This is a genomic window from Janthinobacterium pasteuri (genome assembly GCF_051380775.1).
Taxonomy (GTDB): domain Bacteria; phylum Pseudomonadota; class Gammaproteobacteria; order Burkholderiales; family Burkholderiaceae_D; genus Janthinobacterium.
The window spans coordinates 55,745-110,767 of sequence record NZ_JBNYXS010000005.1 but is presented as its reverse complement, the minus strand read 5'-3'; the positions used below and the strand labels follow the sequence as shown (position 1 = coordinate 110,767).

The 55,023-nt window shown below is 64.6% G+C and carries 58 protein-coding genes and 1 pseudogene (2 of these 59 only partly in view); 37 read left to right on the top strand and 22 right to left on the bottom strand.

All coding sequences use genetic code 11. The features are described from left to right. From ACQ4WN_RS07605 to ACQ4WN_RS07590, 4 genes are all read right to left on the bottom strand, one after another. Positions 1-6: the beginning of a hypothetical protein gene (locus ACQ4WN_RS07605; protein WP_436550979.1), read on the bottom strand. The gene continues 231 nt to the left of window position 1, outside the view; only the first 6 of its 237 coding nucleotides appear in the window; the start codon lies at positions 4-6; the stop codon falls past the left edge of the window. Between the two features lie 2 nt (positions 7-8). Then, on the bottom strand, positions 9-890 hold the full coding sequence (locus ACQ4WN_RS07600) for a LysR substrate-binding domain-containing protein (RefSeq protein ID WP_436550978.1): 882 nt from the start codon (positions 888-890) through the stop codon (positions 9-11). Between the two features lie 91 nt (positions 891-981). Beyond that, positions 982-1,599 carry a PAQR family membrane homeostasis protein TrhA gene (gene trhA, locus ACQ4WN_RS07595; protein WP_436550977.1) on the bottom strand — a complete coding sequence of 206 codons (618 nt, stop codon included), beginning with the start codon at positions 1,597-1,599 and terminating at the stop codon, positions 982-984. Positions 1,600-1,684: 85 nt separating this feature from the next. After that, positions 1,685-3,181, bottom strand: coding sequence for an NYN domain-containing protein (locus ACQ4WN_RS07590; RefSeq protein WP_436550976.1), 1,497 nt, complete (start codon positions 3,179-3,181; stop codon positions 1,685-1,687). 445 nt (positions 3,182-3,626) lie between these two features. Between ACQ4WN_RS07590 and ACQ4WN_RS07585 the strand changes: the two genes are divergently transcribed. Continuing rightward, on the top strand, positions 3,627-3,998 hold the full coding sequence (locus ACQ4WN_RS07585; RefSeq protein WP_436550975.1) for a flagellar basal body protein: 372 nt from the start codon (positions 3,627-3,629) through the stop codon (positions 3,996-3,998). A gap of 13 nt (positions 3,999-4,011) precedes the next feature. On the opposite strand, the gene ACQ4WN_RS07580 is transcribed toward ACQ4WN_RS07585, so the two are convergent. Continuing rightward, positions 4,012-4,608: a TetR/AcrR family transcriptional regulator gene (locus ACQ4WN_RS07580; RefSeq protein ID WP_436550974.1), complete on the bottom strand. Its 597-nt coding sequence runs from the start codon at positions 4,606-4,608 to the stop codon at positions 4,012-4,014. A gap of 140 nt (positions 4,609-4,748) precedes the next feature. Between ACQ4WN_RS07580 and ACQ4WN_RS07575 the strand changes: the two genes are divergently transcribed. The 11 genes from ACQ4WN_RS07575 (at position 4,749) to ACQ4WN_RS07525 (ending at position 15,996) form a co-directional block, all read left to right on the top strand. Beyond that, positions 4,749-5,810: a sugar phosphate isomerase/epimerase family protein gene (locus ACQ4WN_RS07575; protein ID WP_436550973.1), complete on the top strand. Its 1,062-nt coding sequence runs from the start codon at positions 4,749-4,751 to the stop codon at positions 5,808-5,810. 13 nt (positions 5,811-5,823) lie between these two features. Further along, entirely contained in the window at positions 5,824-6,678 is an 855-nt protein-coding gene (locus ACQ4WN_RS07570) for an alpha/beta fold hydrolase (protein ID WP_436550972.1), read from the top strand. Beyond that, entirely contained in the window at positions 6,675-7,604 is a 930-nt protein-coding gene (lipP1, locus tag ACQ4WN_RS07565) for a LipP1 family hormone-sensitive lipase (protein ID WP_436550971.1), read from the top strand. The genes ACQ4WN_RS07570 and lipP1 overlap by 4 nt, the downstream gene beginning before the upstream one ends. A 234-nt stretch (positions 7,605-7,838) precedes the next feature. Continuing rightward, the gene (locus ACQ4WN_RS07560) at positions 7,839-8,663 is read left to right on the top strand and encodes an IclR family transcriptional regulator (protein ID WP_436550970.1); all 825 of its coding nucleotides are present in this window, start codon (positions 7,839-7,841) and stop codon (positions 8,661-8,663) included. A 51-nt stretch (positions 8,664-8,714) separates the two neighbouring features. Further along, positions 8,715-9,869, top strand: a complete 1,155-nt coding sequence (locus ACQ4WN_RS07555; protein WP_426073093.1) for an acyl-CoA dehydrogenase family protein — start codon at positions 8,715-8,717, stop codon at positions 9,867-9,869. An 11-nt stretch (positions 9,870-9,880) separates the two neighbouring features. Further along, positions 9,881-11,419 carry a class I adenylate-forming enzyme family protein gene (locus tag ACQ4WN_RS07550; RefSeq protein WP_436550969.1) on the top strand — a complete coding sequence of 513 codons (1,539 nt, stop codon included), beginning with the start codon at positions 9,881-9,883 and terminating at the stop codon, positions 11,417-11,419. Positions 11,420-11,479: 60 nt separating this feature from the next. Beyond that, positions 11,480-12,646 carry an ABC transporter substrate-binding protein gene (locus ACQ4WN_RS07545; RefSeq protein ID WP_436550968.1) on the top strand — a complete coding sequence of 389 codons (1,167 nt, stop codon included), beginning with the start codon at positions 11,480-11,482 and terminating at the stop codon, positions 12,644-12,646. A gap of 97 nt (positions 12,647-12,743) precedes the next feature. Continuing rightward, the gene (locus ACQ4WN_RS07540; protein ID WP_436550967.1) at positions 12,744-13,616 is read left to right on the top strand and encodes a branched-chain amino acid ABC transporter permease; all 873 of its coding nucleotides are present in this window, start codon (positions 12,744-12,746) and stop codon (positions 13,614-13,616) included. Beyond that, positions 13,613-14,596, top strand: a complete 984-nt coding sequence (locus tag ACQ4WN_RS07535; protein ID WP_436550966.1) for a branched-chain amino acid ABC transporter permease — start codon at positions 13,613-13,615, stop codon at positions 14,594-14,596. Before ACQ4WN_RS07540 ends, ACQ4WN_RS07535 begins: the two co-directional genes overlap by 4 nt. Continuing rightward, positions 14,589-15,302, top strand: coding sequence for an ABC transporter ATP-binding protein (locus ACQ4WN_RS07530; protein WP_436550965.1), 714 nt, complete (start codon positions 14,589-14,591; stop codon positions 15,300-15,302). Before ACQ4WN_RS07535 ends, ACQ4WN_RS07530 begins: the two co-directional genes overlap by 8 nt. Next, positions 15,295-15,996: an ABC transporter ATP-binding protein gene (locus ACQ4WN_RS07525; protein ID WP_436550964.1), complete on the top strand. Its 702-nt coding sequence runs from the start codon at positions 15,295-15,297 to the stop codon at positions 15,994-15,996. Before ACQ4WN_RS07530 ends, ACQ4WN_RS07525 begins: the two co-directional genes overlap by 8 nt. Before the next feature lie 26 nt (positions 15,997-16,022). Here ACQ4WN_RS07525 and ACQ4WN_RS07520 read toward each other — a convergent pair whose 3' ends face one another. Continuing rightward, positions 16,023-17,030 (bottom strand): HDOD domain-containing protein, encoded by a 1,008-nt coding sequence (locus tag ACQ4WN_RS07520; protein ID WP_436550963.1) that lies wholly within the window; start codon positions 17,028-17,030, stop codon positions 16,023-16,025. Between the two features lie 160 nt (positions 17,031-17,190). On the opposite strand from ACQ4WN_RS07520, the gene ACQ4WN_RS07515 reads away from it, so the two are divergent. Beyond that, positions 17,191-17,775, top strand: coding sequence for a DinB family protein (locus tag ACQ4WN_RS07515; RefSeq protein WP_436550962.1), 585 nt, complete (start codon positions 17,191-17,193; stop codon positions 17,773-17,775). 1 nt (position 17,776) lies between these two features. Here ACQ4WN_RS07515 and ACQ4WN_RS07510 read toward each other — a convergent pair whose 3' ends face one another. Together ACQ4WN_RS07510 and ACQ4WN_RS07505 are read right to left on the bottom strand one after the other, a co-directional pair. Continuing rightward, positions 17,777-17,938, bottom strand: a complete 162-nt coding sequence (locus ACQ4WN_RS07510; RefSeq protein ID WP_436550961.1) for a VOC family protein — start codon at positions 17,936-17,938, stop codon at positions 17,777-17,779. Further along, the gene (locus tag ACQ4WN_RS07505; RefSeq protein ID WP_436550960.1) at positions 17,939-18,064 is read right to left on the bottom strand and encodes a hypothetical protein; all 126 of its coding nucleotides are present in this window, start codon (positions 18,062-18,064) and stop codon (positions 17,939-17,941) included. Positions 18,065-18,145: 81 nt separating this feature from the next. Here ACQ4WN_RS07505 and ACQ4WN_RS07500 point away from each other — a divergent pair, with 81 nt between their 5' ends. The 5 genes and pseudogenes from ACQ4WN_RS07500 to fghA all read left to right on the top strand — a co-directional run bounded on the left by ACQ4WN_RS07500 (position 18,146) and on the right by fghA (position 23,067). Continuing rightward, entirely contained in the window at positions 18,146-18,685 is a 540-nt protein-coding gene (locus ACQ4WN_RS07500) for a GNAT family N-acetyltransferase (protein WP_436550959.1), read from the top strand. A 64-nt stretch (positions 18,686-18,749) separates the two neighbouring features. Then, positions 18,750-20,396 (top strand): annotated as a pseudogene (locus ACQ4WN_RS07495) (oleate hydratase). 159 nt (positions 20,397-20,555) lie between these two features. Continuing rightward, positions 20,556-21,227 (top strand): signal peptidase I, encoded by a 672-nt coding sequence (gene lepB / locus ACQ4WN_RS07490; RefSeq protein ID WP_436550958.1) that lies wholly within the window; start codon positions 20,556-20,558, stop codon positions 21,225-21,227. A gap of 50 nt (positions 21,228-21,277) precedes the next feature. After that, positions 21,278-22,141, top strand: a complete 864-nt coding sequence (locus ACQ4WN_RS07485; RefSeq protein ID WP_436550957.1) for an NAD-dependent protein deacetylase — start codon at positions 21,278-21,280, stop codon at positions 22,139-22,141. 56 nt (positions 22,142-22,197) lie between these two features. Further along, positions 22,198-23,067 (top strand): S-formylglutathione hydrolase, encoded by an 870-nt coding sequence (fghA, locus tag ACQ4WN_RS07480; protein ID WP_436550956.1) that lies wholly within the window; start codon positions 22,198-22,200, stop codon positions 23,065-23,067. 7 nt (positions 23,068-23,074) lie between these two features. Here the strand turns inward: fghA and ACQ4WN_RS07475 are convergent, their stop codons facing one another. The 4 genes from ACQ4WN_RS07475 to ACQ4WN_RS07460 all read right to left on the bottom strand — a co-directional run bounded on the left by ACQ4WN_RS07475 (position 23,075) and on the right by ACQ4WN_RS07460 (position 28,019). Continuing rightward, a complete protein-coding gene (locus ACQ4WN_RS07475) occupies positions 23,075-23,740 on the bottom strand; it encodes a dienelactone hydrolase family protein (RefSeq protein ID WP_436550955.1) in 666 nt (221 codons plus the stop codon). Positions 23,741-23,912: 172 nt separating this feature from the next. After that, positions 23,913-26,231, bottom strand: a complete 2,319-nt coding sequence (locus ACQ4WN_RS07470; RefSeq protein WP_436550954.1) for a xanthine dehydrogenase family protein molybdopterin-binding subunit — start codon at positions 26,229-26,231, stop codon at positions 23,913-23,915. Next, positions 26,224-26,691, bottom strand: coding sequence for a (2Fe-2S)-binding protein (locus ACQ4WN_RS07465; RefSeq protein ID WP_436550953.1), 468 nt, complete (start codon positions 26,689-26,691; stop codon positions 26,224-26,226). The genes ACQ4WN_RS07470 and ACQ4WN_RS07465 overlap by 8 nt, the downstream gene beginning before the upstream one ends. 29 nt (positions 26,692-26,720) lie before the next feature. After that, positions 26,721-28,019 carry a cytochrome c gene (locus ACQ4WN_RS07460; RefSeq protein ID WP_436550952.1) on the bottom strand — a complete coding sequence of 433 codons (1,299 nt, stop codon included), beginning with the start codon at positions 28,017-28,019 and terminating at the stop codon, positions 26,721-26,723. A 188-nt stretch (positions 28,020-28,207) separates the two neighbouring features. Between ACQ4WN_RS07460 and ACQ4WN_RS07455 the strand changes: the two genes are divergently transcribed. From ACQ4WN_RS07455 to ACQ4WN_RS07425, 7 genes are all read left to right on the top strand, one after another. Further along, positions 28,208-29,860: a Na+/H+ antiporter gene (locus ACQ4WN_RS07455; protein WP_436550951.1), complete on the top strand. Its 1,653-nt coding sequence runs from the start codon at positions 28,208-28,210 to the stop codon at positions 29,858-29,860. 196 nt (positions 29,861-30,056) lie between these two features. Further along, entirely contained in the window at positions 30,057-30,635 is a 579-nt protein-coding gene (gene yfiR, locus ACQ4WN_RS07450) for a regulatory sequestration protein YfiR (RefSeq protein ID WP_436550950.1), read from the top strand. Then, on the top strand, positions 30,632-31,903 hold the full coding sequence (dgcN, locus tag ACQ4WN_RS07445) for a diguanylate cyclase DgcN/YfiN (RefSeq protein WP_436550949.1): 1,272 nt from the start codon (positions 30,632-30,634) through the stop codon (positions 31,901-31,903). The genes yfiR and dgcN overlap by 4 nt, the downstream gene beginning before the upstream one ends. A 16-nt stretch (positions 31,904-31,919) precedes the next feature. After that, positions 31,920-32,423 (top strand): outer membrane lipoprotein YfiB, encoded by a 504-nt coding sequence (gene yfiB / locus ACQ4WN_RS07440; protein ID WP_436550948.1) that lies wholly within the window; start codon positions 31,920-31,922, stop codon positions 32,421-32,423. Then, entirely contained in the window at positions 32,420-32,926 is a 507-nt protein-coding gene (locus tag ACQ4WN_RS07435; RefSeq protein ID WP_436550947.1) for a gluconokinase, read from the top strand. The genes yfiB and ACQ4WN_RS07435 overlap by 4 nt, the downstream gene beginning before the upstream one ends. Before the next feature lie 71 nt (positions 32,927-32,997). Further along, positions 32,998-33,315 carry a DUF3144 domain-containing protein gene (locus ACQ4WN_RS07430; protein WP_353657795.1) on the top strand — a complete coding sequence of 106 codons (318 nt, stop codon included), beginning with the start codon at positions 32,998-33,000 and terminating at the stop codon, positions 33,313-33,315. Beyond that, on the top strand, positions 33,315-34,256 hold the full coding sequence (locus ACQ4WN_RS07425; protein ID WP_436550946.1) for an acyl-CoA desaturase: 942 nt from the start codon (positions 33,315-33,317) through the stop codon (positions 34,254-34,256). Before ACQ4WN_RS07430 ends, ACQ4WN_RS07425 begins: the two co-directional genes overlap by 1 nt. Here the strand turns inward: ACQ4WN_RS07425 and ACQ4WN_RS07420 are convergent. The 4 genes from ACQ4WN_RS07420 to ACQ4WN_RS07405 form a co-directional block, all read right to left on the bottom strand. Next, positions 34,229-34,771 carry a gamma carbonic anhydrase family protein gene (locus tag ACQ4WN_RS07420; protein WP_436550945.1) on the bottom strand — a complete coding sequence of 181 codons (543 nt, stop codon included), beginning with the start codon at positions 34,769-34,771 and terminating at the stop codon, positions 34,229-34,231. The genes ACQ4WN_RS07425 and ACQ4WN_RS07420 overlap by 28 nt on opposite strands. A gap of 195 nt (positions 34,772-34,966) precedes the next feature. After that, positions 34,967-36,175 (bottom strand): benzoate/H(+) symporter BenE family transporter, encoded by a 1,209-nt coding sequence (locus tag ACQ4WN_RS07415; protein WP_436550944.1) that lies wholly within the window; start codon positions 36,173-36,175, stop codon positions 34,967-34,969. A 97-nt stretch (positions 36,176-36,272) separates the two neighbouring features. Beyond that, on the bottom strand, positions 36,273-37,748 hold the full coding sequence (gene pdxR / locus ACQ4WN_RS07410) for a MocR-like pyridoxine biosynthesis transcription factor PdxR (RefSeq protein WP_436550943.1): 1,476 nt from the start codon (positions 37,746-37,748) through the stop codon (positions 36,273-36,275). Beyond that, positions 37,745-38,713, bottom strand: a complete 969-nt coding sequence (locus ACQ4WN_RS07405) for a hypothetical protein (protein WP_436550942.1) — start codon at positions 38,711-38,713, stop codon at positions 37,745-37,747. Before ACQ4WN_RS07405 ends, pdxR begins: the two co-directional genes overlap by 4 nt. Positions 38,714-38,862: 149 nt before the next feature. Here ACQ4WN_RS07405 and ACQ4WN_RS07400 point away from each other — a divergent pair, with 149 nt between their 5' ends. Together ACQ4WN_RS07400 and ACQ4WN_RS07395 are read left to right on the top strand one after the other, a co-directional pair. Further along, positions 38,863-39,318 carry an META domain-containing protein gene (locus tag ACQ4WN_RS07400; RefSeq protein WP_436550941.1) on the top strand — a complete coding sequence of 152 codons (456 nt, stop codon included), beginning with the start codon at positions 38,863-38,865 and terminating at the stop codon, positions 39,316-39,318. 55 nt (positions 39,319-39,373) lie between these two features. After that, a complete protein-coding gene (locus ACQ4WN_RS07395) occupies positions 39,374-40,111 on the top strand; it encodes an HAD-IA family hydrolase (RefSeq protein ID WP_436550940.1) in 738 nt (245 codons plus the stop codon). Here the strand turns inward: ACQ4WN_RS07395 and ACQ4WN_RS07390 are convergent. Genes ACQ4WN_RS07390 through ssuE form a run of 5 tightly spaced genes read right to left on the bottom strand, consistent with a single transcriptional unit; the run spans position 40,059 to position 44,542 of the window. Next, entirely contained in the window at positions 40,059-40,898 is an 840-nt protein-coding gene (locus ACQ4WN_RS07390) for an ATP-binding cassette domain-containing protein (protein WP_436550939.1), read from the bottom strand. The genes ACQ4WN_RS07395 and ACQ4WN_RS07390 overlap by 53 nt on opposite strands. A 25-nt stretch (positions 40,899-40,923) precedes the next feature. Beyond that, entirely contained in the window at positions 40,924-41,724 is an 801-nt protein-coding gene (ssuC, locus tag ACQ4WN_RS07385; RefSeq protein ID WP_436550938.1) for an aliphatic sulfonate ABC transporter permease SsuC, read from the bottom strand. 1 nt (position 41,725) lies between these two features. Next, complete coding sequence (ssuD, locus tag ACQ4WN_RS07380; protein WP_436550937.1) at positions 41,726-42,886, bottom strand: FMNH2-dependent alkanesulfonate monooxygenase; 1,161 nt, start codon at positions 42,884-42,886, stop codon at positions 41,726-41,728. Between the two features lie 12 nt (positions 42,887-42,898). Further along, positions 42,899-43,897 carry a sulfonate ABC transporter substrate-binding protein gene (locus tag ACQ4WN_RS07375; RefSeq protein WP_436550936.1) on the bottom strand — a complete coding sequence of 333 codons (999 nt, stop codon included), beginning with the start codon at positions 43,895-43,897 and terminating at the stop codon, positions 42,899-42,901. A 24-nt stretch (positions 43,898-43,921) separates the two neighbouring features. Beyond that, positions 43,922-44,542 carry an NADPH-dependent FMN reductase gene (gene ssuE / locus ACQ4WN_RS07370; RefSeq protein ID WP_436550935.1) on the bottom strand — a complete coding sequence of 207 codons (621 nt, stop codon included), beginning with the start codon at positions 44,540-44,542 and terminating at the stop codon, positions 43,922-43,924. 254 nt (positions 44,543-44,796) lie between these two features. Between ssuE and ACQ4WN_RS07365 the strand changes: the two genes are divergently transcribed. From ACQ4WN_RS07365 to ACQ4WN_RS07325, 9 genes are all read left to right on the top strand, one after another. Continuing rightward, complete coding sequence (locus ACQ4WN_RS07365; protein WP_436550934.1) at positions 44,797-46,011, top strand: acyl-CoA dehydrogenase family protein; 1,215 nt, start codon at positions 44,797-44,799, stop codon at positions 46,009-46,011. 21 nt (positions 46,012-46,032) lie between these two features. After that, complete coding sequence (locus tag ACQ4WN_RS07360) at positions 46,033-46,860, top strand: MetQ/NlpA family ABC transporter substrate-binding protein (RefSeq protein WP_436550933.1); 828 nt, start codon at positions 46,033-46,035, stop codon at positions 46,858-46,860. Positions 46,861-46,863: 3 nt separating this feature from the next. Next, the gene (locus tag ACQ4WN_RS07355; protein WP_436550932.1) at positions 46,864-48,261 is read left to right on the top strand and encodes an LLM class flavin-dependent oxidoreductase; all 1,398 of its coding nucleotides are present in this window, start codon (positions 46,864-46,866) and stop codon (positions 48,259-48,261) included. 27 nt (positions 48,262-48,288) lie between these two features. Next, entirely contained in the window at positions 48,289-49,278 is a 990-nt protein-coding gene (locus ACQ4WN_RS07350) for an aliphatic sulfonate ABC transporter substrate-binding protein (RefSeq protein ID WP_436550931.1), read from the top strand. A gap of 6 nt (positions 49,279-49,284) precedes the next feature. Next, the gene (locus ACQ4WN_RS07345; protein WP_436550930.1) at positions 49,285-50,115 is read left to right on the top strand and encodes an ABC transporter permease; all 831 of its coding nucleotides are present in this window, start codon (positions 49,285-49,287) and stop codon (positions 50,113-50,115) included. 15 nt (positions 50,116-50,130) lie between these two features. Then, positions 50,131-50,865, top strand: coding sequence for an ABC transporter ATP-binding protein (locus ACQ4WN_RS07340; RefSeq protein ID WP_436550929.1), 735 nt, complete (start codon positions 50,131-50,133; stop codon positions 50,863-50,865). 76 nt (positions 50,866-50,941) lie between these two features. Beyond that, a complete protein-coding gene (locus tag ACQ4WN_RS07335) occupies positions 50,942-51,541 on the top strand; it encodes a hypothetical protein (RefSeq protein ID WP_436550928.1) in 600 nt (199 codons plus the stop codon). A gap of 65 nt (positions 51,542-51,606) precedes the next feature. Beyond that, a complete protein-coding gene (gene bla / locus ACQ4WN_RS07330) occupies positions 51,607-52,515 on the top strand; it encodes a subclass B3 metallo-beta-lactamase (protein WP_436550927.1) in 909 nt (302 codons plus the stop codon). Positions 52,516-52,588: 73 nt separating this feature from the next. After that, complete coding sequence (locus tag ACQ4WN_RS07325; RefSeq protein WP_436550926.1) at positions 52,589-53,068, top strand: META domain-containing protein; 480 nt, start codon at positions 52,589-52,591, stop codon at positions 53,066-53,068. A 123-nt stretch (positions 53,069-53,191) separates the two neighbouring features. On the opposite strand, the gene epsC is transcribed toward ACQ4WN_RS07325, so the two are convergent. Continuing rightward, positions 53,192-54,130: a serine O-acetyltransferase EpsC gene (epsC, locus tag ACQ4WN_RS07320; protein ID WP_436550925.1), complete on the bottom strand. Its 939-nt coding sequence runs from the start codon at positions 54,128-54,130 to the stop codon at positions 53,192-53,194. Positions 54,131-54,319: 189 nt separating this feature from the next. On the opposite strand from epsC, the gene ACQ4WN_RS07315 reads away from it, so the two are divergent. Further along, positions 54,320-55,023, top strand: the 5' portion of a protein-coding gene (locus ACQ4WN_RS07315; RefSeq protein WP_436550924.1) for a multidrug effflux MFS transporter. Its footprint extends 472 nt past the window's final position; the window shows 704 of its 1,176 coding nt (coding positions 1-704); its start codon is at positions 54,320-54,322; the stop codon falls past the right edge of the window.

The window sequence follows — 55,023 nt, the reverse complement described above, 5'->3', positions numbered from 1 at the left end:
CTCCATGGCTACAGCTTCTGCTGCAGGAATTCGAGGAAACAGCTGATGCGCTGCGCCAGCTGCGTATTGCGGTAATACACGGCGTGGATCTGCTGGCGGTAGCCAGTATAGAACGGCTGCAACACCTTGACCAGGCGGCCGGCCGCGATGTCGTCCTTCGTCATGAAGTCGGACAGGCAGACGATGCCCTGGTCTTGCAGCGCCAGCTGGCGCAGCGTTTCGCCGCTGGAAGCGGCCAGCGCGGGCACGATCTGCAGGCTGTTGCCTGCTTCGTGGCGCAGCGGCCAGTGATTGCCCAGTTCATATTGCGCAAAGCCCAGCAGCGCATGGCCGGACAGCGCTTCCGGCGTGGCCGGGGTGCCGTGGCGCGCCAGGTAGGCGGGCGTGGCCAGCACGTGCAGGGGACTGGCACTGAGCGGGCGCGCATGCAGGGTCGAGTCGACCAGGGCGCCGATGCGGATGGCGATATCGGTGCGGTGTTCGAGCAGGTCGGCGATCTGGTCGTTGCTGGTCAGCTCCAGGCGGATGTCCGGGTACATGGCGCGAAACTCGGCCACGTGGGGCACCACGCAATGCAGCATGAAGGGCGAGGCAGCATCCACGGACAAACGCCCGGCCGGCTTCTGACGGCGGATGCGGATCGATTCCTCCACGTCTTCCATCGAGGCGAGGATGGCGCGCGACTTGTCCAGGAACAGCTGCCCTTCTTCCGTCAGCTCCATGCGCCGCGTGGTGCGCGTCAGCAACGACGTGGCCAGCTTGTCTTCCAGGCGCGACAGGGCGCGGCTGACGCCCGAGGTGGTTTGTCCCAGGTGCACGGCAGCCGCGCTCAGGGTGCCGCTGTCGATGACGGTGACGAAGATTTTCAGATCGTCCGAATTGATATCCATTGTTGCCTTATTATTGCCGCATTGTTGCGCGATTTTCACATATCGCAGCATTATAATGGAATCATGGCAACAGTGATGGCAGCAGACTACGTCAGGCAACGTAGAACAAAATGGCGATAAAATGACAGCTACTGCCGGCCAGCACGAACAGGTGCCAGATGCCGTGGCCGTGGCGCAGCTTGTGGTCGGTGGCATAAAAGACGATGCCGCCCGTATAGCACAAGCCGCCCGCCACCAGCCACAGGAAGCCGTTCCACTCGAGCGCCGCCAGCAGCGGTTTGATGCCGATGACGACCAGCCAGCCCATGGCCACGTAAATTACCAGCGACAGGATGCGCGCGCCTTTCGCGTACACATATTCCTGCACGATGCCAAGCAAGGCCAGGCCCCAGACGACGCCGAACAGCGACCAGCCCCACGGCCCGCGCAGGGTCACCAGCATGAAGGGCGTGTAGGTTCCCGCGATGAGCAGGTAGATGGCGCAATGGTCGAGCCGCTGCAGCACGGCCTTGGCCTTGCCGCGCACGCTGTGATACAGGGTGGATGTGAGGTACAGGGTCAGCAGCATGGTCGCATACACGCTGCAGCTGACGATTTTCCAGGGGTCGCCCGTGCGGGCCGCCGCGACGATCAGGATGACGCCACCGATGGCCGCCAGTGCGGCGCCCACCGTATGGGAAATGCTGTTGAACCGTTCTCCGTGGTACATGGCTAAGCCCTGCGCATGGAGACGCAGCAAAACTCCGGGGTCAGACCTTCAAGGTCTGACCCCGGTTCCTGCTTTGGGGTTTCAATCAAGCTGCTTCCGCCTTCTTGCGCGCAGGACGGCGTGCCGGCGTCTTGCGCGGCGCCTTGGCCGGCTTGTCTTCCGCCACGACAGCCACTTCCACCGGTGCCGCTTCAACGACAGGCGCCGCTTCCAGCACGGCGTCAAGCGCCTTCTTGGCCGGCTTTTTCGATGCTGCCGCCTTGCGGGCCGGCGTGCGCGGCTTGGCCTTCGGTTTCGCTTCGGCGACGGTTTCCACGACCACCTCGGCGACTGGCTCGATTACTTGCTTGATTACTTGCTCGACTACCGGCTCGGGCGTTGCTGCCACCTCGACGGCCTCGGCGCGCGCTTCACGGGCGCCATCGCCATTCTTGCGGCCACCACGGCCATTGCGGCGCGAACCGCGCTTGGCGTTGCCCTCTTCGGCCACCTCGTGCACGACCTCCTGCTGCGGCGCCGGCGCATACGGCTCGATGACGGCGACGGCAGATTCGGCCTCGGCCACCGGCACGAAGGCCTGTGGCGCTTCGCCGCGGCGTTGTTCGTTCTGCTTGCGGCCGCCACGGCCATTGCGGCGCGAATCGCGGCGGCTGCCGCCTTCGCGGCTGTTGCCCTCTTCCGCCGTCGCGCCGGTCTCGCCACTGGCGATTGTCTCGCTGGCTGCATCCGCGTTCACGGCAGCCGGCACGACCACCAGGCCGCTGCTGCGATAAACATAGGCGCCCGATTTTTCATCGCGGCCAAATTCCAGCAAGCCGCGCGTCTGCGCCTCTTCCAGCAGGTTGCCGAAGGTGCGGAAACCGTAATACGATTCGCTAAAGTCCGGCTTGCGGCGCTTGATCGCTTCTTTCAGCATCGAGGCCCAGATCTTGCCGCTGTCGCCGCGCTCGGAAACCAGCGCGTCGAAGGTTTCGACGGCCATTTCGATCGCTTCCGTCTTGCGCGACTCGTATTTTTCCTTGCGGCGCAGTTCTTCATCGGGCGAGCGCTTGGCGGCCGCAGCCGGGCTTTCGCGCGCGTCGCGCTTGGCGGCCGTGCGGCGGCTCTCGCGCACCAGGTCGTCGTAGAAAATGAATTCGTCGCAGTTCGCCACCAGCAGATCGGAGGTCGACTGCTTGACGCCCACGCCGATCACCTGCTTGGCGTTTTCGCGCAGCTTCGACACCAGCGGCGAAAAATCGGAATCGCCGCTGATGATGACGAAGGTATTCACGTGGGCCTTGGTGTAGCACAGGTCCAGCGCATCGACCACCAGGCGGATATCGGCCGAATTCTTGCCGGACTGACGCACGTGGGGAATTTCGATCAGCTCGAAGTTCGCCTCATGCATGGTGCCCTTGAAACTTTTATAACGGTCCCAATCGCAATATGCCTTCTTGACAACAATACTGCCCTTGAGCAGCAAGCGTTCGAGGATGGGCTTGATGTCGAATTTTTCGTAATTTGCATCTCGCACGCCGAGCGCGACGTTCTCGAAGTCGCAAAACACGGCCATGCTGAGGTTTTCTGGGGATGACGCCATAAGGGTGAATTCTCGCTGATGATAAGGGCGGACGGGAAGCGCAACGCCTCCCTTTTCGCCTAGTATATTCGCCCATCCCCCGTTTCGGCGACAACTATCGTGCGCGGTGCGCCTAATGCGCCCCCCGGCGGTACTCGCGCTGGCGCTGGCGCCTGGCCAAACAACGCTTTCATCGACCGAATACAGCTGGCACGGCATGCTGCTGCGCCGCTGGCCGACACAAGTTGAGCAGCACACCGCCGGAGCATAAAACGATGTAGGCAGGAAATGGCGGACTCTGCGGAAGACTACCGTGCCGCTCCAGGCAGTGAAATGCCACAGCAGAATATGAACATCACGTCATACACCTCTTTTTCCGGCAAACACCGCCGGGAAAAATTGTTGCCTTGCACCAACCATTTTCCCGCTGGCAGGAGTAAACTAGACGCATTCTGAAGGAGCTGCCATGTCCATATCCGCCCTCACCACCGGCACCTCGGGGCTGACCGCCAACCAGCGCGCGCTGGATGTGGCCGCCAACAATATCGCCAATGCGAATACGCCGGGCTTCCAGCCGCAATCGGCCAACTTCCAGGAAGCCAGTCCGGCCGGCACGGGCGTCACCCTCTCCGTCGAAGGGCGCAAGCTGGCCGCCAGTGAAAGCGTCAGCGGCGCCAATGCGAATGCGGCCAAGGCGGCTGAAAGCCGGCCGAACGGCGTTGGCCTGGCGTCCGAACTGACGGACAACCTGGTCTACAAGGTCGGCTTCAACCTGTCGGCGAATGTCGTCAAGGCAGCCGACCAGGCCCTGGGTAGCCTGATCGACGTCAAAACCTGAGCCCTGTGACTATCTACATCAGAGCCAGCGCCAGCGGCGCCATGGCAGGCGCAATCAGCGCCAGCAGCCGTTCGGCCGGAATGCCGTCGCGCGCCTGCACCGACAAGCCATGCAGCAGCGCCGCATAATAATCGCCCAGCGCCTGCACATCCGCTTCCTTTTTTAATTCTCCCGCCAGCTGCGCCGCGCGCAAGCGCTCGATGACGGCTTGCGTGCGCGCGCGGCGGTGCTGCGCCAGCCAGTCGGCGATGCCGGCGTTTTCCGCACTCGTATTCGTGGCTGCCGTCACTACCATGCAGCCTTGTGGCTGGCCGCTGCGCGTGTACAGCAGCACGGCTTCTTCCAGCATGCGCGCCACCGCGTCGCGCACATTCAGGCTGGCGGCCAGCGCATGCACGGCAAACGCGCCCTCGCCCGACTCGTATAGCTCCACGGCTTCGCGGAACAGCTGCTCTTTCGACCCAAACGCCGCATAGATGCGCGCCGAGGCGATGCCCAGCGCCGCCACCAGGTCGGCCATCGACACACCCTCGTAGCCGCGCGTCCAGAATGCGTCGCGCGCTTTTGCCAGCGCCAGCGCGCGGTCAAATTCCCTCGGTCTTCCTGCCATTTTGATCCTCTGCTTGCAAACTGGCGGCCAGTATAACGCCTGGCACGCAACCTGCCTTTGCGATCTATTTTGCAGTTGCAGCTTGACCGCGCAAAAAATTTCACCTATTCTTTGTCGATCGACAAACAATAGGAGCCGATATGAAAACCATCCAAGGACCCAGCCTGCACCTGGCACAATTCGCCGCCGATACGGCGCCCTTCAACACCCTTCCCGCCATCGCCGAGTGGGCGGCCGGCATGGGCTTCAAGGCCTTGCAGATTCCCGCCTGGGATGCGCGCCTGTTCGACCTGGCGCAAGCCGCGCACAGCCAGCAATACTGCGACGAACTGGTCGCCATGCTGGCCGGCCATGGCCTGGTCATGAGCGAACTGACAACGCACATCTTCGGCCAGCTGGTCGCCGTGCATCCGGCCTACGACGCTCTATGCGACAGCTTCGCGCCGGAACACCTGCATGGCCAGCCGGCAGCACGCACGGCATGGGCCATCGAGCAGGTCAAGCTGGCGGCCATGGCCTCGAAGCGCCTCGGCCTGACGGAAATGGGCACGTTTTCCGGCTCGTTCGCCTGGCCATATCTGTTCCCGTTCCCGCAGCGCCCGCCCGGCCTGATCGAAACGGCCTTCGACGAACTGGCGCGCCGCTGGCTGCCCATCCTCGACGTGTGCGAGGAACAGGGCGTCAACCTGTGCTACGAAATCCACCCCAGCGAAGACCTGCATGACGGCATCAGCTTCGAGATGTTTTATGAACGCGTGGGCCGCCATCCGCGCTGCAAGATGCTGTTCGACCCCAGCCACTTCGTGCTGCAGCAGCTGAACTATCTGGAATTCATCGATATCTACAAGGACCACATCCGCATGTTCCATGTGAAGGATGCGGAGTTCAATCCGACGGGACGGCAAGGCATCTACGGCGGCTACCAGTCGTGGGAAAACCGCGCCGGACGTTTCCGTTCGCTGGGCGATGGCCAGGTCGATTTCAAGGCGATCTTCTCGAAGATGGCACAGAACGACTACGCGGGCTGGGCCACGCTGGAATGGGAATGCTGCCTGAAGGACCAGGAAGTGGGTGCGCGCGAAGGCGTGGCTTTCGTCAATGCGCACATCATTCCCGTGACGGGCAAGATCTTCGACGACTTTGCCGGCGCCCCCGTCAGCGCGCAACAGATCAATACCCTGCTCGGCATCGAGCACAACTAATCAAGGAAACCCTATGAACGACTTCATTCACGACTACGTCCGCATCGATGGCCAGCGCCTGCATTGCGTGATTGCGGGCACCGGCAAACCCGTGCTCCTGATCCCCGGCTGGCCGCAGACCTGGTATGCGTGGCGCCACGTGATGGCAGCCTTGGCAGCCAATGGCTACCAGGCGATCGCCATCGACCCGCCAGGCAGCGGCCACTCCAGCCGCCCGGCCGATGGCTACGATACGGGCAGCGTAGCGACCACGCTGCACCGGGCCATGCTGGCCCTGGGTCACGCGCAGTACGATGTGGTGGGCCACGACATCGGCATGTGGGTCGGCTATGCGCTGGCCAGCGATTTCCCGCAGGCCGTGACGAAACTGGCGCTGACGGAAGCTGTCATTCCCGGCCTGGCACCGGCGCCGCCCATCTTCGTGGCGCCGTCCGACAACATCTTCCTGTGGCACTTCATGTTCAACCAGGTGCTCGATTTGCCGGAAATGCTCACGGCGGGCAAGGAGCGCGAATACATCCGCTTCATTTTCGACCGCTGGTCGTACCGCCGCGACAAGGTGGCCGTCGACGTGTATGCCGACGCCTACGCCACGCCGGGCGCCCTGCGCGCGGGCTTCGCCTACTACCGCGCCATTCCCGAAACCATCCGGCAAAACCTGGCGCGGGCAAAACACAGCCTGCCGATGCCCGTGCTGGCCATCGGCGCCGACCACGCGACGAATGACGCGCCCCTGCTGACCATGCAGGGCAAGGCGGATCATTTACAAGGCGCCATCGTCGCCGAATGCGGGCACTTCATCATGGAAGAACAGCCGGAAGCGTTCATCGCCCACCTGCTGCCCTTCCTGGCGGGAGAGCCGGCATGAGCCTGGACCCGCAAGTAGCGGCCTTCCTGGCACAGGCAAACGATGCGCCGCAGCCTGCCTCGCTGGCCGACCTGCGCGCCGCCACGGAAACGGGGCTGCGCCAGTTGCACGGGCCATTGGAAGACGTCGCCTCGATCAGGGAATACGTGCTGCCGGGCGCACATGCGCTGACCGTGCGCGCCTACGTGCCGGCTGGCGCGGAGACGGGCAAGCCTCTGCCCGCCATCGTCTTCGCGCATGGCGGCGGCTGGTGCCTGTGTTCGCTGGACCTGTACGACAATCCGTGCCGCGCGCTGGCCAACGCCACCGGCTGCGTGATTTTTTCCGTCGACTACCGGCTGGCGCCCGAGCACAAGTTCCCCGTGCCGCTGGACGATTTTTATCGGGCGCTGTGCTGGGTCGCCCAGCATGCGGCGGCGCTGGGCATCGACGTGAAGCGCCTGGCCGTGGGCGGCGACAGCGCGGGCGGCAACCTGGCCGCGGCGGCGGCACTGATGGCGCGCGACCAGGCCGGCCCCGCGCTGGCGCACCAGCTGCTGCTGTACCCGGCGCTCGATTTTGCCTTCGACACGCCGTCCTACCAGCGCTATGCGGAGGGCCATTCGCTGACGCGCGAAGCCATGCGTTTTTGCTGGTCGGCGTACCTGAACGCGCCGGCCGACGGCACGCATCCCTACGCAGCGCCCCTGCGGGCCGCATCGCTGAAGGACTTGCCGCCGGCGACCGTGCTGGTGTGCGAGTTCGATCCGCTGCATGACGAGGGGATGACGTATGCACAGCGCCTGCGCGACGACGGCGTGGCAGCAGCATGCGTACGGCTCGACGGCATGATCCATGCGTCCATGCACATGCTGGGCTTGACGCCAGCTGCGCGGCGATTGTTTGACGTGGCGGGCCAAGCCATGCGAACAGCGCTAGGAAAGTAAGCAATCCGCCGCCGGGGATACGTCCACGGCGGCCATCATCCAACAGCGCAATATACAGACGTCTATGTCAATGCTCGGACCACAAGAGTCCAAGCCCATGCGCAGGTCAATTTTGCCGACTATTTTCATGCAGCGCAGCATTTCGCTGTGCGAACGAATGTTTCACAAAACGGTTGACATGCTCGATTCGGCTAGGCAAACTGATTTTCAGGGAGCCAGAAAATGAAAGCAAATATGACAAATATTCAGGCCGCAGCAGATCCGGAACTCATCGTCTTCAGCGATGACGAGGAAGGCAAGGATCGTCAGTTCGTCAACGCTCTGGCGCGCGGACTGGAAGTGCTGCGCTGCTTCCGCCCCGGCGAAGTCTACCTGTCGAACGCGGACATGGCCAAGCGCACGGGCATCCCGAAACCCACGATTTCGCGCCTCACCTACACCCTCACCAAACTGGGCTACCTGAATTACTCGGACAATTTGGGCCAGTATCAGCTGGGCGCCGGCGTACTGGCCCTTGGCTACCGCATGCTGTCGAACCTCGACGTGCGCAAGATGGCGCGCCCGCTGATGGAAGAACTGGCCGAACATGCGCAGGCCTCCGTATCGCTGGGTACGCGCGACCGTCTCAGCATGGTGTACGTGGAAACCTGCCGCAGCAGCGCCAACGTCACCCTGCGCCTCGATGTCGGCTCGCGCATTCCCTTGATGACGACGGCCATGGGCAAGGCCCTGCTGTGCATCCTGCCGCAGGCCGAACGCGACTACCTGATGGACCATGCGCGCGTGCACGAGACGGAGCGCTGGCCGCGCATCAAGGCCGGCATCGAACAAGGCTTCAAGGATTACCAGGACCGGGGCTTTTGCATCTCGGCCGGCGAGTGGCAGAACGACGTGCATGCGGTGGGCGTGCCCATGCTGGGTGCCGATGGCGAGCAGGTGATGGCCTTCAATTGCGGCGGCCCCGCCTTCCTGCTATCGCGTGAAAAACTCGAAGGTGACCTGGGACCACGCCTGGTCGCCCTGGTCAAGACAGTGGAAAAAAACCTGGGCCGCGGTTAGACTGCGCGCCCCCTCTCAACGACAGCTCAAATCAAAGCGCCGAGGACCCCGATGATACGCGACGAAGAAACCCTGAACATCCTGCTCGACAGCATCGCCCGTTTCGTGCGCGAAGTGCTGGTGCCGAACGAGGCGCTGGTGGCCGAAACGGATACGATACCGCCCGCCATCGTGGCGCAGATGCGCGAACTGGGCCTGTTCGGCCTGTCCATCCCGGAAGCCTACGGCGGCCTGGAACTGAGCATGGAAGAGGAAGTCAGGGTCGCGTTTGAAATTGCCCGCACTTCGCCCGCCTTCCGCTCGCTGATCGGCACGAACAACGGCATCGGCTCGCAAGGCATTGTCATCGACGGCACGGAAGCGCAGAAACAGCACTATTTGCCGAAACTGGCGGCCGGCGAGATCATCGGTTCGTTCGCCCTGACGGAAGCCGGTTCCGGGTCCGATGCGGCATCGCTGCGCACGAGCGCCGTGCGCGACGGCGACTTCTATATCCTCAACGGCAGCAAGCGCTATATCACCAACGCGCCCGAAGCGAGCATTTTTACCGTCATGGCCCGCACGGACCCCGTCAAGCGGGGCGCCTCGGCCATCTCCGCCTTCATCGTGGAAAGGGACACGCCGGGCCTCTCGCTGGGCAAAATCGACAAGAAGATGGGCCAGCAAGGCGCGCATACCTGCGACGTGATCTTTGAAAACTGCCGCGTGCCAGCCGCGAACATCATCGGCGGCAAGGAAGGCGTGGGTTTCAAGACAGCCATGAAGGTGCTCGACAAGGGCCGTTTGCACATCGCCGCCGTCTGCGTGGGCGCGGCCGAGCGGATGCTGGCCGACGCGCTGGCGTATGCGATGGAGCGCCAGCAATTTGGCCAACCGATCGCCGAATTTCAGCTGATCCAGGCCATGCTGGCCGACAGCAAGGCCGAGATTTACGCAGCCCGCAGCATGGTGCTCGACGCCGCGCGTCGGCGCGATAACAAGGAAGACATCTCGACGGAGGCGTCGTGCTGCAAGCTGTTCGCCTCCGAAATGTGCGGCCGCGTGGCCGACCGCTCCGTGCAGATCCACGGCGGCGCCGGCTACATCAGCGAATACGCGGCCGAGCGCTTCTACCGCGACGTGCGCCTGTTCCGCATCTACGAAGGCACGACGCAGATCCAGCAGATCGTCATCGCCCGCAACATGATCAAGGCAGCACAAAAGTGAAGGAGGCCGCGATGGACATTCCCGCCCTGCTAGCCCACTTGCCGGCGCGCCTGTCGGCCATCCCCATCTATTGGGCGACGCGCGCGCCCGACGCGCCGGCGCTGAATGAAGGTGGCCGCAGCTGGACCTACGCCCAGCTGCAGCACAGCGTGGAGAGCGCCGCGCAACTGCTGCGCCAGCTGGATGTGCGCGCCGGCGACCGCCTGATGGTGGTGGGCGAGAACGGCGCGCTGCAGGTGGCGCTGATCTTCGCGGCCGCCAGCATCGACGCCTGGATCGTCAACGTCAATGCGCGCCTGTCGGCGCGCGAGATCGACACCATCGCGGCGCACTGTTCCGCGCGGCGGGTGCTGTTCCTGGCCACCGCCTCGCCGGAAGCGGCGGCGCATGCGGCACGTCTGGGCGCGGCCAGCGCCACGGTCGACGGCATGGGCGAGCTGCTGGCGGGCAGCTTGAACGAAGCCAGCGTCGCGGAAGCCTGCGTGCCCGGCAACGAACAGGTGGCCGCGCTGATCTACACGACGGGCACCACGGGACAATCGAAGGGCGTGATGCTGACGCACCGCAATCTGCTGTTCATTGCCGCCGTCTCCAGCACCTTGCGGGGCTTGACGCGCAGCGACCGCGCCTACGGCGTGCTGCCCATTTCGCACGTGTATGGTCTGGCCTCGGTTGCCCTGGGCACCCTGTATGCGGGTGCCGCGCTGTACCTGGTGCCGCGCTTTTCCGTCGATGGCCTGCTGACCGCGCTGAAGGACGACGAACTGACCATCGTACAGGGCGTGCCCGCCATGTACGCCAAGCTGCTGCAAACCCTGGGCGGCGCCGATACGCCGCTGCCCACGCGGCTGCGCTTTGCGTATGCGGGCGGCTCGCCGCTGGCGCCGTCGCTCAAGCGCGACGTGGAAAAGCTGCTGGGCACCGCGCTGCACAACGGCTACGGCATGACGGAGAGCGCGCCCACCATCAGCCAGACGCGGCTCGATGCGCCGCGCCATGACAGTTCCGTCGGCACGCCGATCCCCGGCGTCGAAGTGCGCGTGGTAAACGTCGCCGGCGCGGACGTGGTGCCGGGCGAGGCGGGCGAACTGTGGATACGCGGGCCAAACGTCATGGCCGGCTACTACCGCGAGCCGGACATGACGGCAGCCACCATGCGCGACGGTGGCTGGCTCAACACGGGCGACATGGCGCGCCGGGAACCGGACGGCGCGCTGTTCATCGTGGGCCGCACCAAGGAGCTGATCATCCGCTCCGGCTTCAACGTGTATCCGCTGGAAGTGGAAACGGCGCTGAACGCCCATGCTTCCGTGGTGCAGTCGGCCGTGGTGGGACGCACGCTGGACGATGGCAACGAGGACGTCATCGCCTATGTGGAACTGGACCCGCGCCAGCCTGTCAGCGTGGCACAATTACAGGCCTGGCTGGCGCAAACGCTGTCGCCATACAAATGCCCGTCCGCCATCATCGTCATGGAAGCGCTGCCGGCGGCCGCCACGGGCAAGATTTTAAAGGGGCAGCTGCGGCAAATGGCGCAGAATGCCCGATAAGTTAACCATAATGTATCAGACACCACAATAAAACCACGCCACATCACCGGAGGAGACACGATGAAACGCACATACACACGCATCGCCATGGCAGCGCTGGTTGCCAGCGCCTGGATGGCGCAGGCCAGCGCCGACGAATTCCTGGTCGGCGCGGAAATTCCCCTGACGGGCAACCTGGCCAGGGTCGGCGCCGGCATGCAGGAAGGAATCATGGTGGCAGCCGAGGTATTCAACAAGACCAACGGCAAGCACACCATCAAGATCGTCACCGTCGACGACGAATCGGCGCCGGCCAAAGCCATCGCCGCCGTGGAAAAACTGGCCAGCCAGGGTGTGGTGGCCATCACGGGCGGCTATGGCTCGAACAATATCTCGCCTGCCTCGGACACGGCGAACAAACTGGGCCTGGTCTACATCACTTCGGGCGGCGTGGACGACAGCCTGGTGGCCAGCGGACGCAAGAATTTTTTCCGCATCAATAACACGGCCGGCTACGAAAAAGCCATGCTGGGACTGCTGCAGGATGTGGGCGCCAAGTCCGTCTCCATCGTGTACTCGACCAAGGACGCTACCACGGGCCTGGCGAAAGACGTGGAAAAGGCCCTGAGCGCCAGGGGCGTCAAGGTGACGACGCATTCGTTCGACCCGGCCATTACCGACTTCAAGCCCATCATTAACAAGATCAAGCTGCAGGACAAATCCGAAGTCGTGGCCATGGTCGGCTACGAAAATGATTACGTGGGCATCATCCGCGCCGCCCGCGTGCTCAAACCAAAAATCAAGGCCATGGTGGGCGTGTGGTCGCTGGCCACGCCGAAAATGGCGGCCGACTTCCCCGACCTGATGCCGAATGTCTTCGGCACGGCCCTGCTGCCCTTCCCCACCGAATTCAAGACAGCCGACGGCAAGGCCTTCAGCGACGCCTACAAGCAGCTGTACAAGAAAGAGCCGGACTACCTGGGCCAGTTCGGCTACGTGCAATCGATGCTGCTGTTCGAAGCGATTGCGCGCGCGGCCGACAAGGGCACGCTCAAGAAAGGCGGCGTGGCCGAGGAAATGCGCAAGACGGACCGGGAAACCCTGATCGGCCGGGTGCAGTTCGCCGCCAATGGCGACAACCAGAACTTCGTACACCGCATGGCGCAGCACCAGGACAAGAAAGTGGTGATCGTCTGGCCGAAGGAACACGCGACGGGCAAGCTGGCCTATCCAGCCCTGCCCTGGTAACAGCAACCTCCCCTGCGCACACGCGCGCGCCCGCCAGGGCGCGCACCGATGAACGGCAGTTCTGGCCCACGCCAGGGCTGTCTGACGGGATGACGACATGACAGAATTAATCTTGCAAGCCCTGTATTCCGGCTTGCTGCAGGGCGGCTCCTACGCCCTGATTGCACTGGGACTGGCGCTGGTCTTCGGCACCATGAAAGTGATCAACCTGGCGCACGGCGAACTGGTGCTGCTGGCCGCCTATATCGCCTACAGTGTGGAGTCAGGCCTGGGACTCGGTCCCATGTTCGCCATTCCCATCGCACTGGTGATCGTCAGCCTCACATCTGTGGGCGTGTACCTGATCGTCAGCCGCATCAAGAAGGACCGCGAAATCAATTCGCTGATCCTCACCTACGGCATCGGCGTCATTCTCACCAATGTCATCCTGCTGGTGTGGAAGGCGGACATCCGCTCGACCTCGTCGAGCTGGCTGCAGGAAGGTTTTGAAATAGGCCCCTTCTTCAGCATGCGCAGCGAAGTGATTTTCTTCGGCGTCAGCCTGGTGCTGATGGCGGTCCTGTGGCGCTGGCTGGCCACCAGCTGGTATGGCCGCGCCGTGCGCGCCGTCTCCAGCAACCGCGATGCGGCCAAGCTGATGGGCATCGACCCGGGCCGCACGGAACTGGTCTCCTTTTTAGTCGCCGGCATCCTGGCCGCCTTCGCCGGTGTCGCCCTGTTCAGCTATGGCGTGATCCAGCCTGCCTACGGTGGTGCGTTGACGGTGAAAGCCTTCATCATCACGGTCCTCGCCGGCATCGGCTCGATCCCCGGCGTGCTGCTCGCCGCCGTGCTGCTGGGCGTGGCCGAAGCGCTGACCGTCACCCTGGCCAGCTCCGCGCTGCAGGAATTGTCCGGCATGGTGCTGTTCCTGCTGGTGCTGTTCATCATGCCGAACGGCCTGTTCGGCGCACAACGGAGGCGCGGATGAAGCGCTCAACACTGATTTCAACGGCCGGTTTGCTGCTGGCCGCGTATATCGCCGTGCCGATGGCCCTCGGCGGTAACCAGTATGTGATGAGCATGGTGGTGGCGGCCCTGATCATCGGCGGCGTGGCCATGTCCTGGGCCCTGCTCGGTAATTTGGGCGGCATGGTCAGCTTCGGCCATGCCGCGTTCTTTGGCGTGGGCGCGTATGTCTCCGCGCTGGCCACAGTGAAACTGGGCTTGCCCGTGTTTGCCGCCATGCTGCTCGGTGGCGCGGGGGCGGCCATCGCCGCCATCATCATGCTGCCCGTGCTGCGGCTGCGCGGGCCGTATTTTGCGCTGGCCATCCTCGCCTACGCCCACATCTTCCGCATCCTGGCCACGGAATGGAGTGCGCTCACGGGCGGCGCCGGCGGCGTGAACAATATCCCCACCTTGCCCAACGTCTTCGGCTTTGATTTGGCCAGCAAGACGGGCGCCTACCTGGTGGTGCTGACCCTGGTGGTGGCGTGCGCCTTCGCCTACAGCCGCATCCGCGCCAGCCACTACGGCATCGCCCTGCGCGCCATGCACGACAGCGAAGACGCCACGCGCGTGGTCGGCGTCAACAGCACCTTGCTGAAAGGCGCGATGCTGCTGGTGTCGGCCTTCATGGCAGGCCTGTTCGGCGCCTTCAACGCCCACTACATCAACTTCCTGGAGCCGGATTACGCTTTCAACAGCCTGTGGGTCACCTTGCCCATCGTGGCGGCCATCTTCGGTGGCTACCGCACGATACTCGGTCCCGTGCTGGGCGCCGTGGTGGTCTACCTGGTCGACCAGCTGATCTTCAAGTCGCTGATCCCCACAGGCCACCAGCTGGTGCTGGGCGTGCTGCTGGTGGCGATGATTGTCTTCAGTCCCAACGGCTTGCTGCCGCTGCTGCAAAAATGGCTGAAAAAAGCGCTGGTCAAGGAAAAAGCGAAGGAGAACGCACATGCTTGAACTCGAGAATGTCTCGGTGCGCTTCGGCGGCCTGACGGCCGTCGATTCCGTCACCCTGAACGTGGACAGCCACGACGTGATCGGCCTGGTGGGCGCAAACGGCGCCGGCAAGACCACGCTGTTCAATGCGATTTCCGGCCTGGTGCGCCCCACCAGTGGCGGCATCCGCTTCGAGGGGCGCGACATCATGGCCACGCCCATGTACCAGCGCGCCCGCCTGGGATTGGGGCGTACCTTCCAGATTCCGCAACCCATGCATGAATTAACGGTGCGCGAAAACCTCATCGTGGCGCAGCGCTTCGGCACCGGCAAGGTGGACATGCGCAAGATCGATGAAATCCTCGATTTTACGAGCCTTCTTGACAAGGCCGGGCGCGATGCAGCCAGCGAACTGGCGCTGACGGAACTCAAAGCGCTGGAAGTGGCCAAGGCGCTGGCCACCAATCCGAAGCTGCTGCTGCTCGATGAAGTGCTGGCCGGTCTGGAAACGAACGGCAAGCGCCGCTTCATGGGCATGCTGAAGGATTTGCATGCCGCCTTTGGCGTGGGCATCGTCATGATCGAGCACGATATCGAAACCATCAGCAATCTGTGCCAGCGCGTGGCCGTGCTCAATTTTGGCCAGCTGATCGCCGACGGCACGCCGGACGCCGTTTTCCGCGATCCGGCCGTCATCGAAAGCTACACTGGAGTAGCCCATGCTTGAGATAAGTAAACTGCGCGCGGGCTATGGCGCCATCAATGTGCTGTGGGATGTGTCGCTGTCCATCCAGAAAGGCAAGCTGACCACCATCATCGGCCCGAACGGAGCTGGCAAGACCACCCTGCTGCGCGCCATAATGGGCTTGCTGCCCGTGGGTGCGGGCAGCATCGCGCTCGATGGCGTGGGCATCAATGGCACGCCGACCTGGAAGATGAGCGACGCCAGGGTCACCATGATCCCCGAAGGCCGCATGACGTTTCGCGACATGAGCGTGGAAGAAAACCTGATCATGGGCGCCTTCCCGAAAGAACATCGCAGCCACATGCCGGCGCGCCTGGCCGAAGCCTACGCCATGTTCCCGCGCCTGCACGAGCGCCGCAAGCAGCTGGCCGGGTCATTATCGGGTGGCGAGGCGCAGATGCTGGCCATGGCGCGGGGCTTGATGTCCGACCCGTCGCTGCTGATCATCGACGAGCCTTCGCTGGGCCTGGCGCCACTGGTGGTCAACGAGCTGTTCGAGATCCTCGCGCGCCTGAACGACGGCCGGCGCACCATCATCCTGGTCGAGCAAAACACGGCGCGCGCCGTGGGCGTGGCCGATCATGTCTACCTGATGCAGAGCGGTAAAGTGGCGCTGTCGCAGGCCGCTTCCGAGGTCGATCTAGAGCATCTGCACGAACTCTATTTTGCGCGCTGAGTGATATCGGCTGCATGCAGCTGGCATCACTCCTCGTCGTCCTCGTCCTCGTCGTCGGCCAGCTTGTCAAACACCCGCAGCTCACTCTTGCCGAGTCCGGCCATCACGAAGGGATCGTCGACAGGAAAGCGGCCAGTATCGACCAGCATGCGCAACTTGCTCAAGCGGTCGCCCAGCGCCAGCGCTTGCGCCTGCGGATCGGCATCGGCATCGGCATCAACGCCGGCATGCTCGATCGCATTGGTCACGGACGCGGGAAACTCCCATAATTCGGCGATTCGTACCGACAAGATACGCGCTTGCGCAAACACCTGGGCAATGAAGGCGTCCGATTGCGGGAAGGCATCGGGTGCATGCATCTGGTCGATCAGGCGGAAAGCCACCACCAGGCCGACATTGGCCATCAGTCCCGCCAGATAGGCGTCGAAGGGGTTGGCCTGCATGGCCGGCGCGAGCAGGTTGGCCGCCAGTGCACATTTCTCGGACTGGCGCCAGATCAGGGGCGCCGTGCGTATGGTCAGCCCGCCGCTTTGCATGCTGACGATGGGACGGAAGGCGACGCGGGCGAGCAGCATGCGCATACCGTTTTGCCCGAGCAGCATGATCGCGCCTTCCATATTGTTGATCGACGGGCTGGCGTTGTAGCGCGAATGGTAGCGGGGCCGGTTCGCTTCGCGGTAGACCTCGGCGACCAGCAAGACGTCCTGGGCCAGTTGGCGCGACAGCTCGGCCGCGCTCATGTTTTCATTTTGCAAGGTACGCATCAATTGCGGAATGATGGCCGGAATGCGCGGCACCAGCGCGGCGCCAGCGACCGGTTCACGGGCCAGGCGCGCCAATTCGTCCAGAATCTGCTGTTCGGCCTGCGCGGAAGCCTGCGCCGAACCGGCGGCCGCCAGCCAGCGGTAATAGATGGCATCGATTTCGGTGATGGTGGCTGGCTGCCGTGTCATCTCGGGCGCCGCCGCTGCCGTGACGGGCGCAGCTTTGTTTTTTTCGTCGCCGCCGTTCAGTAATTTTCCTATCCAACCCATTTTGCTATCCAAGCCTTATATGCATGACTATCGCGACATCCGCTGCGCGATTTTACTTGATGACAGCAGCGCTGGTGCAGCTGGCGTGATCGCTTTGTCCACCTGCCGCAACATGCTACAGTGGCGCTCTCGCAGGTCCCCCTGCCTTGCAAGGTACATCATGAACAGTCTGCTGGCTCGTTACGTCACCGGCCAGGCGTACAACAACGCCTGGGCCAACCACCGCTTGCTGAAGGCTTGCGGGCAACTGACCCAGGCCGAGTTCCAGGCCACGCGCATCAGCTTTTTCCCCACCATCGGTTTCACCCTGAATCACATCCTCACATGCGACTGGTTTTATCTCGACGCGCTAGAACGCGACCTGCGCGGCGAAGCGCCGCATCCAGATTGCTATGTCTTTTTTGAACAGGACGAACCGTACACCGATTGCGCGGCCCTGCACGCGGCGCAGCGCGCATCGGACCTGCGCCTGATCGCCCATTGCCGCAGCCTGTGCGATGCGGACCTGGCGCGGCCCGTGACGATCCTGCGCGACACGCCGCAAGTCGACACGCGCCAGCGCATGCTGGCGCATTTGTTCCAGCACCAGATCCACCACCGGGGACAAGTGCACGCCATGCTGGCCGGCACACGCATCGAAGCGCCCCAGCTGGACGAGTTCTATTGCGCCGGCGAAGCGGGCGAACGGGCACAGGATTTGCTGGAACTGGGCTGGACGGAAGACGACATCTGGGGGCCCCGCTGAATCATTCCTCGGCGTGGCAGCAGACGCACAGCTTGTTGCCATCGAGGTAGCGGAAGTAGGCGCCATAGTTACGGGCGTGATAATGGGGGCCCAAGCCGGGCGGCCCTTCGCACAAGGCGCCCAGCGTCAGCACGAACAGGGCGCGCAGCGCATCCTTCGCCATTCAGCCCGCCCAGGGTTGGGCCGGATCATGAAATTTCTCGAACAGATCGAGTTCTCCCATCAGGGCCGTGTCGAAAGCGTAGGCGCGGGGAAAGTCGTTGGTGCCAATGCAAATATGGGGCAGCATGCTGCTCCGTCATAAATTCAGGCATGTGCGGCGAAATGCGCCAGCTGATTATAATGGCGCATCGCTTTCCGACACGATCCCATGCCAGACCTCGACCGCCTTCAATTGCACCCACCCTCCAGCGCCGACCTTCCCGCCTTGCTTGCCTTCGAACTGGAAAACCGCGCGTATTTTGAATCCTGGGTCACGGCGCGCGCACCCTCCTATTACCACCAGGAAGCCATCGCCGCCGCCATCGGGCAGGCGCAGCGCGAGCGCCAGCAAGACCTCGCTTACCAGTACCTGGCCAAGCTGGACGGACAAATCATCGGCAGGGTCAACCTGACCGCCGTCACGCGCCCCTACTTCAACAAGGCGACGCTCGGTTATCGCATCGGTCAACGGTTCGGCGGACGCGGCTACGCCACGCGCGTGGTCGCCCTGCTGCTGGAAGAAGCGTTCGGCGCACTGGAACTGTGGCGCCTGGAAGCGACGGCGCGACCGCAAAACCTGGGTTCGATCAGCGTCATGCAACGCAATGGCTTTCACCAGTATGGGCGCTCGGAAAAAGCCATGCGCTTCCAGGATGCCTGGTCGGATTTGCTGTACTTTGAACGGCGCAAGGAACACGCTGGCGTCTGACGGAAACCGAGCAATTGCTCTATTGTGCAGGCAGTTCGCCCCTGATGTTATAAAATAGGCAAATATGACACGGCATCAGCCGTACCGCTTGTCAGCATTTCGCGCACGCGGATGTGCATACACCCAGGGGAAAACCATGCGTAATACAGACAAAAAAGCCTATCTGGTCGGCGGCGGCATCGGCTCGCTGGCCGCGGCCGCTTTCATGATACGCGACGGCGGCATGCAAGGCAGCAACATCACCATCTTCGAAGCATCACCCGTGACCGGGGGCAGCCTCGATGGCGGCGGCAATGCCGAGGATGGATACACCTTGCGCGGCGGGCGCATGCTGACCACCGATAATTACGAGTGCACCTGGGACTTGTTCAAGAGCATCCCCTCGCTCGAACATGCGGGCCAGAGCGTCTACGATGAAACCATCGCCTTCAACGCACAGCACATTCCCCACTCGCGCGCGCGCCTGGTCGACCGCAACCGCTTCAAGGTCGATGTCAGCAGCATGGGCTTTTCCATGCAGGACAGGCTGGAACTGCTGAAGCTGACGGAAGCGGACGAAGACACGCTGGGCAGCAGCGCCATCACGGACTGGCTCTCGCCCGCATTCTTCGACACCAAGTTCTGGTGCATGTGGGCCACCACGTTTGCCTTCCAGCCCTGGCATAGCGCCGTCGAATTCAAGCGCTATCTGCACCGTTTCATGATGGAGTTTTCGCGCATCTAAACCCTGGCCGGTGTCAAGCGCACCGTCTACAACCAGTACGACTCCCTGGTGCGCCCGCTGGTCGCGTGGCTGCAGGAGCAAGGCGTGAACATCATCATGGATTGCACAGTGACCGATATCGAGGTGCAAGAATCCAGCGGCCGCCTGACTGCCACCTCCATTGCCTGCCAGCGACACGGCCTGGCCGACGTGATCCCCGTCGCGGCCGACGACCTGGTGTTTTTCCAGAATGCCTCGATGACGGATGCATCCAGCTATGGCAGCCTGCACAGCGCGCCGGCCAAGCGCACGAAAAACGACAGCCAGGGCTGGCGCCTGTGGGAAAAGCTGGCCGAGGGCCGCCCGGAACTGGGCCGTCCAGCCGCCTTCAACAGCAGCATCGCCGAATCGTACTGGGCCTCGTACACGGTCACCCTGAAAGATAGCGCCTTCTTTGACAGAATGGAGCAATTCACGGGCAACAGCGCGGGCACGGGCGGCCTCGTCACCTTCAAGGATAGCAACTGGTTCATGTCTGTCGTGCTGGCACACCAGCCCCATTTCGCCGGCCAGCCCGAGGGCGTGCAAGTATTCTGGGGCTATGCGCTGCACCCCGACCGCATCGGCAACTTCGTCGCCAAGCCCATGTCCGAATGCAGCGGCGCGGACATCCTGCGCGAGCTGTGCGGCCACCTGAACTTCGACCTCGACATCATGGCCACGGCCAATTGCATTCCCTGCCGCATGCCCTACATCACCAGCATGTTCATGCCCCGCGCGAAGAGCGACCGTCCCCTGCCCGTACCGGCCAACTCCGTCAACCTGGCCTTCGTCAGCCAGTTCGTGGAGCTCGCCGACGATGTCGTCTTCACCGTGGAATACTCGGTGCGCGCGGCGCAGACGGCCGTGTACCAATTGCTCGGCGTGCAACGCGAAGTGCCGGCCATCCAGGCGCACGACAAGTCGCTCAAGGTCAAGCTCGATGCCGTCATCAAGGCCTTCAAATAGCCGCGTTGCTGACGCTTGCACGCAACAAAGGCCGCGCCATCGGCCGCGCATGCGCCTGATTTAAGACTGGCTTCAGCCTCGCCGTGCATCGTGGATAGGGCGCCACCAGCCATGGCGCCTTCCTCACACTCATGGGCACGGCCCAGCGAAAGAGCCAATATGAAAACATGGATGCGCGCCAACAAAGGTTTTTTGATGTTTCTGCTGCTGTTCGGCGTATTCCGCACGGCCGTGGCGGACTGGAATCCGATACCGTCGGCATCCATGCGTCCCAACCTGCTTGAAGGCGACGTGGTCTTCGTCAACCGCCTCGCCTTCAACCTGAAAGTACCGCTCACCGATATCGTGCTGCAGCGCCTGGGCGACCCGCAGCGGGGCGATATCGTCACCTTTTCCTCGCCGAAAGATGGCACGCGCCTGATCAAGCGCATCATCGCCCTGCCCGGCGACACAGTGGAAATGCGCAATGAACAGCTGGTCATCAATGGCCAGCCCGCCCGGTACACGGCGCTCGACACGGCGCCCGAAACCATCGCCCACCTGGGCCAGCTGACGGCGCAGCGCGTCAGCGAGCGCAACGCGACCGAGCAGCACCGCATCCAGGTCTTGCCGCAAATCGCGGGCGCGGCGCGCAGCTTTGCCCCCGTGACGGTGCCGGCCGACCACTTCATGATGCTGGGAGATAACCGCGACAACAGCGCCGATTCGCGCTATTTCGGCTTCGTGCCACGCGCATTGCTGATCGGCAAGGCCGAGCGCATCCTCGTCTCGGCCAATATCGACGAGCATTGGCAGCCGCGGCTGCAGCGTTTCGGCATGAAGCTGGAGTAAACCTCTCCCCCTTGCAACGGCGCCGTGCTTTTCGGTTAGCATGGCGCATCATGCAAAACTTTCCCTCCGCCAGCCTGCAAGCCGCCAGCGACGATCCCGCCCTGGAGCCACTGGCGCAGTTCCTGCAGCGCCATCCCGACGTGCTGCTGCTGACGGGCGCCGGCATCAGCACGGCGTCGGGCATTCCCGCTTACCGGGACACGGAAGGCGTGCGGCGCGGCAATGCCCCCGTGCAAGGCCCCGACTTTCGCCGCCAGGAAGCCGTGCGCCGCCGCTACTGGGCGCGCAGCATGGTGGGCTGGCCCACCCTCGCGCGCGCCACGCCCAATCCCGGCCACCTGGCCATCGCGCAGTTGGCCCAGCGCCAGCACATTGGCGGCCTGGTCACGCAAAACGTCGATGGCCTGCATCAGCAGGCAGGCAGCGCGGCCGTCACGGAGTTGCACGGCAGCATACATGGCGTGGTATGCCTCGATTGCCGCGCCCGCCACACGCGCCGCCTGATCCAGGACATGCTGGAACGCGACAATCCGCAGATGCTGGGCGCCAAGGCCACGCCGGCACCCGATGGCGACGCCTTGCTGGAACCGTCCCAGCTGGCCACCTTCCACCTGCCCGTCTGTCCCCGCTGCGGCGGTACCCTGCAGCCCGACGTGGTGTTTTTCGGCGATGGCGTACCCGCCGCCTGCGCGGCCGAGGCAGAAAGCAAGATGCAGGCCGCCAGTGCCCTGCTGGTGGTTGGCTCATCCGTGATGGTGTATTCCAGCTTCCGCCTGTGCCGCATGGCGGCCGAGACGGGCAAGCCCGTGGCCGCCATCAACATGGGCAAGACGCGCGCCGACCATTTGCTGGCATTCAAGACCGATGCGCCGGCACAGGACATCTTGCCAGCATTAGCGGCCATGCTGGGCTGATCCCGGCTCAGCGGTGCGCCGCTCTCGCTATACTATGGCATTGACGAGGAGAATTCATGCTGGAACTGTTGAGTGAACACGCCTGTTTTGGCGGTGTACAACGCTTTTATCGCCACGACGCGCACGCCATCGGCTTGCCCATGCGTTTTTCGGCCTTCATTCCCGACACGGCGCCAGGCGCCACCGTCAGCATCAAGCGCCCGGCCCTGTTTTACCTGGCTGGCCTGACATGCACGGAAGAAACGTTCATGATCAAGGGTGGCGCGCAGCGCGTGGCGGCAGAGGAAGGCCTGATCCTGATCGCGCCCGACACCAGCCCGCGTGGCGCCAACATCGCGGGCGAAAGCGATTCCTGGAATTTCGGCGCGGGCGCCGGCTTTTACGTCGATGCCACCGAAGCGCCGTGGCGCAGCCACTACCGCATGTACAGCTATATCCTGGAACTGCGCGCCCTGCTGGAACAGGAACTGGCGATCGATGCGCAACGCACGGGCATCTTCGGCCACTCGATGGGCGGCCATGGCGCGCTGGTGCTGGCCTTGCGCAACCCTGACCTGTTCCGCTCCGTGTCTGCCTTCGCGCCCATCGCCGCACCGAGCCAGTGCCCGTGGGGCCAAAAAGCGTTCACGGGCTACCTGGGCAGTGACGAGGCCAGCTGGCAGCAATACGACGCCAGCGCGCTGATGCGCGGCCTGCAAGGCCAGCCGGCACTGTTTCCTAACGGCATCTTGATCGACCAGGGCCTGGCCGACAAGTTCCTGCCCGAGCAACTGTACCCCGAGGTGTTCGAAGCGGCGTGCCGCGACGCCGGCCAGCCCCTGCAGCTGCGCCGCCATGCCGGCTATGACCACGGCTATTACTTCATCGCCAGCTTCATGGAAGAGCATCTGCGCTTCCATGCGAAGAACTTGCGCGCCATCGACTGACTGGCGCCTATTGCGCCGTACTGGTATGCCCGTTGAAATGGCGCGTGTACCAGTCGGTAGCCAGCAGGGCCGCCTGGTGGCGCGTGTCGGGGCCGCCAGGGGCGGCGATCTGTTCCAGTTGTTTGTCGCAGCGCAAGGTGGCGAAGGCCATGCGGTTCAGGCCTGCCACATCGGGATCGCGCCCGCCCACGATCAGCAGAGAAGGCACGCGCACGTTTTCCAGCGCCGCCTTGCCCGCCATTTCCACCTGGCCATCGCAGACGGCCAGCGCGGCGATTTCTGCGCTGCGCCAGGCTGCCAGCTGCATCACCACGGCCGCGCTGGTGCCATAGCCATACAGGCCGCAGGGCAAGCGCCGCGTAGACGGATCGACTTGCAGCCAGCCCAGGGCTTTTTCCAGCTGGCGCGCCAGCAGCACGATATCGCTGCGCACGAAATAAGCGTGGCCATTGCTGCCGCCGCCAGGCTTGACACCGCCCTGGTCGAAGCGCAGGGTGGCGATGCCCGCCCGCAGAAAATCCTGGGAAGTGGCGTGGCTGGAGGCGCCCAGGTAGTCGCTGTCGGCGCCCGCGCCATGGGCAAACAGGACGATGCCCACCGGCCGCTCGGGCATTTCAAGCACGCCGTCCATTTGAAGTTCATCGGCCGTGATGCTGACAAATTGTTCTTGCATGGCTGCCTCCGCTATCGAACTGTAATCGAGCTGACATCAAGCTGAAATCACACTGCTGCTGCGCTGATTTTGCCGGATCGGGCGCAGCCTGCGCGCCCTGAGCTGCAATCCTCAGTGTACCAGCCTGCGTCCGTTCACGCGCGGCGCTCGGCAAATTTGCCACACGCCGGCATCAGACGGCACCGTGCCGGTCCAGCCCTTTCAGCACGGCTTCCGGGCGGATCGGCAAGTGCCGCACGCGCGACGCCACGGCGGCGAAGATGGCGTTGCCGATGGCGGGCGCCACGGCCGTGGTGGGCGGCTCGCCCATGCCCGTCGAAGTTGCCGTGCTGGCCACGAATTCGATATCGAGCTCGGGCACGTCGGCCATGCGCAGGGGCGTGTAGGTATTCAGGTTGGTATCCTTCACTTCGCCGTTGAGGAAAGCCGTGCCTTCATGCAAGGCCATGCTCACGCCCCACAGGGCGCCCCCTTCCGCCTGCGCCAGCGCGCCATCGGGATCGACGATGCTGCCCGCGTCGATGACCATGAACAGCTTTTCGACTTTCACCATGCAAGTGTTGCGGTCCACTTTCACCCGGGCAATACAGGCCGTCCAGGTCGGCATGTCGCGCTCCTGGCCGAACGTGGCGGCGATGCCCAGACCCGTGTCGGGCGGCATGGCCGTGCCCCAGCCCGCCTTGTCCGCCACCCGCTGCAGCACGTGGGCCAGGCGCGCGGCGCCACCGATGGCGTTCGGCGCGCTGCCCGCGTTGCGCCCCGTCGCCTGCAGCAGCGACAAACGGAACGCCAGCGGATCGACCTTGGCCGCCTGCGCCGCCTCGTCCATGAAACTTTCCACAGCCCAATTCGTCCATCCCGGCCCGACGGAGCGCAGCCAGCCGGGGCGGAAACTGCTGTTGGCCAGGTCGTTCGACACGGCCCGCACGCGCTGCGCGCCCACCGTGTACCAGTGGTCGGCGCCGGCGATAGCAAACGGGTCATACGGATGGCCCTGCTTATCCTTGGCCAGGAAGGCGGGTATCATCGCTTGCGTGGGCCAGCCCGCGCTCGCTTCGTGCACCATCGCCGAGACCTTGCCCGCGTCGTCGAACGCCATGCGCACATGCTGCACGGATGGCGAACGGGGCGAATCGAAACGCGCATCGTCGGCCCGCGTGCAAATCATCTTGACGGGGCGCCCGACGGCTTGCGCCGCCAGCGCGGCCGGCACGCAATAATCGCCATTCAGGCGCCGCCCGAAGCCGCCACCGAGCAGATAGGTATGCAGCATGACATTGCTCTCCGGCACCTTCAACGCCTGCGCCAGCACGGGCAGGATCAACGATTGCCACTGGTTACCCGCATGAATGTGCCAGACGCCGTCGATTTCCTGCGCCAGCGCATTCACCGGTTCCAGCTGGAAATGCAGCACGGTGCTGGTCGTGTAGTGGCGCTCCAGTTGCAGGCTGGCATCCTTGAACGCTTGCTCCACGCCATCATCATCGACCACGCGGGCGCCCAGGCTGGCATCGGCCAGCTGCTTGCCTGCATAGTTGACGATATCCTGCTCCGACACGTGGGCGGCCTCACCGGCCCGCCATTTCACCTGCACCAGGTCGGCCGCACGCATGGCGGCCGCATACGTGTCGGCCACCACCATCACCCAGCCGGGCACCGTGCCGCTGGGATCTTGCAAGGCGAACGAACGCAAGTAGCCCTGTACCTTTTGGGCCGCCGAGTCATCGATGGACACCACTTTTGCGCCGTAGCGCGTGGGCGGGATCTTCGGGCGCGCATACAGCATGCCGTCGATATGCGCATCGATGCCGTACACGGCCGTGCCATTCGTTTTCGCCGGAATATCGAGCGCCTGCACGTTCTGGCCGATCAGGCTGCGCTGCTGCGGCGTCTTCAGCACGATGGCTTTCAATTGCTCCGGCGTGTACTGGCGCGCCAGCTTGCCACGGCGCACGATGTCGCCATAGCTGATCGAGCGCCCACGGCCATGCACGACGCCCAGCCGGGCATGGCAGGCGGACACGGGCACGCGCAGCAGGCGCGCGCCCTCTTCGACCAGCGCGATGCGTCCGGCCGCGCCGGCACGGCTGAGCAGATCGAAATTCTGCCAGACGGACCAGCTGCCGCCCGTCACCATCAAGCCCCATTTCGGGTCCGTGTCCACGTAATGCAGGCGCACCTTGCTCCAGTCCGCCTCCAGCTCCTCGGCCACGATGCGCGCCAGGGCCGTGCCGATATGCTGACCCATTTCCGCCTTGGCAATGTTGACGGTGACGATGCCGTCGCGCTCAATCTGAAACCAGATGCTGGGATCGAACACGGGTGCGCTGGCTTTGACTCGCGGCACGGGCGCCACCTTGCCAGCGGCCAATGAGCTGTCGGCGCGCAAGAAGGCCAAAGTAAAACCCGTGCCGGCGGAGGCGATCAGGAAACTGCGCCGCCCCAGCGAAGCGGGACGGACACTGGCATTTTCTTTCGGCAACTTAAACACCGGGCGCCTCCTGCATGCCGGCCGCCAGCTTGATCGCCTTACGGATGCGCACATACGCCATGCAGCGGCACAGGTTGCCGCTCATGACGGCATCGATATTCGCATCCGTCGGCTGTGGATAGTCGCGCAGCAAGGTGGCCGCCTGCATGATCTGGCCCGACTGGCAATAACCGCACTGGGGCGCCTGGGTGGCGATCCAGGCCAGCTGCAGCGGGTGCGTGCCGTCCGGCGAGAGGCCTTCGATGGTGGTGATGGCGCAACCGGTGACGGCGGCGATGGGCGTGATGCACGAGCGCATGGCGCGGCCATCCACATGCACGGTGCAGGCGCCGCACATGCCGATGCCGCAGCCAAACTTCGTGCCTTTCAGATGGGCTTCGTCGCGCAGCACCCACAGCAGGGGTGTCTCGGCGTCGACCTCGGTGCCGAAGGGTTGGCCATTCACGGTAATGTTGTACATAAGTGTTATAAATAAGAAACTTTTAAGAATTACTTGCCGGCGCGCGTGCGCGCCACGGCCGCTTCCAGGTTCGTCCAGGCGGGCTGCGTGCTGCGACTGCGGCGCAAGTAGGCGGCCAGCTGGGCCACGTCGTTGTCCGTCAGCGAGCCGGCAAAGCCGGGCATCAGCACGCCGGGCATGCCCTCATCTCTGGACAAACCGTGCAATATCACCTGGATCAGGTTGGCGGGATCGGGCGCGCTGACGGCGCTGTTCAGGCTCAGTTCCGGACGCAATGCCACGGGCCTGCCATCGCTGTTCGAGTGGCACGAGGCGCAGGCGGCCACGTACAGGCTGGCGCCACGGTCGTTGTCGACAAGGCTGACGCGCTGCGAGCGGGCGATGCCGGCTTTCACCACGGTATCGGTATCGACCTGGCGTTGCCCGACTCCGGCCACGCCGGCAAAATAGATGGACAGCGCGCGGATATCGCTATCGGGCGATGCGCCCATGCCTTCGTGCACGACGGCCGACATGGGCCCGGCCGCTACGCCGTGCAAGGCCGTCGCCCCCGTGCGCAGGAAGGCATACAGTTCATCCTGCGTCCACGGCAGCGGTGCCGTGTTGGCGCTGGTTAAGGCCGGCGCATACCAGTGATCGATGGCCGCGCCCAGATAGGACGCACCGGCAAGCTCGGCGCCCAGCGCATTGCGCGGCGTGTGGCAGGCGGCGCAATGGGCCAGTCCCTCGGCCAGGTAGCGGCCCCGGTTCCAGTCCAGCCCTTGCGCTGGATCCAGCTGAAAAGTCGCTGGCTTGAAAAACAGCAGCTTCCAGCCCGCCTGCAAGGGGCGCAGGTTCAAGGGGAAAGGCACGCTGTTGGCGGGCGCGACCGCATACACGGGCGGGCGCGTCATGAAATACGCGTACAAGGCCGTCAGGTCGGCGTCCGAGACGAGGTTGAAGTGCGTGTACGGAAAGACGGGAAACAGGTGGGCGCCATCGCGGCCCACGCCTTCGCGCATGGCCCGCTGGAAGGCGGCCAGCGACCAGCGGCCGATGCCCGTCTGCCTGTCGGGCGTGATATTCGTCGCGTAAATCATGCCGAACGGCGTGGCCAGGCCGTGGCCGCCCGCGTAATCGGCACCGCCCCTGGCCGTATGGCAGGCGGCGCAATTGCCCATGCCGGCCAGGATGCGGCCCTTCTCCACCATTTGCGGGGAAAATGCCGTAGCGGCAGGCGGATCGATGGGCGCCAGCGCGGGGCGCCAGTAATACAAGTAGGCAGCCAGGGCAGCCACGATGAGCAGCGCCAGCAATAACAGCAGGCCGGTGAAGATTTTCTTGAGCAAAACAGGAATCCGGTAAAAGGCTAGGCACGCGTGCCGCGCAGGGACGACGGCGACAGCGCAGATGGTAACAACGATAGGGACAATCTTACCGCGATTGTGACTTGTTGTATGTACGCAATGACACGCAGGCAACGCCATGCGCGGGCTGCGCCTTATAATCAGCGTTTCAGCACGCCGCCGCTCCCTTCATGCATACCGTTGCCATCATCCTCATCCTCGTCCTGAGCGTCGTCCTGTGCGGCTTTATCGCCCGCTCGCGCTGGGTCAAGCTGCCGCTACCCCTGATCCAGATTGCCGGCGGCACGGGATTGGCCCTGTTTGGCGTGCAAGTGCCGCTCGATCCCGACATTTTCTTCCTGCTCTTCATTCCGCCGCTGCTGTTTCTCGACGGCTGGCGCATTCCCAAGGGCGCCTTCTTTTCCGATGCGCGCTCGATCCTGATGCTGGCCATCGGTCTGGTGCTGTTTACCGTGCTGGGCATGGGTTTCTTCATCGACTGGCTGATCCCCAGCGTGCCGCTGGCCGTCGCCTTCGCGCTGGGCGCCATCCTCTCGCCGACCGACCCCGTGGCCGTGTCGGCAATCGCGGCCGGCAACCCCATCCCGCCGCGCCTGATGCACATCCTCGAAGGCGAATCCCTGCTGAACGACGCCTCGGGCCTGGTCTGCTTCACGTTTGCCGTGGGCGCCATGATGACGGGCGGCTTTTCCATCGGCGCAGCCTCGCTGAGTTTCCTGCAGGAAGCGGGCGGCGGCATCGTCATCGGCCTGGCCATCTCGTGGGGCGTGGGCCTGGCGAATAAATGGCTGGTGAGCAAGGTTGGCGAAGAGCCAGGCCTGCAGATCCTCATCAGCATCCTGATTCCATTTGCCGCCTACCTGGGCGCCGAGCAAATCCACGGCTCGGGCATCCTGGCCGCCGCCACGGCGGGCGTGTCCATGCATTACGCCGACCTGATCGGCCGCCCGCTGGCCGCCACGCGCACCCAGCGCAAGGCCGTGTGGGATACCGTGCAACTGGTCTTGAATGGCGTGATCTTCGTCATGCTGGGCGCGCAACTGCCCACCACCGTGGCCGGCTTGCCCGCCGCATCCATGGAAGTGGGTGCAGGCAGCGCCTGGAAACTGCCCCTGTTCGTCATCGCCATCACGGTGGGGCTAACCTTCATGCGCTTCATCTGGGTCTTCATTTCCATGAAACTGACCTTGTTCAAGCACCACAAGAAAATAGCCGGCGAACCGAAGGATGCGGCGCTGCTGGCACGCCCCAGCCTGCGCCTGCTGCTGGTGGCGTCGTTTGCGGGCGTGCGCGGCGCGCTGACCCTGGCCGGCATCCTGACCCTGCCCTTGTTCTTGCCTGACGGAAATCGTTTCCCCGCCCGCGATCTCGTCATCTTCCTGGCTATGGGGGTGATTTTACTGTCGCTGATACTGGCCAGCGTCACCCTGCCCCTGCTGACCAAGGGCCTGGTGTTTGCGCCGCCCGCGCGCCGCTCGACGGAAGAGCGCAATGCCCGCGCCGCTGCTGCCGAAGCGGCCATCGCGCGGCTGGAAAAGGTCTGCGAAGGCATCGACAAGAATGACAAGCAGCAAGTCGTCACCGAGGCGGCCAACCGCCTGATCGAAGCCTACCGGCGCCGCCTCGCGTATGGCGAAAGCAGCAACGACGAAGCGATGCGGCTGCAGGAACTGGCCCGCGCCGAGCGCGCGCTGCGACTGGAAGCACTGAATGCGGAACGCGATGAACTGTTCCGCCGCCGCATCTCGGGCGAACTGGACGACACCATCCATCTGCGCCTGCTGCGCGAAATCGACTTGCTGGAAGCGACACTGGAAGAATAGCAACACTCTGGCCCGCTGCGGCTGTATGAATAAGCAATTCTCGTGGCAAAGAATGCAAGTTTTCACATTCGTGTTTATAATGCAAGGTTGTATGGCGTAGCGCCGTGATTTACTTTCAGCATGGACTTCCGTACAGTCTGTGCTGATGCGTAGCAATTTGAGTAGCCACCTGACCTGAATAAAGACACCCGACGCCGTGCCCTCCTCCCTTCGCCACCGGCAGCGCACAGCGCTGCCTGCCCTGCTCGCCGTGCTGCTGACCTCGCTATTCGCCTGCGGCGCGCTGGCGCCGCGCGCGGCGTGGGCGCAGACGGGCGCGGCGAGCGACGCCAGGCGTCCGGCCGAAGTGGCCCAGGTCTTGTTTGGCATCATCAGTTATGTGCGCTGGCCCTTGGCGCGCCCGGAAGTGCGCGTCTGCATGCTCGGCGCGCCCCGTTATGGCGCGGCAATCGTCGACACGCCCGCCTCCAGCCTGGGTCAGCGCATCCGCGTGAAAATCCCGGCGGCGGCAGCCGCAGCTAGCGAATGCGACGTCATTTACCTGGGCAGCCTGCCCGATGGTGAACGCGAGCATCTGCTGGCGCAGATCATCGGCAAGCCGATTTTATCGGTCGCCGAACCCGGCACGTCCTGCACCGTGGGCACCATGTTCTGCCTGCGCCTCTCCGAGGCGCAGATCGGTTTTGACGTCAACCTCGACGCCATCGCCCGCAGCGGCCTGCGCGTGCATCCGAACGCCTTGCAAATTGCACGCCGCAAGGCACCACCGCCATGAGCGCCGGCATGCCTCCCCGGCTGACGCGCAAGCCCCGCCCCACACTCGACAGCGTGCTGCGGCGCGCCCACCTGAGTGTGTCGCTGATCGCCGTGCTGGCTGCCGGTCTGACCCTGACGGCCGTGGCGCTGCTGGCCCTGCGCGTGTATTCGGACCAGAACCTGCGCCTGGTGGCCCGCTCGATGAGCTACACGGTGGAAGGGGCCGTCGTCTTTGGCGACTCATTGGCCGCCAAAGAAGCGCTGGCCTTGATCGGCGTCAATGAAGATATTGACCAGGCGCAGGTGAGCGACACGGCCGGCAAGGTGCTGGCCCGCTGGGAACGGGGTCAGCACGGCACCCGCTACTACATCGAACGCGCACTGACGGGCTGGATACTGCCCGATTCGCTGACGTTCCCCATCATGCGCAATGACCAGGCCATCGGCAGCATCAAGCTGGTGCCGCACAGCCGCAGCCTGCTGCCCTTCCTGCTGAGCGGCCTCTCCTGCCTGCTGGCTTGCCTCGTGCTTAGCCTGGCCGTCGCCGTGCGCCTGTCGCGCCGCATGGAAACAGAAATCACCTCGCCCCTGCGCCACCTGGCGGAAACGGCCCACCGCGTGCGGCGTGACCGTTCGTTCGAACTGCGCGTGCCGCCAGCCAACATCGCCGAACTGAACCAGCTCAATGACGACTTCAACGCCCTGCTCGACGAACTGGAAGCGTGGCAAAGCCATCTGCAAAAGGAACACGCCTCGCTGTCGCACCGCGCCAACCACGACAGCCTGACGGGCCTGTCGAACCGCGCCTTCATGGAAGCGGAGCTGGAACGCGCCATCCTCGATGCGCGCATTGGCAATGGCAAGGTGGCCGTGCTGTTCCTCGACAGCGACCGCTTCAAGTACATCAACGATACCTTCGGCCATGCCTCGGGCGACCGCGTGCTGGTGACGATCGCCGCGCGCATCAAGCAGCAATTGCGCGAAGGCGACCTGGTGGCCCGCCTGGGCGGCGACGAATTTGCCATCCTGCTCAAGCCGCTGCGCAACAGCAGCGATGCCATGCACATCGCCGACAACATCATCGCCGCCATGGCGCAAGCCATTGAACTGCCTACCGGCAACAGCATCGTCAGCTCACTGACCATCGGCGTGGCCGTCTTCCCCGATCACGCCATCGACGCCGCCTCGCTGGTCGGCGCGGCGGACGAAGCCATGTACCGCGCCAAGCAGGCGCAGCGCGGCACGCGCCAGGTGGCGCGCCTGCCGCAACCCCACACTCACCCCTGAACCAAGGAGCAACGCCATGCAATTCATCTACAAGCAATTACGCCTCGGCTTCCTCGGTCTGTTCATGCTGGGCCTGCTGGCCGCCTGCCAGAGCACGCCAAAGACCAAGCCCACCTTCAACGCCGAGCAAGTCGCCACCTTGAATGAGCAGGGCTTCAACCAGACCGACGAAGGCTGGGAACTGAGCTTTACCGACAAGCTGCTATTCGACTTTGGCGCCTCCAGCCTGACGGCGCCGAGCCGGGCCGCCATCCAGAAAATCAGCGCCGCCTTGCTGAAAGTGGGCATCACGCACATGCGCGTGGAAGGCCATACAGACAATGAAGGCGCCGAAGTACTGAACAACAAGCTGTCGCTGGCGCGCGCCAACGTGGTGGCCGATGCGATGGGCGTGGCGGGCATTCCACGCGACAACATCGCCGTCAAGGGCCTGGGCATGAGCAAGCCCGTGGCCTCGAACACTACCAAGGCGGGCCAGGCGGAAAATCGCCGCGTCACCGTCATCGTTTCGGCGCCATGAACCTGGGCGTGCCCGTCGTGCGCTGGGTCGTGATGGGCGTGTCCGGCTGCGGCAAGAGCGCCGTCGGCAAGCTGCTGGCCGAAGCCTTGCACGTGCCCTACGTGGAGGGCGACGATGTGCATTCCCCGGAAAACGTGGCCAAGATGGCGGCCGGCATCCCCCTCGACGATGCCGACCGGGCCGGCTGGCTGGCCGCCCTGCGCCAGCGGATCGCCATGGCCCGCGCGCAGGGCAGCGGCCTGGTGGTGTCCTGCTCGGCCCTGAAGCGCGCTTACCGCGACCTGCTGCGCGAAGGCGACCCGGCCCTGCGCTTTGTTCACCTGGACGGCCCGCGCGCCGTGCTGGAGCACCGCATGCAGCGCCCCGGCCATTTCATGCCGGCCAGCCTGCTGGACAGCCAGCTGACCACCCTGCAGCCTCTACAGGTGGACGAGGCCGGCATCGTGCTCGATATCCGCCAGCCGCTGGTTGTGCTGGTCGAACAGATCCTGCAGGCGCCCTGACAGGCAGCCGCGCGGCTGGACAGCCCGCGCCCCCCTGTGTAGACTGGCGCGCACTTTCATGAGGGATTTTTATGACCACACCAACCACCAAACCAGCACCGGGCCCGGAATTCTGGGAACGCGCCGACCAGGTCATCGCCCTGGCCAATGAACAATGCATGCACAGCGGCGGCAATGAAGTAGCCACCTCGCTGCTGTACGCGGCCGCCCGTTTCAACGCCTTCCTCGTCGCCAGCAAGAGCAATGACGTGGTGAAGATGCAGGAAGAAAAGGAAGGCGCCGTGGCCTTCTTCACGGAACAGTACAAGCGCATGCTGACCGACAACTTCAACGACTACATCACCAACTTCGACAAGTACACGCAACCGTCGTCAGCCCCCAAGGGCTGATGTCAACTACCGGCCTGGACAGCCACCGCGCCCGCGCCACGCACCCCGACAGCGTGCTGGACGGCGTGGTGCGCTACGCGCCGCTGCAATCATTGTGGCTGGCAACCATGCTGGCCGGCGCCATTGCCGGCACCCTGTTCGCCTTCAGCTGGACCGGCCTGCTGCTGTTCGTGGCCGGCACGGCCATCGTCCTGCTGTTTGGCCACTCGCTGGGCAGCCATCGCAAACTGATCCACGACAGCTTTCATTGCCCGCAATGGCTGGAATACCTGCTGGTGTACCTGGGCGTGCTGGTGGGACTCTGCGGCCCGCTGGGCCTGCTGCGCCAGCACGAGCTGCGCGACTACGCCCAGCGCCTGCCCGACTGCCACCCCTACCTGCGCCACGGCGCCGGCTTCTGGCGCGATGCCTGGTGGCAACTCCACTGCCGCTTGCAACTGCTCCACCCGCCGCACATCGCCATCGAGCCGCGCATCGCGCACGACCGCTTTTACCGTTTTCTGGAAGCCACCTGGATGCTACAGCAACTGCCGTGGGCCGTGCTGTTCTTCGCCTGGGGCGGCTGGGGCCTGGCCTGCTGGGGTGTCTGCGCGCGCGTCAGCGCCGGCGTGCTGGGCCATTGGCTGATCGGCTACTTCGCCCACAACCATGGGCAAATGCATTTTCATGTCGAAGGCGCCGCCGTGCAAGGGAGAAATATCCGCCTGGTCTCGCTGCTGACCATGGGCGAATGCTGGCACAACAACCATCACGCCTATCCCGGCTCGGCCAGGCTGGGCCTGCTGCCGGGCGAATGGGACCCGGGCTGGTGGGTACTGCTGCTGTGGCGGCGCCTGGGCCTGGTGTCCGCCCTGCGCCTGCCGCAAGACCTGGCGCCGCGGCCGGCATTGCGCCGTTTGGACCGCGCTGGCGCTCAGGCGTCGTCGCCACCGGCCAGGTAATTGTTTTTTACGCGCACATAGTGTTCAGCCGAATAGCGCAGGTAGGCGATCTCCGCTTCGCTTAACGGGCGCACCTTGGCGGCGGGCCGGCCCACGTACAAATGCCCGCTTTCCAGTACCTTGCCCGGCGACACCAGGCTGCCCGCGCCCAGCATCACGTGTTTTTCCACCACCACGTCATCCATGACGATGCTGCCCATGCCAATCAGGCATTCGTCGCCGATCGTGCAGCCGTGCAAGATCACGGAGTGGCCGATGGTCACGTACTTGCCGATGGTCAAGGGAGAACCGTCGGGCTTGGCCGCATTCTTGTGCGACACATGGCCCATGGAAAAGTCCTGGATATTGCTGCCCTCGCCGATGACGATGCGGTTGACGTCGCCGCGCAGCACGCTGTTGCACCAGATCGAGCAGTCGTCGCCGATCTGCACATCACCAATCACTTGCGCCGTGTCATGCAGGTAGACGCGCTCGCCCACGACGGGACGGGTATTCAGGTAGGAACTGACAGGCATCGCTTTCTCGCTTTTCATTAAAAATAGACATTCACACCCAGCCGGCGGCCAGCGCAAAAATGGCCAGGCCATGCGCCAGGGAAGTGATCTCGTGCATCGTTCGGCCCAGATCGGAAACACGGAGCCAGCGGGCACGGGCGCAGCAATTGTATGCGGCGGCTGGCAACATGGGCAAGCTGCATGGCGATGCCGCTGTCAAGCCGCCTTGCGCCAGCCATGCATCAGCCCATGCGCCGCCAGTCCCGCCGCCAGACCCCACAGGGCGCCGCCCACGCCCAGCAGCGTGACGTTCGCGGCCGTCGCCAGGAAGGTGATCAACGCCGTTTCGCGCATGCGCACGTCGGCCATCGCCTGCGCCAGGCTGTTGCCGATGGCGCCCAGCAGGGCCAGCCCCGCCAGCGCCGTGATGAAGCTGCGCGGCAAGACCATGAACAGGCTGGCCAGGGTGACGCCGAAGATGCCCACCAGGATATACAGCACGCCGCACGCCAGCCCGGCGACATAACGCTTAGCCGGGTCCGCATGCGCATCCTTGCCCGTGCAGATGGCGGCCGTAATGGCGGCCACGTTGAAGGCATGCGCGCCAAACGGCGCCATGAGCAGCGAACCGAGGCCTGTCACCGTGAGAATGGGATTGGCGCTGACGCAGTAGCCGTCATTGCGCAGCACCAGCATGCCGGGCATATATTGCCCCGTCAGCGTGATCAGGAACAGGGGCAGCGCCACGCCCAAGAGCGATGCCACGGAAAAGCGCGGCATCTCGAACACGGGCGCGGCCAGCGCCAGTTCGATGCCTTGCCCATCGATGCGTCCCTGCGCCAGCAGCAGGGCCAGGCCGATCAGCATGATGCCCACCACGGCAAAGCGTGCCGTGAAACGGCGCAGCACGGCGTACGATAGCAGCAGTACCACCACCAGCAGCGGGTCGGCGCTGGCGCCACCAAACGCGTTCACGCCAAACTGCAGCAGGATGCCGGCCAGCAAACCGGCGGCGATGCCGCCAGGAATCCAGCGCACCAGGCGCTCGAAGGCGCCGGACATGCCCAGCAAAATGAAGGCGATGGCGGACACCATGTAGGCGCCGATCACTTCCGCATACGGCGTGTGCGGCATGACGGTGGCCAGGAAGGCCACGCCAGGCGTCGACCAGGCCGTGATGATGGGCGCGCGGTAGCGGTAGCTTAGCCAGATGCCCGTCACGCCCACGCCGATGCTCAGCGACCAGACCCAGGACGCCGTCTGCACCGCACTGAGCTGGGCCAACTGGGCCGCCTGGAACACCAGCACGAAGGTGCCGCCATAGTTGACGAGGACGGAGATGCAGGCCGCCATCGTGGGGGCAGCAAGATCGCGCCAGTGCAGCCGGTCGGCCATGGCGGCGCTTGTTGTGGTTGTTGTTGTCATGTGTATGCCCCTGCCATTAAAAGGGAGCATCTTAATGGCCATATGGACTGCCAAAGCAGGCCAATTCATCAGCCAACAGCAGACCACTTCAACGGGCTTATCCCAGCGCGCGCGCCAGGCGGACGATGCCGCTCTCGATCTCGTGCGGCGTGAGCGCCGCAAAGCCCAGCAGCCAGCCGCCGCGCGCCGGCGGCGTCGCATACAGCCGGCTCAGGCCCGGCAGCACGATGCCCGCCTGCGCCGCCAGACGTAGCGTGTCCAGCTCATCCCTGCCCTCGTGCAGCAGACACGGCAGTTGCAAGCCGCCCGGCGGCAGCTGCGCCGTGACCACGTGCGGCAAATACTGGCGCACGGCCTGCGCCATCGCATCGCGGCGCACGGCATAGATTTTTCGCATGGCCCGCACATGGGCTGCGAAATGGCCATCGGCGATGAAACGGGCCAATGTCAGTTGATCCAGTTGCGGCGTATGCCCGTCGAGAATGCTGCGCGCCTGCGTCATCGGTTTGACCAGCGCAGGCGGCAGCACCATGTAGCCGATGCGCAAGCCCGGATACAGTGACTTGGCGAAGGTGCCCAGATAAATCGTGCGCTGCTGCGTGTCTAGCCCCTGCACGCAAGCCGTCGGCAAGCCGGCGTAATGAAACTGGCTGTCGTAATCGTCTTCGATGATCCAGCCCTGGCGCTCGGCGGCCCAGGCGGTCAGCGCGAAGCGGCGCTCGAGCGCCAGCGTGGCGCCCGTCGGGTATTGATGCGACGGCGTGACGTAAATCGTGTTGGCACCGCTGAGGTCCGCCCGCAAGTGTTCGATGGACAGTCCATGCGCATCGACGGGCACGGGCAGTACCCGCAATTGCGCCATCTCAAACGCCTTGCGCGCGCCGAAATAGCCGGGATCTTCCATCAATATCGGGCCATGCGCATCGGCCAGCACCTGCGCGCACAGGTACAGGGCCTGGCGCGTACTGCTCAAGACCAGCACCTGATCCGCCGTGGCCCGCGCGCCCCGCTCCAGGTTCACATAATCGGCGATGGCTTGCCGCAGGGGCGCGGCACCTTGCGGGTCGCCGTGCAGCAGTACGCTGGCATGGTGTTCGCTGGCCGCCTGGCGCCGCAAGCGTTCCCACACGTCGAGCGGGAAGGCGCGCGTTTCCGGCAAGCCCGTGGCAAACGCCTTCACGCTCTGCTGGTCGGCTACGCCGCCGCTGGCGAGGATATGCGCACCGCGCGCGCTGAGGGCCACCGGCTGCGCGGACGCAGGCTGCAATGCCGACGACGGCTTGCCCAGCAAGCTCGCGCCTATCTTCTGCGACACGAAACTGCCCGATCCAGCATGGCGCTGGATATACCCGTCCAGGCGCAGCTGCGCATACGCCATTTCCACGGTATCGCGCGACACGCCCAGCGATTGCGCCAGCGCGCGCGTGGCCGGCAGGCGCAGGCCGGGCGCCAGCACGCCATCGAGTATCAGCTGGCGCAGCGCGCGCTGCACGCGCACGCGCAAGTCGAGCGCCGCCAGTTCAGGCGCGGCGATGCGGATTTTCAGGGTGTCGAGTTCGAACTGCGGTGTCATGGTGCTTTCGGCGCGGCGCGGGCGGCATCCACGGCGGCCGTGCTGCTGGCCGGCGAAAAGCCATGCTGCTGCAGCACCGCCACCAGCTGTTCGCCGGTGCAGCCCAAATGCAGATTTTCCGCTACCCAGTCCTGCCACGCGGCGCCGATCTCCGGCATCGGCTCGGGCGCCAAAGTGAGACCGAGTATGCATGCTGCCAGCAAGCCGTTGAGGCGTTTGGTGTCGATCAGGTGCTGCACCACCGCGTGCCCCGAATGGGGAAACGGGTGCAGGGTGCAGCGGCCAAAGGCGGCCAGGCGCTGCGCATGCATGGCGTCGAGGTTCACCGATTCGCTGGCGCTCGCACTGGCACTGCCGCCCGCGCTGGCCATGTCCGGCCGGGCCGCGTCTGGCCGCGTGCCGAACACCAGGTGCAGCTGCGTATGCTCCATCGCCCTGGCGCGGCACAGGGCCGCCAGGTCGTAATAGCCGGAGGCTGGCGGGTCTTGCGCCAGCGACTCCATCACGGGCAGCCAGCGCAGCTCATGATACAAACGCGCCTGCTGCACGTCGAGGAAGGACAAGGGGCCAAAGGCGACGATCTGCTGCGCATCGAGCAGCAAGCCAAACATGACGGCCGCATACGCGCCCATGGACTGGCCGATGGTAGTGATCTGGCTTGGCGCGATGCGGTTCACCAGCTCGCGCAGGGCCTGCGCCGTTTCATCCACATGGCTGCCCAGGCCCGCGATCTGGCGGTGGTACCAGGCATTGCCGGAGTCGCGCACGAGAATTTTGTTCAGCGGCTGCCCGCTGACCTGCTCCAGCTTGCGCAAGCGCCCGTAAAAATCGAAGGCGGGGCGCGTGGTCCACGAAACGAAGCCGAAGGCGATGACCAGCGGCGCACCGGGCACGATGCGGTCGATCAGCACGTCGTCGCCAGTGGTGGCGACCAGTCGATTATCCAGCGCTTGTGCATGCAGCATCGGCCCGGCTCCCCGATAAAGTTGAAACAGCAGAAAGCATGAGTGTAATGCCAAGGCTGGCAAAATGAAAATAATCGCCGCTGCGGTACGCGGGCTGGCGCGAAAAATCTGCTAGCCTGCAGGCATTTTCCCTCTAACAGGAGCGTCCCATGCTGCATCGTCTGAAATACCTGCCACTCGCCGCCGCCATCGCCATGGCCGGCGGCTGCGCCACCACGCCCGACAGCGCCAAGCCGGACACGGGCCTGACGCCCAGCTACAGCCTGACAAATACCTACTGGAAGCTGACAGAACTCGATGGCGCCCCCGTAACGATGGCGCCGGAGCAGGAGCGCGAAGTGCGCATCACCCTCACCGACGATGGCAAGGTCCAGGGTTTTACGGGCTGCAACCGCGTGATGGGCGGCTACACGCTGGCCGGCAATACCCTGCGCTTCACGCAGCTGGCGGGCACGCGCATGGCCTGCCCGCCTCCCCTGATGCAGCTGGAAAGCGCCGTGCTGGCCAATTTGAACAGCGTGACGGGTTACCGTTTTGAAGGCGAGTACCTGATCCTGCTCAAGGATGGCGCGCCCGTGGCCAGGTTTGAATCTGTCTACCTGTGAAATAAAAATCGACTGCCGTTACAATGGCTTCCAGCCCATCATCCGGAAGGAAGCCATGTCCGCACTGCCCTCGCCGCTGCAGCAGCCACCGTTATCGTCGACGCCGCCCCGCGCCGCAGGCCGCTACCGCGCCCTGCTGTTCGACATGGACGGCACCGTCATCAATTCCATCGCCGCCGCCGAACGCATCTGGGGCACCTGGGCGCAGCGCAAGGGCCTTGACGTGGCGGCCTTTTTGCCCACCATCCACGGCGCCCGCTCGGTCGATACCATCGCCAAGCTGGCCTTGCCCGGCGTCGACGCGCAGCGCGAGTCGCAGGGCATCACGGATGCGGAAATCATCGATGTGGAAGGAATTGTTGAAATCTCCGGGGCGCTGCGCTTTTTACAGTCGCTGCCGCCCGCGCAATGGGCGATTGTCACGTCGGCGCCGCGCGCGCTGGCCACGGCCCGCCTGAAGGCGGCCGGCATGCCCATTCCCGCCATCATGGTGACGGCGGAAGACGTCAAGGCGGGCAAGCCGAAACCCGATTGCTACCTGCTGGCGGCGGAAAAACTGGGCGTGGCGCCTGTTGACTGCCTGGTGTTTGAAGACGCGTCCGTCGGCATCGAGGCGGGCGAGGCGGCTGGCGCGAAAGTCATCGTCGTCACCGCCACGCATGCCCACCCGCTGGCCACGCGCCACCCGGCCATCGACAGCTACGATGGCATCGTGGCGACGCTCGATGGCGACGGTTTCATCATGCTGGCGCAGTTATCTGACCCTGCGCTTGCAGCACCCGCGACAAGATAGCCTGCTCCAGCGCGGCGAAGGCCGCATGGCCGCGCTGGCGAGGGCGCGGCAAATCCACCCGCACGTCCAGGCTAATGCGCCCATCCTCGATCAGCAGCACCCGGTCGGCCAGCGCCACCGCTTCGGCCACATCGTGCGTCACCAGCACGGCCGTGAAACCGCGCGCCAGCCACAACGACTCGATCAACTGCTGCATCTCGATGCGCGTCAGCGCGTCGAGCGCACCCAATGGCTCGTCGAGCAGCAGCAATTGCGGCTCGTGCACGAGGGCGCGCGCCAGCGCCACGCGCTGCTTCTGGCCGCCCGACAAGGCCGCCGGCCAGTCGTCGGCGCGTTCGGCCAGGCCCACCGTCCACAGCGAGGCGGCCGCCGCGCCGACGCAGCGGGGCAAGCCCAGGGCCACGTTGGCTAGCACTGTCTTCCACGGCAGCAGCCGCGATTCCTGGAACATGATGCGGATATCGGGCGCGCCCACGCCGCTGCCGATGGTGATCCTGCCTTCATCGATGTTTTCCAGGCCCGCGATCGAGCGCAGCAAGGTGCTCTTGCCACAGCCGCTGCGCCCCACGATGGCGACGAACTCGCCCGCTACCAGCTGCAGGTCGACGTTGTTCAGGACCGGGCGTTCGCCATAGGCCTTGCTCAATTGCGTCAATGCCAGCGGCACGCCGCGGCGCGCAAAAGGAGCTTGCGGGGCGACCTTCGCCTGCGGCGGCGCGCCGGCCGGGTCGTATTGCACGAAGTGCGACAAAAAATCCGTTTCAATCTGGATGGGGGCAAGCAGCATGGTTTTTTCTTTCCTCATTTCGTCACTATCGGTACGCGGGATTCCAGCGCAGGCAGTGGCGTTCCAGCCCCCGCGAAAACAAATCGGCCAGCTTGCCCAGCAAGGCGTACAGCAAGATCCCCACCAGCACCACGTCCGTTTGCAGGAATTCGCGCGCATTCATGGTCATGTAGCCGATGCCGGCCTGCGCCGAGATGGTTTCTGCAACGATCAGCAGCACCCACACGAGTCCCAGCGAGAAGCGCACGCCCACCAGGATGGAGGGCATGGCGGCCGGCAGGATCACGTCGCGGTACAGAGGCCAGCCGGACAGGCCGTAGCTTTTCGCCATTTCGATCAAGCCCTGGTCGGCCGAGCGGATGCCGTGGAAGGTATTCAGGTAGACGGGAAAGAAGACGCCGACGGCCAGCAGAAAGAGCTTGGCCGTCTCGTCGATGCCGAACCACAGGATCACCAGCGGGATCAGGGCCAGCGCCGGGATATTGCGCACCATTTGCAGCGTCGTGTCGAGCAGGGTTTCTGCATGGCGGAAGCTGCCCGTCAATAGGCCCAGCAGCAAACCCAGTCCCGCGCCGATGACGAAACCGACCGTGGCGCGCCACAAGCTCGTTTTCAGGTGCAGCCACAGCTCGCCCGACACGGCCAGGTGCCAGAAGGCCTTCGCCACGGCCCATGGCTCGGGCAGGATGCGGCTCGACAGCCAGCCCCATTGCGCCGCCAGCTGCCAGGCCAGCAGCAGCGCCACGGGCAGGGCCCACGGCGCGAGTGCGTGACGCAGCGAAGGCCAAGGGGCGGTGCTTGCCCGTTGTATTGAGCCGGCCGCCATCTCAGGCCGCCTTTTTCTGCGGCGCGGCCGGCACGATGTTGCTGGCCATGACTTCGCCGAAGGGGCCCGTCAGTGACTGCTCACCCACGGCCTTGCCCTTGCCCAGCAAGGGGAATACCAGCTCGGCGAAGCGGTACGATTCTTCCAGGTGCGGGTAACCCGAGAAAATGAAGGTATCGATGCCCAGGTCCGCGTATTCCTGCATGCGCGCCACCACCGTGGGCGCGTCGCCCACCAGGGCCGTGCCCGCGCCGCCGCGCACCAGGCCCACGCCCGCCCACAGATTCGGCGACACTTCGAGCTTGTCGCGCCGCCCGCCATGCAGGGCCGCCATGCGCTGCTGGCCCACGGAATCCATCTTGCCGAAGGCTGCCTGCGCCTTGGCGATGATGTCGTCGTCCAGGTGGCTGATCAGTTCATCGGCCGCGCGCCAGGCCGCCTCGTTAGTCTCGCGCACGATCACGTGCAATCGGATGCCGAAGCGCACCGTGCGGCCCCGCTTGGCGGCGCGCGCCCGGATGTCGGCGATTTTCTCGGCCACGGCGGCGGGCGGCTCGCCCCAGGTCAGGTACACGTCCATCTGCTCGGCCGCCAGTTCATGCGCCGGCTCCGACGAGCCGCCGAAATACAGCGGTGGGTATGGTTTCTGCACGGGCGGGTACAGGGTTTTCGCGCCCTTGACCTGGATATGCTTGCCCTCGAAATCGTAGCCGGCCGCGCCGCCCTCGCCCGCCAGGGTGGCGCGCCACACCTTGATGAATTCATCGGAAATCTCATAGCGCTTGGCATGGTCGGCAAACAGGCCGTCCGCTTCCAGTTCGCCCTGGTCGCCGCCCGTGACGACATTGATCAGGAGGCGCCCGTTCGACAGCCGGTCAAACGTGGATGCCATGCGCACGGCCAGGCCCGGCGTGGACAGGCCTGGCCGCACGGCCACTAAAAATTTGAGTTTTTGCGTCACGCTGATCAGCGATGACGCCACCACCCACGCATCTTCGCAGGAGCGGCCCGTGGGCAGCAGCACGCCATCGTAGCCCAGCGTATCGGCGGCCACGGCCACCTGACGCAAATAGTCGGCATCGACGGGCCGCGCGCCTTGCGACGTGCCCAGGTAGCGGCTGTCGCCGTGGGTGGGGATGAACCAGAAGACATTCAATGACATGATATTTGTTCCTTATTTTGCGCTGGTAGCCAGCTGGCGCGCCGGCAGCAGCGCATCCTTGACGACGATCGGTTTGGGAATCAGCTTCAGGCTGGAAAACGCATCGGCCACCCTTTGCTGCGAAGCGATGACATCGACCGAGACAGGTTTGACGCCGTACGCATAGCGCGAGGCAGCCAGCGCCACCACTTCCGTGCTCAGGCCCGTCTGCGCCGACAGGATCGTCGCCACTTCGTCCGGGTTGTTGCGGCCCCAGTCATCGACCTTGGCCACCTCGTCGAGCACGATGCGCAGGATTTCGGGATTTTTTTCCGCATACGTGCGCGACGCCAGGTAAAACTGGTAGTTCGCCACCAGGCCCTTGCCATCGGCCAGGACGCGGGCGCCCAGCTGCTTTTCGGCGGCCGCCAGGAACGGGTCCCAGATAGCCCAGGCATCCACGCTGCCCCGCTCGAAGGCGGCGCGCGCGTCGGCCGGCGGCAGGAACACGGGCTGGATATCGGCATACGCGACGCCCGCCTTTTCCAGTGCTTTCAACAGCAGGTAGTGCACGTTCGAGCCCTTGTTCAGGGCGATTTTCTTGCCCTTCAAGTCGGCCAGGGTACGCAGGCCGGAGCCCTTGGGCACGACGATGGCTTCGCTGGCCGGCGACGCCGGCTCATTGCCGACATACACCAGGCTGGCGCCGGCTGCCTGCGCAAAGATCGGCGGCGCCTCGCCCACGGTGCCGAAATCGATGCTACCCACATTCAAGCCTTCGAGCAGCACGGGACCGGCCGGGAACTCCGTCCATTTCACGCCCACACCTTGTTCGGCCAGGCGTTTTTCCAGGGTGCCGCGCCCTTTGAGCAGGGTCAGGGTGCCGTATTTCTGGTAGCCGATGCGGACTTCCCCCTTGGCCTGCGCGAGCGCCGTGGCCGGCATGCCGGCCGCCATCACGCCGGCGGCGGCTGCAAACAGCAAGCCCAGAGTGGTACGGCGCGAAAGACGTTGTGCTTGGCGGTGTGTCATGGCGGTTCCTTGGTCGGTGGATAATCAGGCGGCTTGATAGTGGTGCGCGTACGGCTGGTCTTGCAGCGAACGCACGGGTACGGAGATGTCGGTTGGCGCGGACGGGCGCCGGCCCTGCAGAACGAACAGGCCACTGGAGAGTTCCTCGATGCCGGCCTGCACGCGTTCGGCAATCGGCGCATCCAGGCTCAGGCCCCGCTCTTCGTGCCAGTCCAGCTGCTGCGCATTGGCATAAATGCTGGTGAAGACTTGTTTGGCGCCCAGCGCATGCAGCACGGGGCGCAGCGCATAGTCGAGCGCCAGGGTGTGGGCATGGCCGCCACCCGTGGCTAGCGGCAGCACCAGCTTGCCGGCCAGGCCATCTTGCGGCAGCAGGTCGAGGAAGGCTTTCAGCAACCCTGTATACGAGGCCTTGTAGATGGGCGTGGCGATCACGATGGCGTCGGCGTCGGCCACGGCGCGAACGGCGCGGGCAATCGCCGCGTCGTCGTAGTCGGCCAGCAGCAGCGCTCGCGCCGGCAGGTCGCGCACATGCAGCTTGGCGTAGCTGTGGCCCTGCAGCGCCAGTTGTTCGCCGATATGCAACAGCAGGCGGCTGGAACTCGATGGTAGCTGGGGGCTACCGCCCAATAACAAGATGCTCATGTGATGCCCGTCCCTGTAGGTTATCGAAAGTGGATCTGCTCGGATGCTTGCAGCCTATCGCCATCATCAGCCGGGTAAAACGAATGCTTTCGCGCTTCGATATGCGTTTTTTGACTATCCGGGCCCGACGCCCGGCAAGTGAAGGCGCCGGTCCCCACGTGGCTTTTTTCGCATATCCATGCGCGGTTTTCTTCGTGTACGGCGCACGCCCGGCGGTGCAATATCGGCGTCATCGTCTTTCTGGAATCCGCCCCATGCCTAGTGCTTTTCTCCACGCCACCCGCTCCGCCGCTTCCGCAGTGGAACCGCTGCAGGACGCCATCAGCGTCGCCACCGCGCTGGCTGCGCGCCTGGCCGAAACGGCCAATGCCCGCGACCAGGCCGGCGGCCACGCGGCCCAGGAGCGCGAATGGCTGCGCGAATCAGGCTTGCTGACCTTGTCGATTCCCGTGGAATTCGGCGGCCAGGGCGCATCCTGGCCCCTCGTGTACCAGGTGATCCGCATCCTGGCGCGCGCCGACAGCGCGCTGGCGCATGTCTTCGGCTTCCATCATTTGCAGCTGGCCGGCTTGCAGCTATATGGCAGCGCGCAGCAGCAGCGCCGCCTGCTCACCCTCACCGTCGACGAGCGCCTGTTCTGGGGCAATGCCTTGAATCCCCTCGACAAACGCGTGACGGCCATCGACAGCGATGACGGTTTCATCCTCGACGGCATCAAGAGCTTTTCTTCCGGCTCCGTCGGTTCCGACTGGCTGACCGTGTCGGCCTGGCACGCGCCCACGCAAACGGCGCTGATCGCCGCCCTGCCCACGCGCCAGGATGGCGTGACCGTACAGGCGGACTGGGACGCCTTCGGCCAGCGCCAGACAGACAGCGGCAATGTGCATTTCCAGGCGGTCGCCCTGCCGCAGGAACTGGTGCTGCAGGCGCCCGCGCAGGCCGCCACGCCGCAAGCCACCGTGCGCTCGCAGATCGCGCAGCTGATCATGGCGAATTTATATCTGGGCATCGCCGAAGGCGCGTTCGAGGCGGCGCGCCGCTACACGGACGAGCAAGCGAAAGCCTGGTTTGCCGCAGGCGTGGCCAAGGCAACGGACGACCCGTTGATACAGCACCGCTACGGCCAGCTATGGTTGCTGCTGCGCCCCGCGCAAGTGCTGGCCGACGCGGCGGCGCAGACACTGGAAACCGTGTTCCGCAGGGGACCGCTGGTCACAGCGCACGAACGGGGCTTGCTGGCCGTCTCCGTGGCCGAAGCCAAGTGCCTGGCGCACAAGGCGGGACTGGAAATCAGCAGCCAGATGTTCGAACTGACGGGAGCCCGTTCCACCTCGGCCCAGTATGGCTTCGACCGCTACTGGCGCAACGTGCGCGTGCACACCCTACACGACCCCATCGATTACAAGCTGCGCGACCTGGGACGCTTTGCCTTGACAGGTACGCTGCCCGAGCCGACCGCGTATTCATAATTTACCCAACTAGGAGCCACCATGACCATCGCCCGCCGCAGCATCCTCCTCACCGCCCTGACCCTGGCCCTGGCCAGCAACCTTGTCCACGCCACGGACCCGAAGGACATCACCATCGGCACCAGCGCCGGGCCGTACGCCGACCAGATCAAGCTGGGCATCAAGCCTATCCTGGAAAAACAGGGCTACAAGGTCAAGCTGGTGGAATTCAATGACTACGTCCAGCCGAACTTCGCGCTGGCCGAGGGGTCGCTGGACGCGAACGTGTTCCAGCACATCATCTACCTGAAGAAATTCGCGCTGGAGCACAAGCTGGCCCTGACGGACCTGATCACGATACCCACGGCGCCGATCGCCATCTACAGCAAGAAGCACAAGAGCCTGGATGAGGTGAAGGAAGGCACGACGGTGGGCTTGCCGAACGATCCGACCAACCAGGCGCGCGCGCTGGTGCTGCTTGACCAGTTGGGCTGGATCAAGCTGCGCAGCAGCTTCGACCCCGTGCGCGCATCGGAAAAGGATATCGCCGTCAACACGAAGAAAATCAAGCTGTTGCCGCTGGAAGCGGCGCAGCTGCCACGTTCGCTGGGCGACACCGACTATTCCTTCATCAACGGCAATTACGCGCTGGCCTCGGGACTGAAGCTGACGGACGCGCTGGTGGCCGAGAAAATCTCGCCCAACTACATCAACCTGGTGGCCGTGCGCACGGCGGACAAGGACAAGCAGTTCGCGAAAGACCTGGCAGCCGCCTACCGTTCGCGCGAATTCCTCGACATCACCAACAAGCACTTTGCCGGTTACTCGAAACCCGATTACCAGCAAGCCTTGCAAACGGCCGCGAAATAAGCCATGGCCAAGACGATACGCTTCAACGCCTTCCAGATGAATACCGTCGGCCACCAGTCGCCGGGACTGTGGACGCATGCGCGCGACCGCAGCCACCGCTATACCGATCCGCAGCACTGGACGGAACTGGCGCGGTTGCTGGAAGCGGGCCTGTTCGACGCAGTATTCCTGGCCGACGTGCTGGGCGTGTATGACGTGTACCGGGGCAGCCTCGATGCGGCCCTGGAACACGGCGTGCAGGTGCCGCTGAACGACCCGCTGGCCCTCGTGCCCATCATGGCGCAAGCCACCACGCACCTGGGTTTCGGCGTCACCTGCGCCCTCACTTACGAGCATCCGTACACATTCGCGCGGCGCATCTCCACGCTGGACCATCTGACGGGCGGGCGTATCGGCTGGAATATCGTCACGGGCTACCTCGATAGCGCCGCGCGCAACCTGGGCTTGGGCCAGCAACTGGGCCACGACGAACGCTACGACCTGGCCGACGAATACCTCGACGTCGTCTACAAGCTTTGGGAAAAGAGCTGGGACGACGATGCCGTCATCAATGACAAGGCACGCGGCATCTACGCCGATCCGGCCCGCGTGCATCCGATCAACCATGCCGGGCGCCACTACCAGGTGCCCGGCATCCATTTGTGCGAGCCGTCGCCGCAACGCACGCCACTGCTGTACCAGGCGGGCACCTCGCCGCGCGGCACGCGCTTTGCGGCGCGCCACGCAGAAGCGACCTTTGTCAGTGGCCCCAGCAAGACAGTGGTAAAGCGCTACGCCGACGACTTGCGCGCCGCCGTGCGCCTGGCGGGACGCGATGGCAATGCGCTGCTGATCTACGCCCAGGCGCTGGTCATCACGGGCGCCACGGAAGAAGAGGCGCGCGCCAAGCATGCCAACTACCTGCGCCACGTGAATATCGAGGCGGCACTGGTGCTGCTGTCAGGCTGGACCGGCGTCGATTTCAGCCGCTATCCGCTCGACGCCACCATCGACTACATCGATTCCCCGGCCGGCCGCTCGGCGCTGGCTTCGTTCAGCCAGGCCGACCCGGACCGCACGTGGACGGTGCGCGAGGCGGCCGAATACATCGGCCTGGGTGGGCGCGGCCCGGTGCTGGTGGGCGACGCGCGCCAGGTGGCCGACCAGCTGGAAAGCTGGCTGGACGAGACAGGCATCGACGGCTTCAATCTGGCCTTCGCCGTGGCCCACGACAGCATGGCCGACGTGGTAGCCCACATCGTGCCGGAACTGCAGCGGCGCGGCCGCTATCGCACCCATTACGAGGAAGGCAGCTTGCGCCACAAGGTCTTCGGCCAGGGCCCGCGCCTGCCCGCCGATCACGCGGGCCGCCAGGTCAGCATCACACCCGCGTCCATGCCCGCCTCTGCACTGGCGGCCTGACGCCTCTCCCCAACATCCAAGGACACCATGAAACGCAGAACCATCTTGCAACTGGCCGCCAGCGGCACCGCCCTCGCCACCTTGCCCAGCCTCACCCGCGCAGCCACGCAAGCGCCCCTGAAGGAGCTGCGCCTCGACTATGCCTATTATTCGCCCACCAGCCTGGTGCTGCGCCGCTTCGGCTGGCTGGAAGAAGCATTCAAGCAAGATGGCACCAGCATCAAGTGGGTGCTCAGCGCGGGCAGCAACCGCGCCCTCGAATACCTGAACGCCAACAGCATCGACATCGGTTCGAGCGCCGGCCTCGCCGCCCTGCTGGCGCGCGCCAATGGCAACCCTATCCGTGCGCCGTACATTTTTTCGCGCCCTGAATGGACGGCGCTGGTGGTGCGCAAGGATAGCCCCATCCGCAGTGTCGCCGACTTGAAGGGCAAGAAGGTGGCCGCCACCAAGGGCACCGACCCATATCTGTTCCTGCTGCGGTCATTGAAGACTGCGGGCCTGAAACGCAGCGATATAGAACACGTCAGCCTGCAGCATGCCGATGGCCGCGCGGCGCTGGAGCAAGGCAAGGTCGATGCCTGGGCCGGCCTCGATCCGCACATGGCCGCCAGCGAACTGGAAGCTGGCTCGCGTCTGATCTACCGTAACGTGGCCTTCAACACCTATGGTTTCCTGAACGTGCGCGAGGACTTCCTGGCCAGCCGTCCCGCCGAAGTCGGCAAGGTGATACAGGCCTACGAACGGGCCCGCGCCTGGATACGCGACTATCCGGCCGAAGCGGCGAAAATCCTGTCGGAAGAAGCCAAGGTCAGCCTGCCGGTGGCGCTGCTGCAGGTAAAACTGCGCAGTGACTTCAGCAATCCGCAGCCGTCGAACGAACACGTCAAAGCCCTGCTGGTGGCCGCGCCCATCCTCGTCGAAGAAGCGCTGGTCAAGCCAGGCGCCGACTTGAACCGCGCCATCGCAGAGCTGGTCGACACGCGCTCTGCGCAGCCGTTCATCGGCAAGGCGTAAGCGCTCATGGCCAGAGACACGCTCGCCGCGCCAGCATCGGCCCACGACACCGGCGTCCGGCGCAGGCTCTTTCGCCAGCCCTTGCCACGCGCGGCGCTTGGCCTCCTGCTGCCCGCGCTGGCACTGCTGGCGGCGGAACTGGGCGTACGCGCGGGCGCCATCCCCGCCAACCTGCTGCCAGCGCCCAGCGACATCGCCGCCACCATCGCCGAGCTGGCGCGCCAGGGCCTGGCCGGCCACGTGCTGGCCAGTACCGTGCGCGTGGCAATCGGCTTTGCCGGCGGCGCGCTGCTAGCCATCATCATTGGTGCGGCCGTGGGCCTGAACCGCACAATGGAGGCGCTGCTGGACCCCACTTTCCAGGCCCTGCGTGCCATTCCATCGCTGGCCTGGGTGCCCTTGCTGCTGCTGTGGCTAGGCATCGATGAAGCGCCGAAACTGGTCCTGATCAGCATCGGCACCTTTTTCCCCGTCTACATGGGCGTGGCGTCGGGGATACGCGACGTGGACCGCAAGCTGATCGACGCGGCCCGCATGTACCGTTTGAGCCGCCCTGCGCTGGCGTGGCGCGTGCTGCTGTCCGCCGCGCTGCCAGCCATCTTCACGGGCCTGCGCAACGGTTTGAGCCTGGCCTGGATGTTCATGGTGGCGGCAGAACTGATCGCCGCCAGCCAGGGCCTCGGCTACCTGCTCAGCGACGGGCGCGAAACGAGCCGTGCCGACATCGTGCTCGCTGCCATCGTGCTGCTGGCCGTGCTGGGCAAGGCCAGCGACAGCCTGATGCAGCGCCTGGAAACCCGTTTGCTTGCGTGGCGCGACAGCTATGCCACTCCCTGACGAAAGCGCCTCTGCATGACTGCCCTGCTCGACATTGCCATCCATGACAAATCCTATGGCGCGCGGCGCGTGCTGCACAATCTGCAATTGCAGCTGCGCCAGGGCGAAATCGTCAGCCTGATCGGCGCCAGCGGCTGCGGCAAGAGCAGCCTGCTATCCATCGTGGCCGGTCTCGATACGGACTATCACGGCGCCCTGCGCCTCGACGGCAAGTTGCTGGCCGGGGTGCACGCCGACATCGGCCTGATCTTCCAGGAACCGCGATTGTTTCCCTGGCTGACAGTGGCGCAAAACATCGCCTTCGGCCTCGGTGCTGGTGGCGAACACGATCCCAGGGGCGCGCAGTTGCTGGCGGAAGTAGGCTTGCAAGGCCACGCGCACAGCCTGCCAAAGCAGCTGTCGGGCGGCCAGGCGCAGCGGGCGGCGATTGCCCGCGGCCTGTTTGGCCAGCCCCGCATCCTGCTGCTGGACGAACCGTTTTCCGCCGTCGACGCGTTTACCCGCATGAAGCTGCAAGACCTGCTGGCCACCGTCGCTGCGCGCCATGGTTTGAGCGTGCTGCTGGTGACGCACGATATCGATGAAGCGCTGTACCTGAGCGACCGCATCGTCATGCTCGACACGCACGCCGGACCGCCACGCGCCCACTACGACGTGGCCGCGCCCCGGCCGCGCCTGCGCACGCCGGCGGCGCAAGCCCCATTGAAGGAAGCCATCCTCGGCGAACTGCACGCCGCGCATGCGATCTGAAGCTTGCCCACGGCCGGCAGTGACAAGCCTTGTCTTTCATGCTGGCTTGCCATGTTGAAAACAAACGAGCGGCGACGTGCACCGTCCTTTCCTTGCCATCCTCGTCATCCTGGCTGCCAGTCACATCGCGGCGCAGGAAAGCACGCAAGCCGACGCCATGCACGACCTGGCCTTGCGCATCGCCGGCAACGAAACCTCGATTGCCCTGCCCCTGTCAGCCGACGGCAGCTTTACCTTGCCGCGCAGCGCGCAGGCCGACAGCGAGGACGCGGACCTGATCACCAACAAGAAAAAGGGCCAGTATCGCTGGCAGCCAGCCATCCAGAGCGACGGCGTGCAGGCCAGCATGCGCCGCCTGGGCGACCTGCGCCTGCAATGCCAGGTGATGATCGCCATCGCCAAGAAAGAGATCGCGTTCTGGGTACGCACCCTGGTCGGCACCTTGCTGCGCACCACCGACTGGTGCTCCGCCGAACAGTTCAAGATGGACACTCGCAGCGATGCGCCGCTCGCCAGCGCCACCTTGCTCGCTGGCGAGCAGCGCATCGCCCTGACGGTGGAAAAAGAGGGGAGCTCCTTTCTCGCGCCCATCGGCGACACCCGCTATGCGCACGATACCCTGATCGAACTGCTCTACCACCACGATCCCGACGCCACCCCGCCCGCCTCCCCGTGAGCGTTTGCGTCCAGCCCCGTTCCATGTCAGCATACGCCACCTTGGCAATACGGATAAGGATCGCAATGTCCCTCACACCACCACGCGCGCTGGTCCTGGCCCTGCTGCTGGCCAGCCCCGCCACGCAGGCGCAAACAACTGCGCCAGCCACGCCGCCGACGCCGGGCTGCGAAGTCTGCGCCACCTGGAACGCGGACCAGGCGCCGTTCCGCATCTTCGGCAATACCTATTACGTGGGCGTGAAAGGCCTCAGTTCCGTGCTGGTGACGTCGCCGCAGGGCCACGTGCTGATCGACGGCGGCTTGCCGGAATCGGCACCCAAGATCATCGCCAATATTGCAGCCCTGGGCTTTCGCATCGAGGACGTCAAGCTGATCCTCAATTCGCATGGCCATATCGACCATGCGGGCGGCCTGGCCGAACTGCAGCGGCGCAGCAATGCGCTGGTGGCCGCCAGCCCGTCGGCCGCGCTGGACCTGGCGTCGGGCGAAGTGGGCCCGGACGACCCGCAATACCATGCGCTGCCCAAGTATCCGCCCGTCAAGGACATGCGCCTGGCGCGCGACGGCGGCCAGTTCAATATCGGCCCCGTCAACCTGACGGCGCATGCCACGCCGGGCCACACGCCAGGAGGCTTGAGCTGGACATGGCAATCGTGCGACGGCCCCCGCTGCCTGAACATGGTGTATGCGGATAGCCTCAACGCCGTCTCGCGCCCCGGCTTCAAGTTCAGCGCCAGCAGCGAGTATCCAAACGCCCTGGCGGACTTGCGCCACAGCTTCGAGACCCTGGAAAAACTGCCCTGCGACGTGCTCATTTCGGCGCATCCGGAAGCGTCGCAATTGTGGGAGCGGCTGGAAGCGAGCGTCACGGGCGGCAGCGATGCCTTTGTCGATCCGCAAGCCTGCCGCGCCTACGTGGGGGCGGCGCGCACCTTGCTCGACTCTCGTCTGGACCAGGAAAAACAGCAGTAAGCTTGTCAACCGTGCACGCTGGCTTGACGCCAATCTGCTACGCTGGCGCCATTCACTTCAAGAAGGAAATGCCATGTTCACACTCGCCAGACTGATCCCCCTCGCCGCCATCGTCGCCATCACCGCCGGCTGCGCGCAAACGCCCGTGCGCAGCGACGCTGCCGCCGCCGCGCCAGGCACCACCTCGCCAGCCAGGCCGGCACCGAAGCTGACGGGTACGCAGTGGAAGCTGAAGGAATTGAAGGGCAAGCAAGTGGTGCGCAAGGCGCCTGAACAGCGCGAAGTGACCCTGCTGCTGGCCGAAGGCCGCGCCAGTGGCCACAGTGGCTGCAACCAGATGATGGGCGGCTACACCAGCGATGGCGTCAGCACCCTGGCCTTCTCGCAACTGGCCGGCACCATGATGATGTGCCAGCCGCAGGACATGGACCTGGAGCGCCTGCTCTTGACCACCCTGGGCGAAGTCAATGGCTACCGCTACGCCGACCAGGAATTGCTGCTGCTGAAGGATGGCGCGGCCGTGGCACGCTATGAAGCGCTGACGGTGAAGTAAAACCCGCACTCCTGCATTTGAAGAGTACCTGAAAAACGTTCAGGGCAAGGCGCGGCGGCGCAGGCAGTACGCTAGTACGCCAAGGCGCTGCAACACCGCCATGGACGTTTTCTCGGCCACTCTTCAATCGTTGCGCATCTGCGCCTGCGATACGTTACTCTCAGGCGGCACGCTTTGCGTCAGCCACACGTTCCCCCCGATGGTCGATCCAGCGCCGATGGTGATGCGCCCCAACACGGTCGCGCCCGCGTAAATGACCACGTCATCCTCGACGATGGGGTGGCGCGGCGTACCCTTGATCAGCGCACCGCTGGCATCCGCAGGAAAACGCTTGGCGCCCAGGGTGACGGCCTGGTACAGACGCACGCGCTGGCCGATGATGGCCGTCTCGCCGATCACCACGCCCGTGCCGTGGTCGATGAAGAAGGACGCGCCGATGTGCGCGCCCGGGTGGATGTCGATGCCCGTCAAGGTATGCGCGATGTCGGCGATCAGGCGTGCCAGGAACGGCGCGCCCAGCGCGTGCAGGCGGTGCGCCAGGCGGTGGTACAGGATGGCGATGGTGCCCGGGTAGCACAGCATGATCTCGGCCACCGAAGTGGCGGCCGGGTCGCCCGCGTAGGCGGCCTGCACGTCCGACACCAGCAGCGCGCGGATGTCGGGCAGGCTGGCAGCAAAGGCACGCGTGATGTCGCGCGCCTGCTGCGCCAGCGCCGCATCGTCGCTGGCGGCATCCTGCTCCTCGCCGGCCGGTACAGAAAATAGCAGGCCGCGCCGCACCTGTTCGCTGAGGCGGTTCAGGGTAGTGTTGAGGGTGTCACCGACAAAATAGTCGATGCTTTCATCGGTGAGATTCGGCCGCCCGTAATGGGTGGGGAACAGGGCCGCCGACAGGCCGTTGACGATGGTGATCAAAGCTTCGCGCGACGGCAGTTCGCGCACCCTGCCGTTATGGCGGATCTTGTGCTTGTCTTCGCGCGAACTGCGCAAGGCCTGGATCACGGGCCCCAGGTTCCACTGGGCCGTGTCATCGGCGGGCGCTGCGGGATCAATGCTGTGCATGGCGTATCACTTCCAGAAAACGGCAAACAGGCCGGGTCGCCCAAGCTTAGCGGTAGCACCAAACGATGCAAACGAAGAATTTCAAGGTTTCATATGCGAAAACCGTATATGGATGGCAAACAGCGTCGGCACCAAACCCGATTCCAGTCACTAGCGTAAAATGACGGACTAACAAAAACACTCTTCAACATGACTAAATTATTAACATGGATTTTGGCGGGCCTGGCGATGGTCGGACCGCTTGCCATTGACACCTATCTGCCGTCTTTCCCCGCCATCGTGCACGATTTCAATGCCAGCCCCCTGCTGGTGCAGCAAACCCTGAGCTTTTTCCTGTTCACGTTCGCCTTCATGATGCTGTTTTACGGCACCCTGTCCGATTCGTTCGGCCGCCGTCCCGTGATTCTCGTCTCGCTGGTGCTGTATGTGATCGCCTCCGTGGGCGCCGCGCTGGCGCCGTCGCTGGGCTGGCTGATGGCCTGGCGCGTGCTGCAAGGCCTGTCCGCGGGCGCCGGTTCCGTGATCGGCCGCGCCATTGTGCAAGACCGCTATTCGGGCGCCGCCGCGCAGAAAATCCTCTCGCACATCATGATGGTGTTCGCGCTGGCACCGGCCATCGCCCCCGTGCTGGGCGGCTGGCTGCAGGTGGGCCTGGGCTGGCGCTGGATTTTCTGGTTCCTCACGGCCTTCGGCGTGCTGATGTTCGTCGTCGTCTGGCGCGCGCTGCCGGAAAGCCTGCCGAAGGAGCAGCGCCACGCCTTCCACCTGGGCGACATCGCCGTCAATTACTGGAAAGTGCTGTGCCATCGCCAGTTCCTGCTGCTGTCGACGGCCATCGGCGCCGCCTTTGGCGGCTTCGCCCTGTACATCGGTTCGGCCGCCTACTTCATCAT

Bases quoted from the DNA above. Each gene is read 5' to 3' on its own strand.
- epsC (WP_436550925.1), bottom strand. From the start codon at position 54,130: ATGCACAGCATTGATCCCGCAGCGCCCGCCGATGACACGGCCCAGTGG.
- ACQ4WN_RS07590 (WP_436550976.1), bottom strand. From the start codon at position 3,181: ATGGCGTCATCCCCAGAAAACCTCAGCATGGCCGTGTTTTGCGACTTC.
- bla (WP_436550927.1), top strand. From the start codon at position 51,607: ATGTCCCTCACACCACCACGCGCGCTGGTCCTGGCCCTGCTGCTGGCC.
- ACQ4WN_RS07555 (WP_426073093.1), top strand. From the start codon at position 8,715: ATGATACGCGACGAAGAAACCCTGAACATCCTGCTCGACAGCATCGCC.
- ACQ4WN_RS07455 (WP_436550951.1), top strand. From the start codon at position 28,208: ATGCATACCGTTGCCATCATCCTCATCCTCGTCCTGAGCGTCGTCCTG.
- ACQ4WN_RS07585 (WP_436550975.1), top strand. From the start codon at position 3,627: ATGTCCATATCCGCCCTCACCACCGGCACCTCGGGGCTGACCGCCAAC.
- ACQ4WN_RS07535 (WP_436550966.1), top strand. From the start codon at position 13,613: ATGAAGCGCTCAACACTGATTTCAACGGCCGGTTTGCTGCTGGCCGCG.
- ACQ4WN_RS07350 (WP_436550931.1), top strand. From the start codon at position 48,289: ATGAAACGCAGAACCATCTTGCAACTGGCCGCCAGCGGCACCGCCCTC.
- ACQ4WN_RS07570 (WP_436550972.1), top strand. From the start codon at position 5,824: ATGAACGACTTCATTCACGACTACGTCCGCATCGATGGCCAGCGCCTG.
- ACQ4WN_RS07430 (WP_353657795.1), top strand. From the start codon at position 32,998: ATGACCACACCAACCACCAAACCAGCACCGGGCCCGGAATTCTGGGAA.
- ACQ4WN_RS07435 (WP_436550947.1), top strand. From the start codon at position 32,420: ATGAACCTGGGCGTGCCCGTCGTGCGCTGGGTCGTGATGGGCGTGTCC.
- lipP1 (WP_436550971.1), top strand. From the start codon at position 6,675: ATGAGCCTGGACCCGCAAGTAGCGGCCTTCCTGGCACAGGCAAACGAT.
- ACQ4WN_RS07355 (WP_436550932.1), top strand. From the start codon at position 46,864: ATGGCCAAGACGATACGCTTCAACGCCTTCCAGATGAATACCGTCGGC.
- ACQ4WN_RS07560 (WP_436550970.1), top strand. From the start codon at position 7,839: ATGACAAATATTCAGGCCGCAGCAGATCCGGAACTCATCGTCTTCAGC.
- ACQ4WN_RS07390 (WP_436550939.1), bottom strand. From the start codon at position 40,898: ATGCTGCTTGCCCCCATCCAGATTGAAACGGATTTTTTGTCGCACTTC.
- ACQ4WN_RS07500 (WP_436550959.1), top strand. From the start codon at position 18,146: ATGCCAGACCTCGACCGCCTTCAATTGCACCCACCCTCCAGCGCCGAC.
- ssuE (WP_436550935.1), bottom strand. From the start codon at position 44,542: ATGAGCATCTTGTTATTGGGCGGTAGCCCCCAGCTACCATCGAGTTCC.
- ACQ4WN_RS07540 (WP_436550967.1), top strand. From the start codon at position 12,744: ATGACAGAATTAATCTTGCAAGCCCTGTATTCCGGCTTGCTGCAGGGC.
- ACQ4WN_RS07550 (WP_436550969.1), top strand. From the start codon at position 9,881: ATGGACATTCCCGCCCTGCTAGCCCACTTGCCGGCGCGCCTGTCGGCC.
- ACQ4WN_RS07600 (WP_436550978.1), bottom strand. From the start codon at position 890: ATGGATATCAATTCGGACGATCTGAAAATCTTCGTCACCGTCATCGAC.
- ACQ4WN_RS07360 (WP_436550933.1), top strand. From the start codon at position 46,033: ATGACCATCGCCCGCCGCAGCATCCTCCTCACCGCCCTGACCCTGGCC.
- yfiB (WP_436550948.1), top strand. From the start codon at position 31,920: ATGCAATTCATCTACAAGCAATTACGCCTCGGCTTCCTCGGTCTGTTC.
- ACQ4WN_RS07365 (WP_436550934.1), top strand. From the start codon at position 44,797: ATGCCTAGTGCTTTTCTCCACGCCACCCGCTCCGCCGCTTCCGCAGTG.
- ACQ4WN_RS07325 (WP_436550926.1), top strand. From the start codon at position 52,589: ATGTTCACACTCGCCAGACTGATCCCCCTCGCCGCCATCGTCGCCATC.
- ACQ4WN_RS07395 (WP_436550940.1), top strand. From the start codon at position 39,374: ATGTCCGCACTGCCCTCGCCGCTGCAGCAGCCACCGTTATCGTCGACG.
- ACQ4WN_RS07420 (WP_436550945.1), bottom strand. From the start codon at position 34,771: ATGCCTGTCAGTTCCTACCTGAATACCCGTCCCGTCGTGGGCGAGCGC.
- ACQ4WN_RS07400 (WP_436550941.1), top strand. From the start codon at position 38,863: ATGCTGCATCGTCTGAAATACCTGCCACTCGCCGCCGCCATCGCCATG.
- trhA (WP_436550977.1), bottom strand. From the start codon at position 1,599: ATGTACCACGGAGAACGGTTCAACAGCATTTCCCATACGGTGGGCGCC.
- ssuD (WP_436550937.1), bottom strand. From the start codon at position 42,886: ATGTCATTGAATGTCTTCTGGTTCATCCCCACCCACGGCGACAGCCGC.
- ACQ4WN_RS07575 (WP_436550973.1), top strand. From the start codon at position 4,749: ATGAAAACCATCCAAGGACCCAGCCTGCACCTGGCACAATTCGCCGCC.
- ACQ4WN_RS07405 (WP_436550942.1), bottom strand. From the start codon at position 38,713: ATGCTGCATGCACAAGCGCTGGATAATCGACTGGTCGCCACCACTGGC.
- pdxR (WP_436550943.1), bottom strand. From the start codon at position 37,748: ATGACACCGCAGTTCGAACTCGACACCCTGAAAATCCGCATCGCCGCG.
- ACQ4WN_RS07530 (WP_436550965.1), top strand. From the start codon at position 14,589: ATGCTTGAACTCGAGAATGTCTCGGTGCGCTTCGGCGGCCTGACGGCC.
- ACQ4WN_RS07520 (WP_436550963.1), bottom strand. From the start codon at position 17,030: ATGGGTTGGATAGGAAAATTACTGAACGGCGGCGACGAAAAAAACAAA.
- ACQ4WN_RS07375 (WP_436550936.1), bottom strand. From the start codon at position 43,897: ATGACACACCGCCAAGCACAACGTCTTTCGCGCCGTACCACTCTGGGC.
- ACQ4WN_RS07340 (WP_436550929.1), top strand. From the start codon at position 50,131: ATGACTGCCCTGCTCGACATTGCCATCCATGACAAATCCTATGGCGCG.
- ACQ4WN_RS07505 (WP_436550960.1), bottom strand. From the start codon at position 18,064: ATGCTGCCCCATATTTGCATTGGCACCAACGACTTTCCCCGCGCCTAC.
- ACQ4WN_RS07515 (WP_436550962.1), top strand. From the start codon at position 17,191: ATGAACAGTCTGCTGGCTCGTTACGTCACCGGCCAGGCGTACAACAAC.
- ACQ4WN_RS07425 (WP_436550946.1), top strand. From the start codon at position 33,315: ATGTCAACTACCGGCCTGGACAGCCACCGCGCCCGCGCCACGCACCCC.
- ssuC (WP_436550938.1), bottom strand. From the start codon at position 41,724: ATGGCGGCCGGCTCAATACAACGGGCAAGCACCGCCCCTTGGCCTTCG.
- dgcN (WP_436550949.1), top strand. From the start codon at position 30,632: ATGAGCGCCGGCATGCCTCCCCGGCTGACGCGCAAGCCCCGCCCCACA.
- ACQ4WN_RS07525 (WP_436550964.1), top strand. From the start codon at position 15,295: ATGCTTGAGATAAGTAAACTGCGCGCGGGCTATGGCGCCATCAATGTG.
- ACQ4WN_RS07415 (WP_436550944.1), bottom strand. From the start codon at position 36,175: ATGACAACAACAACCACAACAAGCGCCGCCATGGCCGACCGGCTGCAC.
- ACQ4WN_RS07475 (WP_436550955.1), bottom strand. From the start codon at position 23,740: ATGCAAGAACAATTTGTCAGCATCACGGCCGATGAACTTCAAATGGAC.
- ACQ4WN_RS07510 (WP_436550961.1), bottom strand. From the start codon at position 17,938: ATGGCGAAGGATGCGCTGCGCGCCCTGTTCGTGCTGACGCTGGGCGCC.
- lepB (WP_436550958.1), top strand. From the start codon at position 20,556: ATGAAAACATGGATGCGCGCCAACAAAGGTTTTTTGATGTTTCTGCTG.
- ACQ4WN_RS07345 (WP_436550930.1), top strand. From the start codon at position 49,285: ATGGCCAGAGACACGCTCGCCGCGCCAGCATCGGCCCACGACACCGGC.
- ACQ4WN_RS07485 (WP_436550957.1), top strand. From the start codon at position 21,278: ATGCAAAACTTTCCCTCCGCCAGCCTGCAAGCCGCCAGCGACGATCCC.
- ACQ4WN_RS07545 (WP_436550968.1), top strand. From the start codon at position 11,480: ATGAAACGCACATACACACGCATCGCCATGGCAGCGCTGGTTGCCAGC.
- ACQ4WN_RS07580 (WP_436550974.1), bottom strand. From the start codon at position 4,608: ATGGCAGGAAGACCGAGGGAATTTGACCGCGCGCTGGCGCTGGCAAAA.
- fghA (WP_436550956.1), top strand. From the start codon at position 22,198: ATGCTGGAACTGTTGAGTGAACACGCCTGTTTTGGCGGTGTACAACGC.
- ACQ4WN_RS07465 (WP_436550953.1), bottom strand. From the start codon at position 26,691: ATGTACAACATTACCGTGAATGGCCAACCCTTCGGCACCGAGGTCGAC.